This is a genomic window from Staphylococcus sp. GDY8P72P, from assembly GCF_016890655.1.
Classification (GTDB): Bacteria; Bacillota; Bacilli; order Staphylococcales; family Staphylococcaceae; genus Staphylococcus; species Staphylococcus arlettae.
In genome coordinates this window covers 1-57,671 of the sequence record NZ_JAFEQJ010000018.1, presented here as the reverse complement: position 1 = coordinate 57,671, position 57,671 = coordinate 1, and the positions used below count along the sequence as shown (strand labels likewise).

The following is a 57,671-nucleotide window of genomic DNA, read 5'->3' as shown; positions in this document are numbered from 1 at the left end:
TTGGCTCGCACTTACACATATCGCGATTTATGTTAGTGCTACTATCGAAGCATGGCTGCAACAAACTACAATGAATAGTCTAAGTGTTATCGGTCTAATACTTATGATTTTCGCTTATATTATATTATTTATGGTAATAAAGACGCTGGGAGCAATATGGACGTTAAAATTATACATTTTGCCACAACACCCGATTATCAAAAGTGGATTATTTAAAATTACCAAACATCCAAACTATTTTTTAAATATCGTACCTGAGCTATTGGGTCTATTACTGCTAACACAAGCTGGTTTCTCTACCCTTTTACTGCTACCATATGCTTATTTATTATGGCAGCGTATTCGTCAGGAAGAACGTCTCATGCATATTTAAATACCTCAAACTACTAATAGTTGTTGATAGTGAAAAAACACCTAGAACATAAAATGATGTTCAGGTGCTTTTTTCTTATCAAGAACTACTTATCTATACGGAAAATGCTGATATTATGCCCAAAATTAGACTGCCGTCATAGTTCGTTCAGACAAACGGAAGCCTACTTGATGTTATTTGTGTTGGGCAATTTGTAAACCTCGGTAACGATTAAGCGCAGCATAAAACTCTTGTGGTCGTGGTAACGCTAAGTTTCCTGGATGACCTTGATATGGTGATATAGCAGCTAAACCATGCGTATCAATGTGTTGATATAATTGCCTAACAGCTTGAGAAAGTGTTGTTGTATCATTCAACAAATGCCGTTGATAATAAGCTAACATTAATGCTAAACAATTTGTTTGGCTCGTATCCACTAACTGTTCAACAGCTGCTAAATCGATCTGTTCCTTATTGTATAAAATTGTTGTACGACCTTTCACTTTAAAACGCCCATCCTTACCTTTACTGTTAAAACTCGCAGTTAATGGCGTACGTTGAGTTATAGTGCCAAAGTGTTCTGAATGATGATACGGCTTTTGTACACCTGTATTCTTGGCTATGTCATGCGCTTTGGTAGTCACATCTTGTAACACGTATTCGTCCATCATTAAGACATGATCTGCTACATCAAAATAATCACCCGATCCACCAACAATTAAAATAGTCGACACTTGGTAGTCATCATAAAGGGGCTTCACTTTATGTGCAAAAGGAGTAATAGGTTCTTTTTCCGGTGCAATAAGCTGTTGCATACGGTCATCGCGAATCATAAAATTTGTGGCAGAAGTATCTTCATCAATAAGTAACACCGAACTACGTGCCTCAAGTGCTTCCATAACATTTGCTGCTTGTGACGTACTACCACTCGCATTTGGCGTAGTAAATTGAGTAGTATCTTTATTTCCTGGTAAATTATCGATAAAGGGCTGAATATTTACTTGGGCAATACTTCGTCCGTCCTCAGCACGGATTTTCATCGCGTCATCACGGGTTATAACGTATTCACGGCCATCGCCTACAATATGAGGATACACACCCCGTTGTAATGCCTCTAGTAATGTCGATTTACCATGATAACCTCCCCCTACAATAAGAGTAATTCCCTCAGGTATAGCCATACCTCTTACTTGTTTGCCACTAGGTAAAGTTAAAGCCTGTTCATATGTTGCTGGGCTAGTAAATGATACAGCGTGTGTTAATGGTTGCTGTGACACCCCACTTTGACGAGGTAATATTGAACCATTAGCCACAAAAGCGATATAGCCTTGTTGTACTAAAAATTCACGTATATAATGTTGGTCTTCCATTAATGTCACTTGGTCAGCTAATGCTACTTGATCTATATTTTTATAAGACAGCGCTCGCGCTACAATTTCAGGCACTAATGTTGTAAAAATATGTGTTGCTGTTTTACCTAAAATCTTTCGTCCTTTAGCAGGCAAGCCTATTTCTAAGCATACTTCAATACTGTTATCCGTAATCGTAACAGCGCTACGCTCCAATATTTCAGGACCACAGCTATCTATCATAATATTCGAATGCTTATGTCCTTGTTGCTTAGTCAGATTATGAATTTCACTATAAATATTGCGTGTTAAAAAATCTGACACTGCGATACGTTTTAATTTACTATCGACAAGATGTTCAGGTATGCCTGTAGTTATTTTATTTATAATAATACGCACTTTAGATGGTGGCGCATATGGGTCTGCTTGAATATGATCTATTGCTAACTGAAAATTATCGTAAGCATATGTACCTGCCAAACGTTTATACGCACCGTACTTCTGACCGTCTAATGATTGTAATGTCTGAAAAAGCGTGTGTGCTTGTTTCATGGTACAACCTCCTTGTAAGACATTTCTTATACTCATTATAGTATCTTTAATACTTGTCACACAAAGAAGAGTAGTTAAAATATCACTTAGAATAACTAGGATATCTAACCACTCTCTTTACTGTTATAACCTTATTGTTGCTATTTGAATTACTACTATCTTATGCAAAAATAACGGTAACAATACGTAAAAATGACTCTATCAATTGTGGAATCGTGCCTGTCATCTCGCTTCATCCTTTCTTTAAATATTAAGCTTGTGCAGTAATATCTTCATTACGTACTAAATCTGCAGCAATACCATGCCAAAATTGCTGTAATTCTTCTGTTGTTACGACAGATTGCGTTACATCTGAACCGATAAAGTCTTCATGATCCCAACCGTGTTTGACTGGTGTAACTTGCCATACACCTTTTTGAACGTCATCGGTAGCTGTCACGAAATCTTGGTTAAATGGATGTTGCGCTGAGACAACAGAAACAAGACCATCGTTTTCTCGCCATTCAGTTTCAGCTGCTTTGCCAATCACATTACCTGTAAGTCTAAAAGAAAGTTTCATATTAATATCTGATACTTGTCGTCCTGTAATGCTAGCACGAGTGGATTCCCCTGTGTATGTTTTATACACTACGTTTGGATCAAGGGAAGTTTGTTCATTTAATGCTGCGGCACCTTTACGTGTCAAATCATAAAAGCCATTATCATCTGTTAACCAAATGTTACTTTCCGCTTTAACACGTTTGACATAATCGATATATGTTTCATTCGGACGTTGTTTTAAGCCCCATTGAGAAAAACCATAATCTACTTGTGTTAATTTATTATTTTGAAATTTACTATAATCATAGGCGACTTGGCGAATCAATTGTTCGTTACCAAGTTGATCTGCAGCATGTGTACCATTATGAGGTGTCACTATCGTTGTCACGGAAGTTATCATATCATCATTACCACCTTGATATAATGGCGAAATTTCTCCGCCATGTTGCTGATGATACGCAATTTCTTCTTGATTACCTTCACGTAACATTGTGTCTAACAAGCGAATCGTTTGTCCACCCATACTGTGTCCTACTAAATGTACTTGTTGACCTGGTTGCCACTCTTTATAGACCCCTTCATACGTTCTACCATAACGCTCATGTCCATATTTAGTTGCATGTGCTGCACCATAATCTACTGTCCCGCCTTTAATATAATAATACAATTCTACCGCACGATCATAATTACTACTTAAAGCACCAACACTTGCTTCATAGGTTTCATAGCCGCTATCTCGTAAATCTTGACTAATACTAAGTTTATCTCCGCCCCAGTAATTACCTTCAGTTGTTGGTTTGTTGTCTCCAGTAAAACCATTAAAACCATGTACCAATATAATTGGGTCTTCATTTTTAAATTGTCCTTGTTTCGCAACTTTTGTAGGTTGATCATCTGTTATTGGCGCGGTTTCTTGAGTTGATTGGTTGGTACGAGTCGCTTGGGTATTACTACTTAAATTAGCTATACTTTTTTGTTCTTCCGGTGATGAATTACTGGAAGAACCATGCACTAATAATGGCGCACCTATTTCTGCTAATGATGTAGTTGTATTATTTGTAGTAGCTACTGACTGATGATCTGTATACTTCTGTTGTTGAGTAGTAGCATCGGTATAAGACTGGTCTGTCACTTCATTTATTGTTGCTTTCGTTGGTTTGATTGTGTTATTACGTTGTTGTTCAGGCAGTGTAGACCTTTGTTGTCGGTCTGGTTTAGGTTGCACTTTCGTCCAATTATGTTGTGTTGCTTTTGTCTGTTTGTCTGTAAGTTGGTGGTCAGACAGTATCTCAGAAGACTGATGATGCGCCACAGGTTCCCTTTGTTGATCTGCTTTTACTGGTGATGGCGATGTTGTTGATGAAGTTGTATCATCAGTAGTCACTGAATGTTCAGCTGTAGATACAGACGCCTTACTCTGCACCTGTTTGTCGCTACTTTGCTTCTTACTAGCAGTTTGTTCAAATTGATTATGTTGTGTTGTGTCAGTGGTAGTTGCTGCATTTGATTTGTCTTCAGTTGTTGTATCTATATATTGTTCACTGTTGTTCTTTTTGCCTGTTGGTTTGGCTAATTTATTATTAACCTCCGCTTGCGTAATTGTTACCTGTGCATCTTCACTAGTTTTAGGTCGTTCAAACTGCTCTGTGCTACTTTTCTGAGTTGTACTTTGTCTATTATCTTCAGTTGATGTTACTGACTTTTCCTCAGAATTTTGTGCAACAGCCTCAGTACCCTGTTGTTTTACTGAAACATCAGGTTTTTCAGAGTCTTGTGCAGTTGTACCATTATCCCTCACCTCTGTAGTTTCAGTTGTAGTGCTGTTTTGTTGTTCTGCTGCATGTGCCGTATCATGACTTACAAATAACAACACACCAACCAATGTAGCAGCTGCCCCTTTACTTAATTTACGAATACTATACTTCGGTTTCTTTGTGTCCATTTCAGGCACCCCTTATTTTGTTTTCACTACGATTTACCTAACTAATCAATTAAACGATACAATTTACTTATGACTTACACATGCTGTTATTTTAACTTTAATATATCAAACTATTTAATTTTTTCAATCTTAATTTTGCACAACTTATGTAAATATTATTAATTATGCTGGAATATCTTCTCCAAATGTTTCATATGAAACACAAAAATGGTAATCAAGAAAAATATTTAGTGCAACTCTGAATTAAGTTAGTCGTTGAGTCTAACATCGATTTGTATACCATATCAGTCTTTTTGACTACTATACTTGTCAAATTGACTACTTTATTATATATTATGAAGAAGGAGTTGATATATATTGCGCAATCGACTAAAAGAACTGCGTGCTCGTGATGGCTATAATCAGACCCAACTCGCTAAGAAAGCAGGTATTTCTCGACAAACTGTTTCTTTAATAGAGCGAAATGATTTCATGCCGTCTATACTTACAGCAATTAAAATTGCACGTATATTTAATGAACCTGTTGAAAAAATATTTATCATTGAGGAGGAAGAAGTATGAAAGTAGGTCGATACCTATTACTTATTTTACTTGGTGCAATAGTTGGTGGTGTCATTGGAGCATTTTTTGGAATGTTTGAAGACCGTAATTTATTTTCTATCATTCAATTTTCAAATAGTAGTATTGAAATTACGATTATTACATTAGCATCTCTAATTAATATCGTACTTACGTTTGTACTTTATAAAGTGCAACGCAACGCTTTGCACTACAAAAAACAAATGAACAAAGAGATAGCAGATCAAAGTGCGGATGACTTAGAACAAAAAGCCAATTTAAATTTCTTAAGAACAAGTTTTATTTATTACACTCAAGTATTAGTCAGTTTATTGACTTTATTTTTCATCGTGTTAGGCAATGGTACTAATCAATTAATAATTTTCGTCTTGATTCCTTACATTATTACTATCATTCCATCTATAATGATAGGCTTCTTTGTCCGAAAATATGATGCACGTTACCCTAAACAAGGTGAAGCAAAATATACTGAAAAGGTATTAAATCTTATGGATGACGGAGAACGCCATATTACGCTAGTTTCAATGTACAAAATTTATAATATTAATATGGCAATAATCATAATTGGTGGGATGCTATTAGGGTTATTTTCACTCATTTCTGGCATTAATCAAATCTTAGGTTTAGTCATACTCATCGTGTTGTTCATTTATAACGGTTTTGGTTATTTATTCAAAGTTCGCAAATTTTATTACTAAATTGCAAAATTGATCATAATTCACATTAAAAAGAGAGGTTATGTATGGCACAGTTACTAACAGTTCACGAACTAAATAAAAGTTATAAAAAGTCTGAATTTCAACTTTCTAACATTTCGTTTTCGATAAACCCACAAGAAGTTGTGGCTTTAATTGGAAAAAATGGTTCGGGAAAATCCACGTTAATCAATACTTTAGTGGGTAATCGCTTTAAAGATAGTGGCAGTATTCAATTTTTTGAACAAACTGTATCGAAAAATGATAATCAATACAAAGAACATTTAGGTGTGGTATTCGATGACTTACGCGTACCTAATAAATTAACTATTACCGAAATGGATAAAGTTTTTGCTAATATTTTTACAACATGGAATCAACAGAAGTTTTTTGAAACTATACGTTTTTTTGATTTACCAATAAAGCAGCAACTTAAGTCATTTTCTCGAGGCATGCGTATGAAAGCGGCACTTGCTATCGCCTTGGCCCATGATACTAAATTATTAATACTTGATGAAGTTACTGCAGGTATGGATATTTCTGGACGTGAAGAAGTGCTTGAACTTTTAGAAGATTATATCGCTCAAGGTCATGGAGTCATGATTTCATCTCACATTTCAGATGATATCGAACAACTCGCTACAAAACTTATATTTATGAAAGACGGCGAAATTGTGTTAACAGAAGACAAACAATGTTTGTTAAATAATTACGGTATTGTAGAACAAACTGAAGATACAATAAATATCCCAAATGATATTGTAGTTGCGTCTAGAGTCCGCAACGATACACGCACTACACTCGTGAATGACCGCTCCCGTGTATCAACTGCTCAACCGTTAAATTCTATTGATGATGCAACAAAATTAATCATGCGAGGTGATATCTAATGAAAGGCTTAATGTTGAGCACATTCTATGCATCAAAAAAATCAATTATTACATATTTTATTGTCTCTATATTTGCGGTTATTGTATTCGCCATGATAAACCCAATGATGACTTGTTTTCTACCTATGATGTTTCTCATTTCACCTATCACAGATAATTTCAAAAATGAAAAAGAGTCTAAGTGGATGCATTATATTTCTACATTACCTACTGGTAGAACGACTTACATCAATAGTTACTTTGGATTATATGGTATCGCATTATTACTTGGCTTAATTATGGGTATTGTTGCAGTCGGTATTGCTACACAAGCTTTCAACATGGTATTAATCTCTGCATTAGTAGGTATTGGAGCTGCAGGTACTTATGCGATAGTATTTCCATTAACCTTTAAATTTGGTCCCGAAAATTCTAATGTCATTTTAATTACGACTTCAATCTTTGTTATTGTGTTATTCTTTATAGTATTCTTTGGATTTTTAACACCTGCTATGGCAACTGCAAATTCGTTTACTGAAGCTGCCAACATACAAAGCATTATTGTTACGACGATATATGGCGCAATCGGACTGGTGTTACTCTTAGGATCCTATTTAATGTCACTTAAAATATTTAATGGTCAAGAATTTTAATCATCAAAAAGAGGGCTAGGACGACTTAAATGCGTCCTAGCCTCTTTACATATTGTGGGTTGGTTATCGAACTAAAAATACGCTTCGAATCAACCTTTCTTCAATGCTCAGCATCAAAGTAGATTTCTACCCCACTTTTCTTAAACTTATGATGGTACTTCTGTACGTTTTGTACTATGTTTTCTCAATGCTGCAGCTATAAGTGCTGATACTGCACCAAAAATCATAAATCCAATAAGCATCCACATTGTTGAGTCTAATTGGATACTACCATCCAAGTAAAGTATCTCTTTGAGTGAATTCGCATAGTGTGCAAATGGGTTCCAACCGACGATATATTTTTGGTAGAACTCTGGTAACATTTGTTGTGGCAATGTTACTAATTGCATGCTGAAAAACATTAATATAAAGAAGATTGGTACAGATTTCATACCTAACCATGTCATTGTTCCTAAAATCAAGCCGACGAATCCCATGATTGCAAATGAGATAAATAATGCTGTTGTATTGGCATCATTAAAATCAAATCCAAGTGCACCTTGCATGAAATAAACATATGCAAATGCACCAATAAAGGCAGTAACAATAGCCATAGCTATTTGACCTAGCGCCGCAATGAGACGATGGTGAATAGCAATATTATTACTTGTTCTAAATGCAAAGAATAATAGTACAGAAATTATAATAGAACCCATCCACACTGGCATAAACATTAAGAATGGTCCATTACCGCCAGCTTGGTGATCTCCAACTTTATTCGCTTGTTGATTTTCTACTTTAACTGGTTGTGTTAGTTTTTGAATGTCTTTAGCTGGCACTTCAACATTTTGTTTTTCTAATGTTGCTAAACTTTGTTTCGTAATATTTTGATTAACATTGTCCCCCATACCACTCAGTACTTGGGACACAATTTGTGAGGCTTGCGTACCTGCACCTTGATTTACGATAGTTTTAAAGTGTGCTTGTTCAGCTTTATCCGTGTTGTCATTTTCACCTTGTGCCATCTGTTGTTGCATTTGTTTAGCCTGAGCTAATGGCACCTCACCAGATTTTACTTTATCTTCCATTTCTTGCTTTTTCGCAGTCATCACAACTTGCTGCGTTTTACTCATTGCATGTTGTGAAAAATCTTTTTCAATTACTGCTGCTCCAAAGTATTTTTGATCTTTCATACCTTGTTTCAAATCATCTTCATCGTCAACTTGAATCCACTTTACAGTATCTTTATCACTATCCAGTAACTTATCTTCTAATTGCTTACCGATATTAATATTTTTCCCCTGTATTTCAGTACCATTATCATGATTAACGATAGCAATCGGAATATCTTGAAGTTTAGGATTAAACGCAGGATAAAAGGCGATTGACAATATCAAAAATAAAATAATTGCTGCTATAGGTGCTAACCATAATAATTTATTTTTAAAAATATTCATTACTTATACCTCCTAATTCATGAACACTGTGTTGCATATTCATTACTCAGTCTATTATAATAGGTCGTATAAATTATACAATACGCAATATACAGCTATTCGTCCTTTATTGAACACTTAGTCCAAAATTGTCTATTAACTAAAAAGAGGTGTTAACTATGACCGAAGATCGACGTGTCAGAAAAACACGCACTGCCATTAAATCAGCCTTTATCGACCTATTACGTCACAAAGACTTAGATAAAATTACAGTACGTGATATTACCACTGCCGCTGATGTGAATCGTGGTACGTTTTATTTACATTATGAAGATAAATATTTATTACTAAGCGATATGGAAAATGAATACTTTGCTCAACTCTCTTCAACTTTACTTACTACCGATGATTTTTATGTAGGTATGGACGTTACGGAGTTTGCGCGTCTCTTTACCGAAAAAAAGCTCAAAAAAGTAATTTATCATATCAATGATAATGCTGAATTTTACCAAACACTTTTCCGACTCGAGCGCCGTAGCCAGCTAGAAGAGAAAATAAGTCAATTGATGTATGACAATATGTCCACTAACTTAGCACCAAATGGTAATATCGACGGCATTCCGATTGATTACTTTCATAGTTATGTCGTTGGTGCGTTATTATCCTTTATAAAATACTGGGTGCAAGATGATTTGCGAATGCCGCCAAATGAATTAGTAAATAACCTATTTAAAATCGTCTTTAATGGGCCATTACGACTGATGGCTAAAGAACAATTCAAAATTGATGGTATTTAATACTAATAACTCTCGATAATGATTTTGTTATCGAGAGTTGTTAATTTATAATTTTAAAAATATGAAAAGAAATAACTGAAACCTCTGGACTATAGCCCTTTAACTTGTATATTAGTTATCAAAATTTTTCTCTTGCAAAATGATTACGAAATAGTTATTATAGACATTAAATATCTATAATAGTGAGGTTTACACATGAAAATTACGAAGGGTTCAGACTATGCTTTACACGCACTCGCGTATTTAATTGCTACCAAATCATCACAAGCAATCAATGTACAAACATTAGCAGAAAAATTAAATGTCTCAGTAACATATCTATCTAAAATACTGACACAACTAACAAAAGCTAATGTTATTAAATCCTCATCTGGAGCTAGAGGTGGTTATTCGTTAGTTCAGCAATGGGAAGATATTTCAATTTATTCGATTATCACTGCCATAGACGGCCATCAAAGCGCCTTTGAAGACAGTTTTAATCATGGTCCTGAATGCAAGATTCAAAAAATCATTGTCTCTGCTGAAGATGAAATGACTAAAGCATTACAAGAAAAAACTTTAAAAGATTTAATATAAGTTAAATCTTTTTTTGTTCCTATTATAGATATTAAGACTCTCTAATATACGAAAAGGTGGTTATACAATGTTTGATGTTATTATTATAGGTGGCGGCCCTGCAGGTTTAGCAAGTGCGCTCACTTTAGGTCGCGCCTTAAAAACAACATTAGTGATAGACAATAATAATCCTAGACATAAAGTGACGCAAGCATCTCACGCATATCTTACTCAAGACGGTATCTCACCAGAAGCATTACGCAGCAATGCCGAGCAAGATGTTGATAAATATGAACATGTACAACGTGTATTAGACACTGTGACACATGTCGAACAAGCAACTGATCATTTTATAATTCAAACCGAATCAACAACATATTATGCACGTAAAATTATGTTAGCCATGGGCTTAAAAGAAATATTACCTGATATTCCAGGTACGCAACCGTGTTATGGCACATCTCTATTTTACTGTCCTTGGTGTGATGGCTATGAATTACGTAATCGTTCACTCATTGTTTCTGTGCCAGCTGCTCAAGTTAGACATATGAGCAAGCTCGTGCTCAATGGGTCCCAAGATATTGTAGTGCACGTAGCTGATGATGCTTCCTTAGATAATGAAGATAAAACTTATTTAGATCGTAAAGGTATCCGACTCATCACTAGTGCTATAACAGAATTCCAACATACTGAAGGTCACCTTACAGCTGTTTCGTTCGCTGATGGTACGTCAATCAATCGTGACGGTGGCTTGATTAGTATTGAAGTTAATTCCTATTTCGACTTTTTACACCCACTACAATTACAACGTGAAGACAATGGCCGTCTCACAACTAACAATTTCGGTGAAACTTCTGTTCCCGGTGTTTTTGTAGTAGGCGAATCTAAAGACATCATGCCATCGCAACTTATTGATGCCGCTTCGAGCGGTAATACAGTAGCCAAATTCGTAGCAATGCAATTGATTGAAGACAATGATTAATCCCGCTAAAAAACCAAGACAGACACAGTTCATGTGTTTATCTTGGTTTTGTTATACGATATGATTTGAAAATTGCTCCGTTTATAATCGTTTCAAACGACAATCAACAATATATCTAAACAATATCACCCATAAAATATCTAGGCATATCACTGTGCCGTGCTATATATCTGTAATAAACTAGCACTATATTAGTTCGAAAACATGAAAAAGAAGGTAAAACAATGCAAATATTAGATAATTATTTCAAGCTTTTTGATGAAGCACGTTACAATGAAGACAGTTTTCAACAACTAACTGACTTGTTTAGTGACGACATTGTTTTTGTATTAAACGGTAAATCATTTCAAGGGAAAGCAGCTTGGCAAAATTTCGTCCGCAGTGTCTATCAAACCAATGAAGATTTAAAACACATGCACAACGGTTGGGTCAAACAAGAGGACGGCTCATTTCAAACCCAGTGGGCGATTTGTGGTAAGCGTTTTGAGTCAGGCGTCTATACACAGGAAGGACTCGATATTGCCCGTATCAATGAAAATGGAAAAATTGCCTATTTAGAAAATAAACCAAATGACACACAATTATTTTCTGGGCAATAATACAGTTATAATTATTTAACTACATAAATGAGGTGTGAAACTGTGAAAAAACATATTGAAGTGGTAGCGGCTGTCATTATCGCTGACCAACAAGTACTTTGTGCCCAACGCAGTGACTCGATGTCTTTACCCTTATTATGGGAATTTCCAGGTGGCAAAATCGACCCAGGCGAGTCTGAACGTACCGCCTTAAAACGCGAAATTAAAGAAGAACTATTATGTGACATCGTGGTTGGAGATAAGATTACCACCACTACTTACGATTATGATTTTGGTGTAGTACACCTACATTCTTATCAATGCACTTTACAAACACAAGCCCCTACGCTAACCGAACATAAAACCATTAAGTGGCTCAATATCACCGAACTCCAACAATTAGAATGGGCACCCGCAGATATTCCAACTGTGAATATGATCAGTCAGTTTTATTAGGTTGTATATGTTCATCGTATTAATATTATCTTGCTATAGCAAAAGACTGGGACAAAATGGATTCGTCTCAGTCTCTTTTCATTTGTTCAGTCTATAATCACATCTTTACCTGCTGCACGTAATGCTTCTAAACCTGCTAGCATCTTATTGATTTCTTCATCAGAGTGTCTTTCCCAATCAGCTAATTCAGCTACAATTTTAAGTGGTGCTGTTGAACGATATGAACGAGTTGGGTTGCCTGGGAATTTTTGATCAGTCACATTAGGATCATCTTCAAAATCTCCCAAAGGCGTTACAATATATATCCGTTCTTGGTCTTCTTCACCTATAGTCGTAGCTAATTCTGCTCCCCACTTTGCTGCTTCCAATGTGCCAGTAAAATAAATATGCTTTAAGGTAATATCTTTAAAATTCGACTTAAATCCAGGTTGCAATAAGTCGCCGACAGCTAACCTCGCTTTAGTTCCGTGAAAATACAGCGTGTTTTCAAACGCTTTGAGTTGCTCATCCATAACACCACTCCTTAATACTAGATGGCATCCAGTATAGTATGTAACTGAGACAAATAGTAGACTGCAATTTCTTTCATATTTATAGTATAATTAAAGTGCAGAGGAATAGTTTTTATTTATCTGACAATATGTAAACATTCCTGATGGTTGCAACAATGTATATTAGCTATTACTAGAATGCTCTACTTCAGTCGATACTACGTTTTGCGCTGCCTCAACTTGACAACTTCCACCTGCGCCATACCTATTTGGCTTTTTATTCCCACGCATAATCAATACTATCCACGTATAAAGTGTGACTAATCCAGCAAACAATGTACCAAACACACCAGCCAACACTAAAGCTTTGAGCACACCTATTGTTTCAGTTTGAGTAGCAACTGCGATAATACCTAACACAAAAACGATAGTCCCAAAAGCTGTAATGAAACCACTGATATGTGAAATAATAGCTAACAGCATAGTACGATTGGAATCATGTAACCGTCTCACTTTTACTGTAAAAGTAGGGATGATTAAGAAAAGTGCAAAAACACTACTGAGCGTACCCACTGAAAATATCCCTAACAATGAAGTTATTAAAAAGTTAATCCAAAAAGGATGCCAAAAATCAGAACGTGATGCTCTCCCTTTAACATCTAGAAAACGGGTCCAAAATGCCATGTAACTTTGCATAATTTGTATTGGTAAACTGTTCATAGTTTGTCTCCTCACAACTTGTTACTAACAGTATACAAATAATAATTATTCATTACAAATTAATTTTAAAATTTTTAAATTTTAATTATATTTAAATACTCTATAGAAATATTCAATCATTACATTCCTTTATCTTTATATTGTTTTATTTTAGTTTGTAATAATTCCACATCATTTTCTAAGCCTAATACATGCATTTTTCTATGACATGTAGGGTCTAAAGCAACGGCATTATCAATACTATCCTCACCTTGTTTTGCCAACCAAATTACATGATGACATTCCAAATAAGGTTTACCATTTTTATCTTTAAAGGGCGCAGGTTCACCACACAAATCACAATACCCGTCTGCACGTTCTTTCACATGGGCAGCAACATAGTTATTTCTTTCATATACCGTCGTATATGCTTTCCTCTGTCCGACCTTTTTAGCTTTTTTCGCACGTTGATATAATTCTTCACTTCCTAGTTTATAGGCCTGATTTTCTTGTTGTATCTCTTTATCTTTATAGAATGTTTCTGGTATAACATACTCATTATCATTGAAAGAGAGTGGGAAAATATAAACTTTCCTGCCGTTTTGTTGCTCTGTATAAGGAGTAGCACACAATTTTACTTCTCCTCGAAAAGTATGCTGACCTGAATCAAATGTTTCAAATAAATATACTTTTATACTCAAATCATTTGATTCAAGTAATGTTCTATTCTGAGTTGATTTAAGGTCTTGATCCCCCTGTTGTCCCATACCTGTATAATGCATTATTTGGTTTCCATGCTCATCAATATAACTTTTATCCTCATAAATAGGCTGATTTTTTGAGTGATCTGAAAACAATACAAGTGCATTAGTTAAATGTGAGCGTCTCATACCACCTTGACCAGAACATTTAAATATATCTTGAATAACTTGATTATTGTATATATTACCAACTTTCAATTGGCTTATTGGTCCTCTGTTTTGTTTCAACCACTGATTAAGTTCTTGTTCATCATAGTAATACTTACGTGATTTGACGGTTATAATTTTTCCATGTTCGTTCCATTTTTTAAATGCCCCATCATCAATTTTTAAAGCTTTTTTTACTTCTTGTTTCGTTAGCCATTGTTCCACACTATACGCCCCTTTATCTATAAAACCATCAATTGTCACCATTTAATTAATCGAACTTCTAAATGATTATAATAATATTTAATTTCATTTAAAAAGTCTTTTATTACTTAGGATTTTAACATATAATTTAACACTTTTTTCTACTTCTAAATATAATACTTAATGTCATGGAAAACTTTTATCTTATTGCATAGAACTCAGGGTATACACATTAACATTGCCCCTCACATAAAAAAACTAGAATACTTATCTCCTGTATAAATCTGGAAATAAGTATCCTAGTACTGGTATGGGTTATTTACTTGTTTGGCTAAGGAGCGCTACGTCACCTTAATTCGAAAGGTAATAATGAAATGATTACAGCGCACCATTTAAGAATTGGGCTTCACCATTAAAGAAGCTCCAATCATCGTCAGTGTTTTCTATTAAGCTAAACATAATATCTGCTTTACGTATGCCTAATTGACTATGCAGTTCACTTACTAAGGTTTCATAGAATGATAGTTTTTGTTGTTGTGTTCTTGGTCTAGTAATAATAGTGAAAACAACCACTTCCTCTGTACGTGTGACGCCTAAGCCTGTATCCAAGATTTGCATTTCGTAAGGTTCATGTTGATTGACGATTTGATATCTGTCACCTAATGGCGCATTAAATGTTGTTAGCATGACATCATAAGAAATATCTAATATTTGTTGAATTTCTGTTTGTGTGCGACCTTTTATTACATCAATTTTCATTAACGGCATAGGGCCACGTCCCTTCTTTAACATTTTTAGACACGATTTTGCGATGTGCATTTATGAATAATAGCTTTAACCGTAGTTTTGATAATTTCTTTGCTGGGATTTAAAATTTGTTGTGGGTTAAACAACGATGTATCTTCATTGAGTGTTTGTCTTAATTGATTACTCCATGCAATATTAATTTCAGTATTAAAATTAATTTTGGCATGACCTAAATGTATGGCTTTTAATAAATCTTCATCTGAGATGCCTGACGCACCGTGTAATACTAAGGGTAGATCTAACGCATTTTGTATTTCTTTCATTTCTGCAAAGCCCAAATTGGGTTCACCTTGATACTTTCCATGTACAGAACCTAGTGCTGGCGCCAACGTATCTAGCTGTGTTTCTTTTGCCAATCTCAAACAGTCATTAAAATCTGCATATTTAACATTGCCAATAACACCATCTTCATTACCACCAATTGCCCCTATCTCACCTTCAACTAGAACATTATGTTGATGTGCATAATCGACAACTTCTTTAGTTTGTTTTATATTTTCTTCAATCGGTAACTTCGAACCATCAAACATGACGGAATCATAGCCTGCATCTACTGCCTTTTTACAGTTGTCTACGGTTAAACCATGATCTAAATGAATAATAACAGGGACAGTTATGTTCATAGCCTTCACTTTGTCTTTAATGACTGAACATATAAATTGATATCCACCTAGAAATTCAATAACTTTATCGGTAGTTCCTACAATAATAGGTGAACGTGTATCTTCAGCAGCTTGCAAAATACTTTCAATCCAAATTAATCCATTGACATTAATTTGAGGTATCGCATATTGTTCATCCTTGGCTTGTTGTATAAATGACTTCATTTATGAGCGTCCCACCTTTCTACCTGTTTATAATTTTTGGGGTTGATTCGTTTTTAGTGACTCTTGACATTTTAAAGCGATTTGTTGTGCTTTATAGCCGTCTTCAATTGAACATAAAACGTCTGTATCATTGAGAATAGCATCTATAAAATCATTCATCTCTACTTTATATGCATCGCTATATCTTTCTAGGAAAAAATAAGGTGGACTATCTCTTCTAATACCATCTACACGATGATAATTTAACGTTGAAGATTGCTCGTTTCCTACATCAATCGCGCCATTATCACCTAAAATTTCGATACGTTGATCATAGCCATAAACGCTTCTACGACAATTTTCAATCATAGCAATTGAGCCATTTTCGAATTTCAGTGTAATTAGTGCCGTATCAATATCGTCATATTCTGCGATTTCAGGATTAACCAAAGCATCACCTGAAGCATACACTTCTACGATTTCTGATTGCATTAAGTAGCGTGCCATATCAAAGTCATGAATCGTCATATCCATAAACAACCCACCAGAACGCTTGATATATTCAATTGGTGGTGGCTCTGGATCTCTCGACGTAATTCTTAATGTTTGAATTTGACCTAATTCTCCTTCACTCAAAATAGAATGTAGTTGTTTAAAGTTCTTATCAAACCTTCTATTAAAGCCCATTTGAAGCTTTATGTTAGATTTTTTAACCGCTTCAACCGCTTCTTCTGCTTCTTCCAAGGACATACTGATAGGTTTTTCACAAAAGATATGTTTACCTTGTGCTGATGCTTCTTTAATAATATCTACATGTGTATCTGTTGGAGAACAAATAATTATCGCATCAACTTCTGGATCATTAATAATGTCTCTATGATCTTTAGTTTTATTTTCAATACCTGCTTGTGCAATCCATTCTTCCATCTTGTCGCAGTTTAAATCCGAAATCCATTTAATTTTTACATCTTTATGTGTCTGCAAATAGCTGATATGCAACTGTCCAATTCTACCAGCACCAATTACTCCAAATGTAAGTGTCATAATTTTCCTCCTTTTAAGCTATACCTAGTGGTGAAAATAAGATATAAGTACCAATTACTACTATTACGATAATCGCACCAACTACATATCTATATTTCCACGGTGTAATATCTACTTTTGCGTAATTTACATTGAAATCAAATTCATCCGATGGTTTCCATTTGTTAAATAACAGAACGATGAATAAATCAATAAAGAATAATACACTTAATACATATAAGTAGTGTATGTCTGTTAACAATACTTTTGAAAGCGCATACATAATAATGTGTAAAATAAACATCACTTTAGCACCTTGCTGTGATGTCCTTTTAACGAAAAATCCTACTAGTATTAATACTAATAATGGCATATTGTAAATACCGTTAAATTCTTGAACTACAGCGTACAAACCTTGTGGGAAGATTGAAATCATTGGCGCTATAATTACTACAACAACGCCGACAAGTATCGTTACGATTCTTCCCATTCTAGACACTTGTTTATTTGTAGCTTCTTTATTAATTACTGATTTATAAAAATTTAGAGAGAATAAAGTTGCTGTACTATTTAATGACCCTACAAATGAACTAAGAATTGCTCCAAAAATCACTGCACCAAACAACCCATAAGCCCAACCTGGTAATACTTCATTTACTAACATAGGATATGCATTATCAGGATTTGTGACTTTATCGCCTAACATATTAAAAGCAAGTACTCCTGGGAATACTAAGAATAATGCGCCAAAAATTTTAAATATGCCGACAAACATAGCCCCTTTTTGCGCTTCTTTGAGGTTTTTACCTGCTAATGCTTTTTGAACTATCATTTGGTTAGTACACCAAAAGAATAAATTATTGAAAAACATACCAAAGAATAATGTTGGCCAAGGTACGATATCAGAGTCTATTGCACCTAATGAATTTAATTTCTCCGGTGTGTTTTGCACAACTTTATCAAATCCATGTAACAGACTACCATTACCAAAGAGAATCAAACCTAAGACAGGTATGGCGAGTCCTCCTATAATGAGTCCAATACCATATATAGAATCACTGTGTGCACTTAATGACAGACCACCGATAAACAAATAAATTATTCCGAAAATTCCGATAAATGTTGATATAAGTACCACAGCCGTCATATCACTTATATTTAACATTTCACTAATATTGAATATTTTATTAAATACAAGTGCACCTGAATATAAAACAACTGGTAAAAATGACACAACATATGTAAATATGAATAATAATGATACCAATCGCTTAGTAAACGTATCAAATCGCAGTTCAATAAAATCTGATATCGTATCTACACCGTATCTAAAATACCTTGGTAAAAATACCAGCGCCAATATTACTATGGCTACTGCTGCTGTTACTTCCCATGCCATAACTTCCATACCGGCCATAAAACTTTGACCGTTTTGACCGACTATTTGTTCTGTAGATAGATTTGTCATAATGATAGTAGAAGCAATTGTAAAACCGGTTAAACTTCTACCACCCATGAAGTATCCATCAGAGTTTTTAGTGTTAATTTTTCTACTTCTTAAAAATGCATACAACCCTACTAACAGTATTACTACTATAAATGAAATCCCTGCAAATAAACTCACGGCAATTTCCCTCCCTTGAGGTATAGATCACTCTAACCTGTTATATAACTACGTTATTACAAATATTAGACATGTATTCTTTTGCTTTTTTGGCGTATTTAAATGGATTAGCTATTGATGGATCTTGTTCGGCTTCAACTACAATCCAACCACTATAATTTGAGTTGTATATTTTATTTAAAATGGGTTCAAAATCAATAATGCCGTCTCCTGGTACAGTGAACATACCTTTTCTTACACCTTCTAAAAAACATTGTTGTTCTTTTTCTATTGCTGCTTTTACTTCTTGTCTCACATCTTTAAAATGAATATGCTTAATTCGATCTTCATGCTTGTTAAATATTGCTAGAGGATCTTCTCCAGATACCAAAAGGTGACCAGTGTCAAATAGTAGGGAAACATTATCTTTGCTTGTTCTCTTCATTAACTCATCAATTTCTGCTGTTGTTTGTATACCTGTCCCCATATGGTGGTGATACACAATTTCCATATCTTTCTCATGAGCTAATTGTCCTAATTTTTCCAAACCGTCTATCAAGCGTATCCATTCTGCTTCAGTAAAAATCGGCTTATCTTTAAATAAGGCTTTATCTAACTTTCCTTGAATACTGTTACCTTGCTCTGACACTACGATTACTTTAGCACCAAGTGCATGTAAGAAATCTCTATGCTCAATAAATGCCTGTCTCGTTACTTCATAAGGAGCAGATGTTAAATATAAGCTAAGCCACGCACTTGCTACTGATAATCCCCGTGCCTCTAAATAATCCTTTAATACTTCGGCATCTTTCGGATATTTATTGCCTATTTCAGTACCTTCATATCCTGCTAATGCCATTTCACTAATACATTGTTCAAAGGAATTTTCGTTGCCTAATTCAGGCATATCATCATTTGTCCATGCGATTGGAGCACATGCATAACGAATGTCTCTAGTCATTTTACTCACCTCATAACTTAATTATCTGTTTAGACTCAAATGATTCTTGCATAGCAATGGCAACTTCTGTACTTTTCAAGCCATCCACACCAGTAATCGTTGATTGTTCTTTATTGTTAATTGAATTAACAAATGTATTTAATTCATTCACGAAAGCAAATCTAAATCGTTCAGGAAAATGTTCTGAAGTCGGTCTGACAACACCATTTTTGTCATAAAGTGTTACCAAGTTTTTTTCCGGTGCATTACCGATACGAATCATACCTTCAGTACCAATAATTTCCGTTTCGACATGATAACCGTGCTGCGCATTACGACCAGCTAAAAAGTAAGCAATGGTTCCATCTTCAAGTTCTGATAAACATGCTCCTGTTTCCAGCTCTTCACAATCAGATAATTCAGGTGCGGCGATGTTATTTCCTAGGGAATAAACGCTTTTAAATTCCGATCCAGTGAACCATCTTACTAAATCGATATCATGGATCGACATATCTAAAAAGATCCCACCACTGGCACTGTTTTTGGCAAATTGAATAAAGCTATCAAGACCTGCACTTGGGTCAATACCATAACAGCGCATTGCTGTAATTTTACCTAGGTCACCATTGTCTACAGCTTCTTTGGCATATAAATACGATTCATCGAAACGGCGCATAAAGCCTAATTGAAAGACTTTATCTGGATGCTTATCAATCTCAGTTACGACTTGTTTAATATGTTCTAACTCTAAACCAATGGGTTTTTCAGAGAACACATGCAAACCTTTTTCAAGTGCTTGCGTGATTTGCACGGCATGAAAACCACTCGGTGATACTATAACGACAGCATCTAATTCATCATTTCCAATCATTTCATTGTATGATTTATAACAATGTTGAACACCTAATTGATCTTTTGCATATGCGAGTTCCGCATCCACTACACTTGCAACGGCATATAATTCGGCATTTTTAACATGATTTACTATATTGGAAGCATGCACTTGCCCTAATCTACCAAGACCGACTTGTCCTATTTTTATCTTTGTCATAGTTGTACCACCTATCTTAATAATGTTTCGCTGTTTTCATTGTTTGTGCTTTTTGTGAAAATGCTTCTTTTATTGAAGGTTTGTCACTATGCTCAGAAACTCCGACATTCCAAAAGGACTCATAGCCGTCTGTCATAGTTTTAGGCAACGTTTTAATGTCAATCAACGTAGATTTAGTCTCTTGCTTAGCCTGCTCAATCGCTGTTGCTAAAGACTTCGTATCATTCACCTTATAAGATTTGGCACCATAACCTTCAGCCACTTTTTGATAGTCTATATTTAGTGGTTGACCGTTATAATCTGTGAACTCTGTGCAGAAGCTTTCACTTCCATTGCCCATTTGTAAGTTGTTAATACAGCCAAAGCCACTATTATCAAATAAAATAATATTGATTTTATAGTTATACTGCAGTGCTGTTATGAGTTCGGTATGCAACATAAGGAAGCTACCATCACCGACGAGTGCATAAACTTCTTTATTAGGTTCTGCAATTTTCGCACCTACTGCGGCAGCAATTTCATAGCCCATCGTCGAATACCCATATTCCATGTTGTATGTGTTGAACGCATCTGTTTCCCATAATCGTTCTAAATCACCTGGCAAGGAACCTGCTGCGGCAACAATGATTGCATCTGGTGCAATCGTGTTATTCACTTCAATTAACGCATTTGTTTGTGGCAACTCAGTTTGTAATGCTTCCACATATTGTTTCATTTTGGCTTGATCAAACTGATCCGCAATTTCAGGTGTAAAATCGTCACTGTTAATATTGACAGTCGCCAATCTCGCACGTTCATTTGACCATTGCTGTTTAATATCAGAAACTAGGTCTGTTATATCGAATTGATAGTCATTTAATGCATCCTTGAGTTTAAGCACTGACACTTTCGCATCACCTACGACTTGTGTTGCATCTAACTTGTATGCATCCACCCTATTGATATTAATATTTATCAATTTTGCAGTGTCGAAATTAATAGCGGTCTTGGAACTCGTTGTAAAATCGGAGTACCTCGTGCCTATACCAACAATGACATCAGCCTCTTTAGCATAGATATTAGCCGCTAAATTACCTGTCACACCTAATCCACCTAAATTTAATGGATGAGAAGCCTCAATTGTTGATTTACCAGCTTGTGTTTCAGCCATAGGAATGTTGTGCGTTTCAATCAGTTGTTTGATTTCTTTTTGTGCTTCAGAATACTTAGCACCACCGCCAACGATGACTAATGGCTTTTTAGCAGTTTTCAATATCTTACTAGCAAGCTCAATCGCACGTTCAGACGGCTCTAATCTATCTACATAATGGACACGCTTTTCAAAGAAGGTTTCTGGAAAATCAAACGCTTCACCTTGCACATCTTGACTTAATGCCAATGTAACTGGTCCTGCCGTCTGTGGGTTGGTCATTACTTCAAATGCTCTAATAAGTGCTGACATAATTTGTTCTGGTCGTGTAATGCAATCAAAATATCTAGATAATGGTTTAAGCGCATCATTTGTTGTTATACCAATACTTTGGGGATTTTCTATTTGTTGTAATACTGGGTCTGGTTGACGTGTCGCAAACGTATCTCCAGGAAGAAATAGTACAGGGATATGATTGGCTGCCGCAGTACCTGCAGCTGTTACAACATTGGCAGAACCAGGACCAACAGAACTCGTCACTGCAAAAATTTTCTTTCTTAGCCTTTGTTTACTAAAGCCAATCGCAGTATGTGCCATACCTTGTTCGTTTTTACCTTGAATAATTTTCAATTCCTGTTGATATTTTGATAATCCTTCACCCATACCAAGTACATTACCGTGTCCGAAGATATTCATTACACCTTCTACAAAACGTGTTTCTTCGCCATCAACATAAATATATTGTTGTGTTAAAAACTTAACGATTGCTTCTCCTGTCGTTAATCTCACCGTATTGACCATGTTTGCACCACCTTAAGATTGTTCTTTAATTAAGTCTTCGATTTTTTCTACAGTAGGCATAGCTTCTGATGAACTGTGACTACTAACTACGATTGCTGCTGATGCGGCACCATATTGCAGTGCTTCCTCCACACTTTTGCCCTTAACATATGCATAAATAAAGGCTGCGGCATATGAGTCTCCTGCACCAAATGTTTTGACAACATTTGCTTTAAAGGCTATACCTTCATATATATTTCCGGCTTTATCAAATGCAAATGAGCCTTGTACACCATGTTTGATGACTACTAAATTAGGGTTTTTAGTGAATAGCACGTTGCTAATCTCTTGGTCTGACAATGCTTGATAACGTTCAACCATGTCGAATTCATCTCTTGTACCAATAACAACATCTGCTTGTTCAGCAATTAATTCATAGTAGATTGACGTTTCTTCTGTATTTCTCCAATTATATGGACGATAATCTAATTCAAAAATCACTTTAACATCATGTTTTTTAGCAAGTGCTAGTGCTTTTAACACAGATTCTCTCGAAGGTGATTGTGCTAAAGCCGTTCCAGAAATGAGCAAATATTCCGAATTTTTGATGTATAACTCATCTACATGTTCTGGAGCTAAAAATAAGTCTGCAACTGCTTCTCTATACATTAAAATGCTAGATTCTGTAGGACTTTTAATTTCAGTAAAAGTTAAACCAATTTTATGTCCTTCTTCATCGACATGAATTTGTGATGTATCAACACCGACTTCATTAAAGTAATTTGTGACAAATCGACCATGTTGGTCATCAGAGACATTGGCAATCATGCCAACGTCTAATCCTAGCTTTGCAGCACCAATCATGATATTTGCTGGAGAACCACCCACATATTTACTAAATGTTGATGTTTCTTCCATGGGTCTATTAATTTCTTTTGCATTTAAATCGACTGCAGCACGACCTATTGCTACGATATGTTTCTTATTAGCCATTTACGAGCACCCCTTTTATTTACGATCAATAATCCATTCATGGTCTGGTTGATTATAAAATTTCCAAACCTTTTTAGGCCCTGCCATAATATTTAAATAATAGCCATCATAACCATCTGGGACAGCTACTGGATGATAGCCTTTAGGAACTATCACTACATCACTATTTTCAACTGCCATTGTTTCATCAAGTGATAAATCATCTGTATACACTCTTTGAAATACAAAACCAGTACGTGGATTCATTTCATGATAATAGGTTTCTTCTAATAATGACTCATTAGGTAAATTATCCTGGTCATGTTTATGTGGCGGATAGCTAGACCAATTACCTTGATCTGTATACACTTCTACAACTAATAATTTCTCACTCGCTTTATGTGTATCTGGTAAAATGTTGTGTACATGACGTTTGTTGGAATATTTCCCTCTATCTTCAATTGAATTTTCACTTGCAGGTATCAATTGTGTCTCTCGAACTTCATCCGCAGGTGCATAGCATAAAATGACTCTTGCATCTGTAACAGCCTCTATTGTTATATTATGCTGTTTTGAAATGTAGACACTATCTGTTGGAATTTTTTCAAATACAGAATCTCTCGTGCCGATATGTTCAAATGTATTAGTACCATCTGACACTGTAACTTTACCTGTTAAGGCTACAATGCATAATTCAAAATCTTCTGTTGCTTCCTCATAATTGCCACCGCTTTTAATATCTAGTACTTTCAAGCCGATATAATCTAGATTAATATCATTGGGTTGCAAATCGTGAATGACTTGTACATCATCACTTAATCGATGATGTACAGGTTTATTTAATAAATGAGCCATTTCTATCTTCACTCCTTAAAATTGTGGTTCTCCGTGACGTGCTGTAACAACTTTTCTGTGAGTATAAAATTCAATACTATCCTTACCATTAGCATGTAATGAACCGTAGAACGAAGATTTCCAACCTGAGAATGGGAAAATCGCCATTGGTGCAGGGACACCTAAGTTAATGCCTAACATGCCTGCATCAACATTTTCTCTAAAGTATCTGATTGATGAAGCACTATCAGTAAATAAGCAAGCACCATTGGCAAATTCAGATTGATTAGCTAAAGCAATGCCTTCTTTTAAACTATCTACTTTAACAAGCGATAATACAGGCGCAAATATTTCATCCTGCCATAACTTCATATCCGTTGTAACATCTTCGAAAATGGTTGGTTTAACGAAATATCCATCTTCATTGTTACCATCTCTACCATCCAGCACTAATTTAGCACCTTCTTTTACACCCTCATCTACATATTGTAATGTCTTCGCTTTATTTTCTTCTCTGATAACTGGACCTAAAAATACATTGTCCTCAATGCCATTACCAATGACAATATCTTTAGATGCCTGCACTAATTTTTCTTTAAATTCATCATAAACATTAGATTGTACTGCAATGACAGCTGCAGCCATACAACGTTCACCTGCTGAACCAAATGCTGCACCGATAACATCTTTAACAGCTGTATCAATATCGGCATCGTTTAAGACAATCGTATGATTTTTAGCACCTGTTAAACATTGCGCACGTTTTAAGTTCTCTGTTGCTTTTTTATACACATACGCGCCAACTGGTTTAGAACCAACGAATGACACGGCCTTAATATGTTCATTTTCACAAATGCCATTAACCACATCATGTGCGCCATGAACAACATTGAATACACCTTTAGGGAAGCCTGCAGCTTCAACTAATTCAGCTAGTTTGTTAACTAATAACGGTGTTTTTTCTGATGGTTTAATTACAAAGGTATTACCTAACGAAATCGCCATCGGGAACATCCAACATGGCACCATCATTGGGAAATTAAATGGCGTAATTCCACCAACAACCCCTACAGGATATTTATAGCTTGTACCTTCAATATTCGTTGCAATACTTGATAACGAATCACCCATCATTAATGATGGTGTACCTGCTGCAAATTCAACATTTTCAATACCACGTTGTACTTCACCTAATGCTTCAGTTGTATTTTTACCATTTTCTTTAGTAATGATTGCTGCGAGTTCATCTTTATTATCTATGAGTAATTGTTGTAACTTAATTAGCAAACGCGCACGTTTCGGAACAGCAACTTCTTTCCATTCTTGAAATGCATCATGTGCTATTTGTGCCGCTTCATCTAACTCTTTACGTGTAGATACGGGTACCTTTGCAACAACTTCTTTAGTTGCAGGGTTTAATACATCCAAAGTTTCTGTACTCTCAGATGCTTTCCACTCACCATTAATATAGTTCTTTAAGATTTCTGCCATTATAAAATCCTCCAATCATTTTATGAGTAACCGCTTACAAAAATAGTCGGACAATAAGTACTTTTTGGTTAACTATTGGTTACTTGTTGAAAACATCTTATAATAACGTTAGAATAATGTCAACTTTTGAGTAACTGTTTTAGTTTTAGGTTGTTTATACAACTTAAATTGGGTATATTGTAATAAATGGGGGAATCATATATGAAATCTAAACGTATTTATGAAATTGAAGCTTTCATAAAAAATAATAAAACAGCGTCAATAGAAGAGTTGGTTGAAACTTTCAATGTTTCAACTAACACCATCCGACGTGACATAAATCAACTTGTAGATATGAATGTCGTAAAAAAAGTATACGGCGGCATAGAACTTATTGAGGAAAATCATAGAACTGTGGATTATTACCAACGAAATAGTAAAAACTATAAATCCAAAAAGCATATTGGTGAGCTTGCTGCTAAAGAAATTGAAGCCTATGACATTATCTATATTGATACAGGTACTACAACAATACATATATTAGATTATGTCGATAAAAACTTACCGTTTACGATAATAACTAACAGCTTAGATATAATGAATAAAGCATCACAGTTTGAATACGTCACATTGTTTATTATTGGTGAAAAATATAAACCGATTACGCGATCTTTTATAGGTATTAGTGCTAATATGCTATTAGAAAAATTCAACATTAGCAAAGCCTTTATGGCGGCAACAGGGATTAATGTACAAAATGGATTATCCAATTCCGAAATGGAAGAAAATTTAATTAAACAATATATTACAGGTAAGGCAAAAGAAACATATGTCTTAGCTGATTACAGTAAAATGGGGAAATCCACTTTATTAACCTACTGTCCTTTAAACAGCATTAGTAAAATGTTCACTGATAAAAACCCCCCTAATGATATTAAAGATTATTGTCACGATCAAAACATCACAGTTCACTTTTAATATTAATGCTTAAAGTTCATCAATCGTTTGTAACTATACGTTTTTACAATTAAAGAGTTTAAGTCATTTCTCAAAAAAGCTAGGGAATCAAGTACAAACACACTTGATACCTAGCTTTTTTTGATATTTACATACCATCATTACTTAACTAAAAAAGAGAAGACTTTAACAGTCTCCTCTTCACCTCTCGAAATTTTCGCCCATTTTTATCATAGTGATTTATCAATTAACAATTTAGTGATACTCAAATCCACTGTTATCTGGGTCTACATTGATGAAACAATATTTTGCTATCATTAATGAATTTCAATTTGATACAAGTAACCTTGTTTATCAAAATAAACATTATAATAGCTATCATTAGTTTCATATCGAATAAAAGTACCTACATCCCCTGGGGTATCACCTTCTGCCAAAATTGCATTACTTTCATGAGCTTGTTTAAAAACTTTTTTAGAAATCGTATCAGGCTTAGTATCAAAACGTAACATTACTACTTCATCGTTCTCATTAAAGTTAACAGTAGTATCATACACTGTTTTTGAATGATCGAATTCATTTGAAGCGTTTGGATCTACTTTATAGCCATTGATCGATACATTGTCATATTTCAAAGCACGGACAAAGTTATAATCTTGAGTAAACGAAGGATCATAAGTTGTATATCCCTCATAGTTATACCACGGTGTTTCCGCTTTTAAATTAGTACCACTTTCACTACTAGCACCACCTTCACCATATCCCCATTTTTGAACTTGTTCTGCTGCTTGTGCATTAGCATTACTAGTCGTAATGTATGCTGCTGAAGTACCTACAATAAGCGTTGAAACAACGACACTCGACGCCAATACCCGCATTACCTTGTTCATAGCAAATCACTCCTAATTTATAGTATCGCACTTGCCAGAGTGTAATTATTCACTTTAATAGTACGCTTATTTGCTATAATTGCAAGTAAATATAAATTTTATTGATAATTGAAAACGAATTTTGTTTTTATAGCTATATTGTAAAACACATTATAAAATGTTATAGTGATGTCACTACATTACAGGAGAGGAGAATTAAAATGACAGCTTCTATGAGACTAAGACAAACTTTTTTGAATACAAAATTAAATTAATTCAAAAAAGGCTGTCCGCAATACACACTCATAGGTGACGTATGTCATTTTTTATTCTTCATTAGGAATAATAACACTTTCAAACACGATAACAGCGCAATAATTTTATGCGACCGAAAGTGTGATGTGAATGAGACGGGAGTAGCCTGTCTCATTTTTTTTTGCGTACACGTCCTTTAACATTACAAGGAGTGTATCGACATGGAACAATATACAATTAAATTTCACCAAATCAATCATAAATTGACAGATTGGCGCTCACTTAACATTGAGCAGCTTTATGCTTATCAATTTGAAAAAATAGCACTTATTGGAGGTAATGGTACGGGCAAAACCACATTACTAAATATGATTGCGCAAAAAATAACACCAGAATCAGGAACTGTTGAAACTGATGGTGTAGTTCAATATTTCGAACAACTTAACATGGACGTGGACCATGATTTTGATACCTTAGATGGTAGCTTAATGAGTGAACTCGGGATTCCTATGCATACCACTGACAGTATGAGTGGTGGAGAAAAAGCTAAATATAAATTAGCTAATGTGTTATCGAATTATAGTCCAATCTTACTTTTAGATGAACCTACGAATCATTTAGATAACTATGGTAAAGATTATCTTTATAATATTTTAAAATATTATTATGGCACGTTAATTGTAGTGAGTCATGACAGAGCGCTCATAGATCAAATCGCTGACACCATATGGGATATACAAGCAGACGGTACAATCAGAGTGTTCAAAGGGAATTATTCACAATATCAACAACAGCGCGAACAAGAACATTTAGAACAACAGCGTCAATATGACCAATATGTATGTGAGAAGCAAAGGCTATCCCAAGCAAGTAAAACTAAACGAAAACAGGCGCAACAGATGTCCCAAGCATCTTTAAAACAAAAAAACAAAAGTATCGAACCCGATCGTTTAAGTGCTTCAAAACAAAAAGGATCAGTGGAGAAAGCTGCTCAAAAACAAGCGAAACACATTGAAAAAAGAATAGAACATTTAGAAGAAGTCGAAAAACCACAAAATGAACACGGCTTCCATTTTCCACACAATAACATTTATGATATTCATAATAATTATCCAATCATTGCACAAAATCTAACATTAAGACAAGGCAATCAAACATTGTTGTCACAAGTACGTTTCCAAATACCTTATGGTAAAAATATAGCGTTCATAGGTGCTAATGGCGCAGGTAAAACAACTTTACTTGAAGCGATTTATCATCGAATGGAGGGTATTGAGTGTTCTCCAAAAATACAAATGGCCTATTATCGTCAACTTGCTTATGAAGAAATGCGTGATGTTTCTTTATTACAATATTTAATGGACGAAACTGATTCATCCGAATCATTTAGTAGAGCTATTTTAAATAATTTAGGGTTAAATGAAGCACTTACGCGTTCTTGTAAAGTTTTGAGTGGTGGCGAACGCACTAAATTATCGTTAGCAGTGTTGTTTTCAACACAAGCGAATGTATTAATTTTAGACGAACCCACTAACTTTTTAGACATTAAAACATTAGAAGCATTAGAATTGTTTATGAATAAATACCCAGGTATCATTTTATTCACGTCACATGATAGCAGATTTGTTGAGCATGTAGCAGACAAAAAATGGGAACTAACAAAACAGTCCATTTATGATGTAACTTAATTTATAATATTGGCAGTGATTTGGCCCACTTCTGCGAGAAGTGCACTAACATAAAATTACAGGCTAAGGCACATACATTTTGTATGTGCCTTTGTTTTATTTACTGACACGATATTACTACCTCCCTTAAGCATAATTAGAAATATTCAATAAGCGCTTGCTTGATATCGCGCTCTAAGGTTTATGCTTGTAATATATTCAAAGGAGGTTATATAATATGGGAAAATTTAATAGCTTAACAGACAAAGTTGTAGTTATTGCTGGTGGTGCTAAAAACCTTGGTGGCTTATTAAGTACTACGTATGCTAAAGCAGGCGCTAAAATAGTAATCCATCATCACGATGAACATTCGTTAGCCGATGCAAAAGCTACACTGTCACAAGTCGAAGATTTAGGGGGTCAAGGCACACTATTCTCTGGTGATTTAACTAAAGTTGATAATGTCCAGGCATTATTTCAACATGCTGAAAACACCTTTGGAAAAATTGACATCGCAATTAATACCGTAGGAAAAGTACTGAAAAAACCGATTGCTGAAACGACTGAAGCCGAATTTGATAGCATGTCAGACATCAACGCAAAATCAGCGTATTTCTTTATAAAATATGCTGAGAAGTCGATGAATGATAATGGTAAAATCATCACCATAGCTACCGCATTGCTAGCTGCTTATACAGGTTTCTATTCAACTTATGCTGGAGGGAAAGCACCTGTCGAGCATTATACTCGTGCAGCATCAGCAGAGTTTATGGATAGAGGGATTTCTGTTAATGCAGTAGCGCCTGGTCCAATGGACACACCTTTCTTCTATCCTCAAGAAGGTGAAGATGCTGTGGCATTCCATAAATCCCAAGCACTCCATAATCAACTGACTAATATCGAAGACATTGCACCGATTATTACTTTTTTAACTTTAGATGGTTGGTGGATCAACGGACAAACCTTATTTGCAAATGGTGGTTATACGACACGTTAGATAATTTTAAACACTAGGGAGGCCATTTTGATATGAATTACTTTTTAGCACTATATAAAGGAAATGAAACAGAGATCAAAATTATTTCAGAAGAAAGTGTGCTAGACGACAAAAACGTATCTTTATCGAACAATGATTACGTGAAATCTTTAGCTAATGAAATCATAGAACTATCTCATCAAAATAATTTATTCCACAATGATATTCAACGCATTGGCTTACAAATAGATGACCCTGAACGCATAGGTTATATCACTGTAGAAACATTAAAAGATGATATGGAATCAACATTTGGCTTTGAAGCTATCATTCATAATAACTATGACGATTTACTTTCCCAACTTATTAAATAAACACAAAGGGGTTGGGACAGAAATTAAAAAGATTTCGTCATCTCACACTGATAAAATGACTGGAATTAAAAAAGCTTAATTTGAGGCGCAATTTTAGTACTGTCATCTACTGACAATATGACACGCGGCTGGGACGAATCAATGATGTCCTAGCCTTTTTTAGGAGGAAAATTATGCGAGTAAAACAAGTAGCAGATAATTTAGGCATCAGCGAACATACCATTCGCTACTATGATAAAGCAGGACTTTTTCCATTCGTGGCGAGAAATAAAAATGGCTATAGAGACTTTTCCGAAGAAGACTTATATTGGATTGAATTTATAAAATGCATGCGTCAGACACATATGCCTATATCAAAATTAAAAGAAATTGCCGAATTGTATCATCAAGGAAGCTCTACCAAAATGAAGCGTAGAGACATTTTTTTAAAACATCAAAAAAATTTATTAGAACAAAAAAAACTTATAGATGAAGCACTTCAAGTGTTAGATAAAAAATTCGAATTATTGGAAAGCGAATAACAGCAAAAGATTTAGGAGTGAAAAAATGAAGAAAAAAGAAGTCAGCATGACAGAATTATTTTTTGATTTAATATTTGTTTATGTTTTAGCTACTATCAATCAAACTGTTGAAGGTATTTCACATAATATAATGTCATTAGAAGAATTAGGGAAAAGTTTCATGCTTTTTCTTGTCTTTTTCTCTATATGGATCTATCGAACACTTTTAGTTAACAGGTTCTTCAATCAAAAATGGTATCAATACGTGTTTGTATTTATAGATATGTATTTAATCATTATCTTGTCTAAAGCGATAAATAGTGATTTTCAACAAACATTTTCACCATTTGTTTTAACGACTGCCTTAGTGTATCTAAGTGTATTCATACAATACTTTATTAATTATAAATTTACCGATACAGAAGTAGATTTCAAATTGGTCAAAGTTTACACAAGTGGATTATTATTAACAATTATCCTTTCTGTAATATCAATAATGTTGCCTGCACCGATTAATTTTTGTTTATTTTTCATAGGCATTTTAATTGTAGCAGTCTTTCCACTACTCTTTTATATGGTTTCATATCACAATCCTATATTTTTTAATCACTTGACTGAACGCTTAAGCTTACTCATCATTTTATTATTTGGTGAAGGTCTCGTGCTATTAATCCAAAATATTGAATTAGCCCATTTAAACAGTTTATATACATTATGTTTTGCCTTTATTTCACTGTTATTTATTATTTATGTGTATCACTATAAAGCAACTGACAAAAATACAACTAACAAAACTGGTTTCACCACAATTTATATACATTTATTATTACTCTTTTCATTAGATATGATGTTTTTAATGATTAATAAACTATTATCCCATGGCCAGTTGAATATATTTGAAATATATGGTTTCATACTGTTCTTGCTGTTATTTATCATTAGTACATTAACCAATATACGATTCCATAGAGCGCATGTGTAAATAAATTTTTGTGCTGAAACATAAAGGAAATCATAAAATTTTCATCCTAATACACGCTGTAAAATCCTTCAATTCTACTTGAAGGATTTTTTATTTTATATAATTTATAAATGCACTTATAACAAAAGAAAGTGGCAAATCAGAACTTTACTCATTTCAGACTTTTAATTAATACACTTGTATTAAAATATGTTAAACTAGGAGTATGCCAAAAATAATTAATCACGAACACAAGAAAACCGAAATCATTCAATACGCTTTCGATTCAATTGTAGAAAATGGTGTAAAAGGCTCTACCGTAAGACAAATTGCGCACATAGCGCAAATGACCCCTGGTCAGATTAGATATTATTTTCCAAATCATTCTGAGTTACTAAACGCCGTTATGTCTACCGTAGAAGTGAAAATAAGAAGGAGAATTGAAGCTATATTTACGTCCAAAAACCTTAATACCATTGATAAAGTTAAAGCAAGTTTGCTAACCGTCTTACCCTTAGATCAAGAAAGACTCGCTGATATGGAAGTTTGGATGGCTTTTCGTTATGACATTCATGAATATGGTCAAAGTACGCTAGACGATGGACTAGATCAACTATGTCATAGCATTTTGACTTTATTAAATAATGAACAGCTACTACAAACTAATTTAAATATTCATCTTACTGCAATGAAATTACATGCTTTAATTGATGGTTTAGCTCTGCATAAATTACTTAATCCAAACGACACCTCAAACGAAGATATTCAATCAATAATAGATGAAGAAATAGCGACACTCACATATAAGGGAGGAAAAACATGAACTTTATTGTCTGGCTTATCATTTTTTGTGAAGTTGCCTTTTGGGTAGTCATATTACTCGGACTAGTCACAAGATATATCTTCAAGCTCAAAAAGTTAGGTCTATTCTTTCTAGCACTCACACCTGTGATCGATTTAATACTACTTATAACAACAGCTATAGACCTCATGAATGGTGCAACAGCAGAAACGCCACACGCTATAGCTGCAGTTTATATTGCAGTATCTCTTGTTTTTGGGAAAAGCATGATAACTTGGGCAGATGACAGGTTTAGATATTATGTGATGAAACAAGGTGCCAAACCTTATAAACCTACAGGACTAGACTACGCTAAAAACTATGCCAAAAATTGGTTAAAGCATTTACTTTCTTACGTCTTAGGAACAGGTATTTTACATTTAATTGTTTATTTAATTAATGATGCAAGTCGCACAACAGCTTTAGACAGTGTCATTCATATTTGGACAATCGTCATTGTTATTGATTTAATTATTTGTATATCATATTTTGTGTGGCCACCCAAAAAAGAAAGTAAGTCATAATAAGTATAAAAAAGACTTCTTATCAAATAAGAAGTCTTTTTATCGTTGCAAATTAAAGTTTTCGCATATCTTTGATTATAAATGATTGGTTTCATCAATAACATTTCTTAATTCTTCAATAGCTGCCTTGGTTTTATATTCATCTATTGAAAATGAAGATACAATATTATCTATTCTTTGTTTATAATTTTTAGGCTTCACTGGGAATGTATTAATGAGTGCTACAGCTTTCTTTTCATTAATACAATAAACCTCATTTTTTGCAAAGATTACTTGATTCAAACAAGACAAGCATCGGAATAAATGGCCTATTAAATACGAAATATCATCTTTATCAACGTTGTCCTCGATAAACATTAAGGAGAAAGAAGCTTCAAACGCAAAAAATTGAGTTATGGACTGTTTGACTTCGGGAGGATATGGATATGTTTTTGTTTTAAGCTCATGTAATGTATTTTGAGGATCTGCTAATATTTCACAAATATTTAACTCACCCATATACATAACGTTTAAAAAGCCATGTGGATGACCAGTCTGATAATGAATCGTTACTTTACCTGCTAAACAATCGTTTATCACATCATTTACTTTATTAATATCACGAAAAATTAAATCTACATGATAACCATCCACAATTAACCAGCCACCACCGTTAATCCATTCTCCCCAATCGCCTAATGCTGTAATTAACTGTTCTTTTTGCTCGTCGTTAAGTTTACCTGCTGCTGTTTCGATATAGTCTGTATTAAACCCTTGTGTTTCATCATAATAGATACCTATATCTATATCGGAATCTGGTCTATGATTACCTTTGGCTCTAGAGCCACCTAGCACAACTCCTACCACACCTGGTAATCCACTTATTTCTGTTACTATTTTGTTAACTATATGATCTACAACGCCCATTTAACTCACTCCTACATTTTTTCAAATGATGTTTTATACGAATAAACTTTATCAAATTTTACTATGTATCAAACTATTCAAGCTTTCCCTGTACTATAACACATTGACAAAAGACACATACAGCTGATGTATGTGCCTTTTGACCAATATTATACTCACTATATACCTAACTTTCAAAAGCATTCTTAGCGAGCTTTTAGTTCATCGCCCGTCATCCATTTATGATTTTTGACAGTTTTGCCGTTGTCTTTAGATTTGTAATCGACCATATACACAGTAGTCTCCTCGACATCATCTATGTCTGCTGTGGCACCTTTCATACCAGGCATATGGTCCGCTTCTAATTTGACTGTATCACCTGCGCTAAAGCCATGTTCCGGTGCTTCTTTAATTTCTTCATTGACAACCCATTTATGATTATTTACTTTTTTATCTCCATTTGTGGGTTCATAACTTACAACATACGCATGTGTTTTGTAGGCACCTTTAACTGTAGCTTCTGCACCTTTCATGCCGGGCATATGACCTGCAGTAATAGTCACTTTATCCCCTTTTTCAAACTTACCTTGAGCCGTTTCTGTCATATCTTCTGGAGCCTTACTTTCATCATTATGCTTCATATGGCCCTCATGATTTTTAGCTTCTTCACTTTGCTCCTCTTTATTTGAACAAGCGGATAATACTAATGCTGATGCTAATATAAGAAAGATTACTTTTTTTATCATGTTAAAAACTCCTGTTTGTTATTTTAATTTCAATGTAAAGGCATTAATTGCAACAATAATGGTACTTAAGGACATTAATACTGCACCAACTGCTGGTGAAAGAATAAGGCCAAGAAATGCTAAAATACCGGCAGCTAATGGTACTGCAATAATATTGTATCCTGCACCCCACCATAAGTTTTGCACCATTTTGCGCATTGTATTTTTGGACAGTGACAAGAAATGAATAATGTCTGACGGGTTACTTTTAACAAGAATGATATCACCTGAATCAACGGCGACATCCGTACCTGCACCTATGGCTATACCAATATCAGCTCTGATGAGACTCGGTGCATCATTGATACCGTCACCGACCATCATTACTTTTTTATCATTTTGTTGGTAATCTTTTATGATACTTTCTTTATCTTCTGGCATAAGTTGCGCATGTACATCCTTAATCCCTAAGTGTTGTGCAACTGCTTGCGCTACTGCTTTATTATCACCTGTAAGCATAACTGGTGTAATGTTTCTTGATACTAAATCTGCTACCATCTGTTTTGAACTTGCTTTAATTTTATCACCTTGCGCAATAATACCTATAACTTGCTGTTCATCAATTAAATAACTAATTGAATTACCTTGTTGTGCTAATGATGTAAACAAATCACGATCATAAGCAAAATCATGTTTATCAAGATATGAAACATTTGTGATTTTATACTTTTGCTGATCAACTATACCTTCTAAGCCTACACCTGAAATGTTATTCACATCTTGAGGATTAGCGTATGCAATATTTTTCTGCGTTGCGAAATCAACAATGCCAGTCGCTAAAGGATGATTAGACTGACTTTCAAGTGACGCAAACAAACTTAATATTGTGTCATCGCTCCAATCATCTTTAAAGCTTTCATAATGATTAACTGAAAAATCACCTTCTGTGAGTGTGCCTGTTTTATCCATCATTACATAGTCGATATGTTGTGCAATCTCAACCGCTTCTCTATTTTTAATAATTAAACCATTATGAGCACCTATCGACGTAGAACGTGCAGTAACTAAAGGTATGGCCAAGCCTAAGGCATGCGGACAAGCAATTACCAATACAGTTACTAGACGTTCTAATGCAAAATCAATATTATTTTGCACCAGCATCCACACGATAAATGCAATCACACCGATACTTACAGCAAAGTAAAATAAATAACCTGCTACCTTATCTGATAATAATTCAGCTTTAGATTTATCATTTTGTGCTTGATTCACTAGTTCCATAACTTGAGAAAGGTAACCGTCTTCACCTACAGCTGTAACCTTAACTTGTATCGTGCCCGAACCATTAATCGCACCACCAATAACAGCGTCATTTTCAGATTTTTGTATTTTTTTAGATTCACCAGTAACTAATGATTCATCCACTGATGTTTGTCCTTGAATGATAACGCCATCTGATGGAATACTTTCTCCAGCTTTTACTTCAACAATATCATCAATAACGAGGTCTGAGATTTTAACTTCTTCACGTTGGTCATTATTCGTTACTTTGATAGCACTATTAGGTAACAACTCAGCCATCTTTTTCAATGCATCTCCAGCATTACCTACCGCATTCATTTCAATCCAATGACCTAACAACATAATTAAAATTAATGTAGCTAACTCCCAGAAAAAGTCCATTGTATGACCTGTCGAACTACTTATATTATTCATATAAAAGGCGTACAAGCTATAAATATAAGCAACTGAAATCCCTAAAGCCACTAATGTCATCATCCCTGGTTGTTTAGCTGCTATTTCGTCTTTCCCACCAGCTAAGAATGGCTTACCACCATAGAAGAATAATATTGTAGCCAGTATTAAAACAATCCATTCAGACCCTGCAAATGTAAATTGAAATGGCAGTTGAACGCCCATCATCGGCGATAAAATTATAATAGGTATGGCAAAAATTAATGACACAAAAAATTTAACTTTAAAATTACCATGATGGTGATGTGCGTGACCACTTCCGTGATCATGGTGGTCATGGTTTTCGTGATGATCATGGTGCTCATGATGTTCGTGCGCTTCATGATTAGTCAAAGTAAAACCCCCTACATTTCTATTTTTATTATTACACCTATAATATACCCTGTTAGGGTATATGAAAACATCTTATATGCTCATAAGTTCATCTAATGCCCATGCATTACTTATCTAAAGTTGCTTAGTCATTATTATAAGTTTTTATCTTATTTTGAATAAGTGCGGCGAACTATTTCATTGATTTACAATAAGATTGTTTATTGTAAATCATACATACATACTTTTATTTATATAATTAAGAGGTGGAAAATAACCCAATTAAAATAGTAGTGAACAAAATAAAAAGTCAAAAAGGCTCCTCATTACAAGGAGCCTTTAAATCGTTTCTTAATCAACCTTTGTCTTAGTCATGATACATTAAGAAATTATTTCAATAAATTTATAATCATTAACGGTATAGCCATAACTATATATCTTGAGCCAGAAGTTACGCTATTTCCTCAAAAAGTTGGGCCATTGTTTCAGCACCATTGTCCGAGAAAAATATTGCCAAATTATCTTGAGATTCTTGTGCATGAACTTTCGCAATTTCAAACATTTGTTGCTCATAGCTGTTCAAAATTTCAGTAAGATCATCATACATATGGAAGGCCTTGGCTAAAAGATAAGCATCATGTAAAGCCATATTAACACCTTCACCTGCAAATGGACTCATAAGATGCGCAGCATCTCCAATAAGTGTCATATTCTTTTGGGTTTCCCAAGTCAATCCTATAGGAAGTTTGTAAATACGGCGAAATTTAACATCATCATAACTATACGCAATATATTTTTTCAGATCTGCTCCCCAATCATTAAATTCGTGCATCAATCTTTCTTTTAATTCGTCTAAAGAAAGATTACGGTATTCATCAAGAGTGTCATACATCATTTTAAAACTAATGTATGCCATAATACGTCCATCTCCATTGCGTTGACCTAATATCGCTTGATGTCCACCTAATGCCATTACTTTCCCATTTTTATTAAATTTGAGAAGATCTGGATGTTCATTTTCATCAGAATTCATTTCAATCATAGAAATACCAGTATACTCAGGCATAGCATCGGTTAAATGTGGTCGAATTTTAGAAAATGCTCCATCCTCTCCAATTACTAAATCTGTAATTACTTTTACACCATTTTCAAATGTGAGTTCGGCTTGACCATTATCAAGTTGTTTCATATTTTCATATTTATAACCATATTTAATGTGTTGTGGATTGATTTGTTCAACTATAATATCGCATAACTTCCCACGATCAATTTCAGGTCTACTGCCCTCATCCTCTGCATCTTCATCGTATAGTATTTTGCCGTCTTTACGCACGATACGGGTATCTTCGCCATCGAAGCGTACATATTTACGAAATACTTCAAATATACCTGCTTGTTTCAAAGCGAGTTGTCCACTATCGTCATGAATATCTAATGACCCGCCTCTATCCTTGTGGATATTTTTGTGGCCACGTTCATAAATGGTAAAGGGTAACCCTTGGTGTTGCAAAAGTAAACCAAGCATTAATCCTCCTGATCCTCCACCAATAATTGCGATATGTTGTAGATTTTTCTTTTTCATCACTATACCTTCTTTGACATATTTTATTTTTCTTCTCTTATATTTAAGAGTTGTGCTTTAGTATCCTTTATTAATTGTTGAAATTGATCATATTTATTTTCATCTTTTAGGGCACTTTGTCCTGTTACCATAAATTCTTTGAATAAATCTTGGATTTGATTTCTTAAATCATTCATTTTCTCCATATCCATATTTTTAAATGCTTCCATACGTTTTGTAAATTCATTGTGTTGGCTATGCTCTTTTAAAAATTCCGACCCTTTTGCCGTAACGGTATATACCTTTTTAGTTCCTTCTTTTGAAACTGACACGAATTCGCGATCTTCTAACATCTGTAAAATTGGATACACACTACCTGGACTTGGTGAATAGAAACCTTTAAATCGCGCTTCTAAATCTTTAATAACTTGATAGCCATGTTTCGGTTCTTCTTCTAACAAACTCAATATGCTTAATTGTAAATTGCCTTTTTTAAAGAAACGGTTTCTTCCTTGCGCAGAGGCAAACATTTTATCAAACCCATCAAACCCACGGCCACCACCTCTATTACCTTGTTGCATTAATACATGTCTTCTATTATGAAAATGTCTATTAAACATAATAATCACCCTTCTTTTTTCGATAAATCGAAACGTGTCAAATAAATAACTATTTTTAATTATCATTTTTTGCTTATGCTTATATAATGAGTCCTTTAAGTATGCTGTATCATTTATTGATCGTGATGCCCTGGTCAACAGAAGGCATACTAAAAAAGCCACCATTTAAAAGGAGGCTTTTTTAGTATTTTGCAATTAAATTTAAAGAAAATTGATAGCAATTGCTGATAATATTTTAGATAACACCTAAGAATATGGTAATATCTATTTTAAAAACTCATGCTTTTAAAGTCGAGATTTCCAGCAGGTAATACCACTCTTTCAGATAACATTCTATATCTTGTTGGTGTGCTAAAACGATTACCTTCTTTTCCACTAGGTAAGTATTTCATAACTAAAGCTTTCGAAGATTTTTTATACACTTCATCATCATCAATTTTTTCTATAGTTTTGATTTCTTCTACTAATTTAGTAATATCTTCAAGCATCAGTTCGAAATTGATTTCTAAATTTTCTGACTTATTTATTTTCAAACTATTCCCATTCTCAATCAACCACTCGAACAAAAAGTATCCTGTCCCAGCATCAAAATTAGTTAATGCATCTGGCTGTCCTGGATATCTTATCAATCTTTCAAGAATTACAAATTCTAGTAATTCATTTTTATAAGGTAATGAATATTTATCTAAAGTTAAAATTGATTCGCAGTCTACTTTAATTTCTTCTAAAATACCTGAATGAAAATTCATTTTAGACTGTAAATTCTCATTCAAAGGTCGAGGTCCTTTGTGATGAAAGTAATCATGTAAATACCCCCAAATTGATCGAACCGTATAACATTCTTCAGCGGTTAATGTGGTGGAAACCCAATTACTTTGGTCTATTAAAACGTTTGCTCTTTGTATTGTTTCATTCATCCATATTTTTTGAAACTTATTAAAAAAGAACACTGCAAAAGATTGATTATTAATCTTCTCTTTAGTAGAAATATTTTCTGGGAAAAAAACTATACAATTTCCCTCTATTACTCCATTAGATCCGGTTATCAACTTAGTTGATTGGCAACCTGATCCTGGATGTGGTAATAATTTTTCAATTTCATTTAATAATTGTGGTTCATATCGTTGAGCAAATATTGCTTCAAAAAAATACCCTGTAGGTTTAGGACCATTTGGACATTTAACTGGACCAACAAACATTACTAATTCTTTATTGTTAGGTGCTTTTAAGTTTTCCAGGGTATTTATAAAATCTGGTTTAAATTCTAAACCTGATTTTATCCAGTTTTGAATATCTTGTTCAAAAGCTTTAGCCATTAACTCATTATTTGTTGCTTTATAGATATAACTTAACTTTTCATTTAATTGATAAAGTGTTTTTTCTATAAAAAATTTGTCGCCAATTATACTGCCATCTTTTGATTGATGTGCTTTAATGATAGTTGTATATGGTATTATCTCTTGTTCAAAATAAATTGTAATATTTCCTATAGATTCAATGTATTTTTTCATTTTTATACTCCCTCTTTACCATCTAATAATGTATTGTAAATCCCATTGGAACTTCACCAAAATCTTTAATTACTTTCAAACTATACTTTTGAGCTGCTGGTAAAGTCGTAATACATGCATCACTTAACCCCTTTGAACACTGTAAAGCAGCTTGAGAATTTGAGTTAACTAACTTAATATTTTTCGAGACAGTAAAATCATATGCCAATCCTGATGGAGCTGGATGTGTAGCTATGATACTATTTCCTAAATCTTTCGTGTCATCATTTGTCGCTAAGATCATATTATAAGTGGGCATTATGAAGCAATCTACTAGTGATAAATCATTTAAATTGGAAAATACAATTTTATGCAAATCTGGATAAACCACGCAACCTAACAATGCTGCAAAATCATTCTTTTTAACTTCTAATAGTGCATCTTCAAGTGTATTATGTAAAAATACTTCCCCTTCTATTTTATTTTCTTCTAACCATTTATATGCAGCTTGCTCACAGTTTGTGTTGATTGGTCCCAAAGTATGAATGAATTTGATATCTTCAATAGCTTTCATCATTATCCTCCGTTTATTTATAATTTATTAAAATTTCATCATCTAACCATTTGTAATAATTAACGCAGTCATCGTAATTATTATGAGTCGTCAAAACAAATCCCGGATATCCAGAGAAATTAGGGTATGGTTCGACAATATTTCCTACTTGCAAAAATTGGAGAATTCTATTAGTTTCTTCTTGCTTCAAGACATTATTAAAACCTTTTAAACTCGTTATTTCTCCATGGCCCTTTGTTGGCACTATATAGTTCCCTGCTATACATTTTGCCACTTCATTGCTGTTTGGTATTTCAACTTCTTGACCTAGCGCAGCAAATAAAGACCATTTAGCTAGATTAAAACCGGTACTAGCTTTAACAATGAAATGTGAAACACCGGACCCTCCTATACGTGCGCCAACTTCCAATATATAAGGCTGATTAGCATTATCAACTCTTAATTCTGTATGTGTAGGACCATTTATAATTCCTAAAGCTTTATTCGCATGTATTACTTGTGCTTCTATTGCCTCTTTTAATGAGTACGATATTTGGGCTGGCGCAATATAAACCCCTTCTTCAAAATATGGACCTTGTGGATTACCTTTATAACCAATAGAGAGAACAGTCGTTTTCCCGTTGTTAACAAAAGATTCTGCCACATATTCTGGACCATTAATATATTCTTCAACAATAATGCCACTAAAAGAATTCCCTTCATTATGCGACATATAATTCAACGTTTGTTCATTAATTGCTTGTACTGTTTCTATACCATTTTTCGCCTCTTGCTCATTATTTGCTTTGATAACGCCTAGACTTGAAAATCCAGTTTTGGGTTTAATAACTATCGGATAATTCATAGCTTTAATCACATCTATATCACTAATATCATCAATTTCTGCGTATTTTGGGTTATTTATATCATACTTATTAAACTGCTTTCTCATAGCACTTTTATCACGCAAATGTATATGTGAATGCTCTCCAGATTTAGGTAGATTTAATTCTGCTGCCAAGAGAGATGTAAAGGTTACCGCACCATCAAACAAGGTCATGACGCCATCAATAGGATCATGTGAATCCAGGTGTTTTAATTCATTTATTGCCACTTGTTCATTAAAAATATCTATTGATAGTTGTCTTTTAACTGCTGGTAAGTCAACGGGTTGCTGCTTTGGTCTATTCACCAATGTTAATCGAATGCCTAATTTTTCTGCCTCTTCAAATATAAAGGGGATATCAATATTTTGATAAATTAATACAATGTGCTGTCCCATATTTAATTACTCCTTCGTTAAGTATTAGATCTATTTTTGTGAATATTAGTGCTAAAATATTGGAAAATTGTAGTTATAACCTTAGGGCTTATGTTTATGAGCATAACACCGCATAGTATTAAAGCCGTTCCTACATACGTGTAAATATTTAATGTTTCACCTAAAAACAAGGAACCTAAATAGAGCGCTATTGCCGGGGAAATAAATAAATGTGCACTTGCTCTAGATACATGCCAATGCTTTAACAGTGTCATATATAATGCTAGACCAATGACTGATCCAACAGTTGATAAATAGAGTAATGCATATAAACTCGGCCCATGAAAAGTTCGATTCCCATTCTCTAGTAGTAAGCTAGCAAACCCTAATCCGATACCACCTATAATCATTGCTACAGCATTAAAGTTAAATATAGGCATATATGATAAATGGTCTCTTACTTTAATCGTGACTAAAGCACTACCTAGACCACTTGTTAAAATAAGCAACATAGATACAATACTTAATAGAGAATAATCAATTTGAAATGTTTGCCAAAATATTATGATAATTCCAATCAAGCTGAACAAAACCCCAGATATTTGCATCTTTGTAGCAGGTATTCCACCAAAAATTTTATTGAATATTAACAGCATTACAGCAAGCATAGACATTAACACAGAAACTAAACCACTAGATACATATTGCGTTCCCCAGTAAACAGTACCAAAGGGGACACTAAAATAAAAAATGCCATAAAATAAGGCAAGCATATAACCTTTAGGCGGCAACTTCCATTTTTTAAATATTAGCAAAATTATACATATAAGTGATCCTGAAATTATAAAACGCATAGATGATGACCAAAAAGGCAGACTATTTTCCAATCCTATTCTTTGTGCTCCCCACGTCGTTCCATTTACTAAACATATAATTACAAAAAATAACCACAGTAATGATTTATGATTCAATATTATGCACTCCTTTGAAAATACATAATTTATATAATACTATAATATTTTCTTATTACAAGAAAATTCTAAAATTTCTAAATATTTTTAAAATAATAAATTTGTTTAACATGTAAATAAAACCAAAAATGAACTAACCCTTGTTAAAGGATTAGCCCTTGCTATATTTAAAATCTATTTTGTCTCAAAAAGGACGCCTTACAAATAAGGCGTCCTTGTTATGTTAATAACTATTATATTTATTTATAACCAAAAGCTGAAAGTGCTGAATCAAGCAAAGTTACAGCACTATTTCCTACATTTGAAACTTGCTCTCCAAGAAAAGAAATTGCATTATCTTCTACTCCACTAATACTATCAACAAAATCTACGATAGCTTAGTCAAAATTATTTTGCTCTTCTATAATTGCACCTACTCCTTGTCTCTATTTCAGAGTCGACTTTATCAGTCAGGTTTATCACCTTACTTAATCATTACGCAAAATATTATTCATGTTCATCTAAACTAATGAAGACGTTTGGAACAATTATCATTCAATACATTTTACAAAAATCGATAAATCAATACTTCAAACAAAAGATTTTTAGGCATAGTAAATTGCAATAAATCTTTATTTATTTCGTGTTTACATACAGTGTTGATAAGCGTAGATTAATAGTTGTAAGTAGTAATATTGTGTAGAAGGAAGGAACGTTTCATCATGAAAAATTCAATAAAATACCGTAAATTTATTTTACCCCTAATTATCGGTATACTCATCTGTGCATTTACCCCTATCAAACCGGACGCATTAAGCCTACAAGCTTGGTATATGTTCGCGATATTTGTAACAACGATTATTGCTTGTATTACACAACCTATGCCAATCGGCGCAGTATCTATACTTGGGTTTACAGCCATGATACTAACAGGCGTAACTGACATCAAAACTGCAGTAGCAGGATTTGGTAATAACAGTATCTGGCTGATTGTCATTGCCTTTTTTATCTCGAGAGGTTTCGTCAAAACTGGTTTAGGCCGTCGTATTGCACTGCAATTTGTAAAATTATTTGGTAAAAAAACTTTAGGATTGGCCTATTCACTTGTCGGCGTTGACCTTATATTAGCCCCTGCCACTCCAAGTAATACAGCACGTGCGGGTGGTATTATGTTCCCGATTATCAAATCACTTTCTGAATCCTTTGATTCGGATCCAAAGCAAGGAACAGAACGGAAAATGGGTGCGTTTCTTATCTTTACCGAATTCCAAGGTAATTTAATTACTGCCGCCATGTTTTTAACTGCAATGGCAGGTAATCCATTAGCACAACACCTTGCCGGAAGTACTGCTAACGTAAATATAACGTGGATGAACTGGTTTTTAGCCGCCTTAGTGCCTGGCTTAATATCTCTAATCGTTATACCTTACGTTATTTATAAAATATATCCCCCAAGCACTAAAGAAACGCCAAATGCTAAAAACTGGGCTAATAAAGAATTAGCAACAATGGGAAAAATATCAACCGCAGAAAAATATATGATTACAATCTTCATCATTTCATTACTGCTTTGGATAACAGGAAGCATGATTAACATAGATGCCACGTTAACAGCATTTATTGCCCTATCGTTATTATTGTTAACAGGCGTACTAGAGTGGAAAGATATTTTAAATGAAACAGGTGCCTGGAATACATTAATTTGGTTCTCAGTGCTCGTACTCATGGCAGATCGGTTAAATAAATTAGGCTTTATTCCATGGTTAAGCAAACTCATCGCCACAAGTTTGGGTCACTTCAATTGGCCCATTGTTCTTGTTATTTTGTTGCTATTCTATTTTTATTCTCACTATTTATTTGCGAGCGCAACCGCACACGTCAGCGCAATGTATGCCGCGCTATTAGGTGTGGCAGTTGCTGCAGGCGCGCCACCGTTATACAGTGCATTAATGCTAGGTTTCTTTGGTAACTTGTTAGCTTCAACGACACATTACAGTAGTGGCCCAGCACCAATCCTATATTCAGCTGGCTATATTTCTCAAAAACGTTGGTGGACTATGAACTTTATCCTGGGAATTGTATATTTCATTATTTGGATAGGTTTAGGTTCCGTTTGGATGAAATTAATAGGTATTCTATAGATTAAACAATGTCCCCACCTTTCGTCATAAGCTTTTATAATATAAAAATAATGTACACTAATCTTTATAAATATAATATAAATGTAACAACGCCCTTCACACATGGTGAAGGGCGTTGTTATTATTAAATTCTGATTATTTTAAAATTAATATTGCAATTGTTAGCCAACTCATTTATGATGGTTAATAATTTAAGATATTAATCGTGGAAAAAGAAAAAGTATTTAGTTCACACACAGGGAATAGAGGTCACCGGCTGAAAGCTTCTATATTTATAAATACTTTACTACTTTGGAGATATGTATGAAAATACATCGTTTAATAACATGTTACGTTATTCCATGAGCCTTAATTGATTAACAAATCAATTAGGGGAATTTGGGTGGTACCACGAGACTGCGCTCGTCCCTATATCTATAGGGATAAGCGCAGTTTTTTATTATAAATTAAAGGAGTGATATCAATGTTTAACGGTAATGTAAAAGTTCAATTATCAAATAATAATGTATTGGAGGTGCCACAAAATACAACACTACTTCATGTTGCTAAAAATATTGGTAGCTCTTTTTCAAAAAAAGCTGCCCTTGGAGACGTTAACGGGGAATTAAAGGAACTAAGTTATTCTCTAAATGAAGATAGTAAAGTAAATTTTATCACTTTTGAAGAACCCGAAGCTGAAGCATCTATAAGATATACATTGTCTTTTTTAGTCGGTTACGTCATTCATAATAACTTTGAAGGTATTGAAATTGCTGATATAGGTGTAAGCAATGAAAGCTTTTATTGTGATTTCCAAACAACTATTAAAAATCTTAATAAAGATGATATAAAACGCATAAATAAATCACTTAACAAGCTTATAGAATCTAATCCCACAATAAAGGTGTCAGAAGTATCATCAGAAAAAGCGCAACAATTGGTAGCTGATCAAAAATACATGCGCTATCACATTGAAAATAATGAGAATGACAAGGTTAAAATTGCTGAAATTGGGGACTATAAATCATTGATTAGTTACCCTATTATTAGTAATTTATCAAAATTGAAAAACTACAAACTCAAAAACATATCATCTACAAATTGGTTAAGAGATGTAAATAATGAAGCATTACAACGTATATCTGGTATAGCTTTTGCTACTGAAACAGCCCTAGCAGCACATGAAAAGTTTCTTGAGCAATACCACAATATCAATCATAGAAAAATAGGTAAAGAACTGGAGTTATTTACCTTTTCTGATTATGCTCCTGGTATGCCTTTCTATAAACATAATGGGCAAATTATACGTCTGGAACTACAGAACTTTTTAAGAAAACTACAATTTGCAGAAGATTATCAAGAAGTATATACACCCTTTATCATGAATGAAGCATTATGGAAAAACAGCGGTCATTGGGACCACTATAAAGATAATATGTATTTTACTAAAGTTGATGATGTAAGATATTCATTGAAACCTATGAATTGTCCGGGCCATATGCTTATTTATAAAAATGAACATCACTCATATAGAGACTTACCTATTCGCATGGCCGAATTCGGTCAAGTTCACCGTCATGAGTTAAGTGGTTCTTTAAATGGATTGTTCAGAGTAAGGACATTCAACCAAGATGATGCTCATATTTATGTCACTAAAAATCAAATAGAGCCTGAAATTCTTAACGTACTTAATTTAATTGATAAAGTGTATACTATCTTTGGCTTTGAACATAGTATTGAATTATCTACGCGTCCTGACGATTATATGGGTGAAATAAGCTTATGGAACTTTGCGGAGTCCTCTCTGAAAAATGTTTTACATTATAATAATTTACAGTATACAGTTAATGAAAAAGACGGTGCATTTTATGGACCGAAGATAGATATCCATATTAAAGACGCACTAGGCAGAAGTCACCAATGTGGTACAATACAACTCGATTTCCAAATGCCAGAAAAATTCGATTTGCATTATATTAACGAGAACAATGAAAAAGAAAGACCCGTCGTTATTCATAGAGCTATTTATGGTTCTATCGATCGCTTTTTAGGTATTTTGTTAGAACATTATGCTGGTAATTTACCGTTATGGTTAGCACCAATACAAGTCAACATCATCCCTGTAAATAATCAAGTGCATTTAGATTATGTGACTCAGATTAAACAAAACTTAAAATCTAAAGGTATCAGAGTTGCTGTGGACAGCAGTAATGAAAAAATGGGTTATAAAATAAGAAACGCGCAAATTAAAAAAATTCCTTATACTATAGTTATTGGTGATAATGAGGTAAGCAACCATACGTTATCTGGGCGAAAACACGGTAATAAATCAGCTCAGACTTTTGAAGCCGATGCTTTTATAGAAAAAATCTTAACAGAAAAAATATCGTAAGTTAAAGTAACAACGCCCTTCATACATGGTGAAGGGCGTTTCATTAATAATTATTTTCTATCTATAGCTCAACGCATGTAAAACTATCTTTCTTGTTATTTTGTCAGTTCCATTTTACACTTTAATCATATCAAGAATTATGAAGGAGTGGAAAAATTGGAATTAAAACAAATATCAAATCATATTTATAAATTAACTGTAGAAACTAATGTCGGTATTCCCATTATTATCAATACCTGGTACATCGTAAACGATGACAATGTATATATTGTAGACTCCGGTATGAATTCCTACTCTAAAACACAAATAAAAGCTGCTCTGTTCCTTGGTACGCCTCAAGCATTATTTTTAACACATGGACACGGAGATCATATTAACGGCGCAAAGGAAATAGCTGAATCACTTAATATTCCAATTTATGCACATGAAAATGAGCTCCCTTATATTAATGGAGAATTACCCTATCCCAATAAACAGGTCGTGGAGCGCACGAATGTCGCATATAAAGTTCAACCCATACATCAATCATTAGACGTACCTTTCACATTTTATTTAACACCAGGCCATGCACCGGGTCATGTAGTTTATCATCATGATGGCGATGATGTTCTTATTTGTGGTGATTTATTTATCTCCAGTACCACTGCTTTACATCCACCCATATATAAATTTACTTACAACATGTCACAAAATATTAAAAGTGGCACAATTATTGATGACATTCAGCCATACTTAATTAGTACATCACATGGTGAAGACATTGTTTATGCGGAAGAGTTATACCAAATATACACATTTAAATATGGAGAGGCAGAATAAGTGATAGTTGTTACAGGTAAACACCATTGTACATTAATGCTAGAATTCTTGGTAAATTGCTAGCTTCAATGACACACTACAGTAGTGGACCACCCCACTTCTATATTCTGCTAGCTATATCTCGCAAAAATGTTAGTAGAATCACCATGTCCCTATGCCTTTAGACGCCTCAGAGACTACCCTGAATTATAGCTGTGATTGGTCAAAATACTTTTGTGTATGTTGACAATTTATGGTAATATCATCATGGATAAAAATTCGAGATAATTATAGATAAGAAGGTTTAAATATATTATGACTGAAAATTTTTGGCGTGAATTACCACGTCCATTTTTTATTTTGGCGCCTATGGAAGACGTTACAGATATCGTCTTTCGTCATGTAGTTAGTGAAGCAGCGAGACCTGATGTATTTTTTACAGAATTTACAAATACTGAGAGCTTTTGCCATCCAGAAGGTATACACAGTGTTCGTGGACGCTTAACATTCAGTGAAGATGAACAGCCGATGGTCGCTCATATATGGGGTGACAAGCCAGAGCATTTCCGCGAAATGAGTATCGGTATGGCAGAGATGGGCTTTAAGGGCATTGATTTGAATATGGGTTGTCCTGTAGCTAATGTTGCGAGTAAAGGTAAAGGGTCTGGTTTAATTCTACGACCTGAAACCGCAGCAGAAATTATTCAAGCATCCAAAGCAGGTGGACTACCGGTAAGTGTTAAAACACGACTCGGTTATTATGACATAGACGAGTGGAAAGATTGGTTAAAACATGTCTTTGAACAAGACATTGCCAATTTATCTATCCATCTACGTACACGTAAAGAGATGAGTAAGGTTGATGCACACTGGGAATTAATTGCAGCAATCAAACAAATGCGTGACGACATCGCACCAGATACACTGTTAACTATTAACGGTGATATCCCAGATAGAAAAACAGGCCTTGAGCTTGCTGAAAAGTATGGCATTGATGGTGTAATGATTGGCAGAGGCATTTTCCATAACCCTTATGCTTTTGAAAAAGAGCCACGTGAACATACGAGTAAAGAACTGTTAGGTTTGTTGAGATTACATCTTTCATTGTTCGACAAATATTCCAAAGAGGAATCTCGACTATTCAAACCCCTACGCAGATTCTTTAAGATCTACGTTCGTGGCATCAGAGGCGCTAGCGAACTGCGTCATCAATTGATGCAGACCAATACAACCGATGAAGCCCGTGCATTACTTGATGACTTTGAAGCTCGCATGGACGACGAAGTAAAATCCTAATACGTTTGCGTATTGGGATTTTTTTATTATACAAAATTACTTCATTTATAATGGCAATACTTTAATATTACATCCAGCCCATTAAAATTTTGATATGACACCAAAACGTGTTACGATTAATATAACACCTTTTGGTGTCATATTTTTTCTGGAGGTCTTTGCATGTCTAATAATTCTGAGTTAACGGAAATTAAAAAAGTTGTCACCTTAAATGCCAATCAAGATAAAGTTTGGGATGCTGTCGCAACAGCTGAAGGCATCACAGCTTGGTGGATGCCGAATGATTTTGAACCTGTAGAAGGTAAAGCATTCACCTTACATGCAGGGGAATTTGGAGATTCTCCTTGTAAAGTAACTAAGATTAAACCCAAAACGATGGTCAGTTTTGATTGGGGGAAAGATTGGAATCTTACTTTTAAACTCAAAGCAATCGATGACCATACTACTGAATTCACCCTTATTCATTCAGGTTGGGACGACAATAAAGAAACAGAGTTTGGTCAACCACATTTTGTTGTCCAAGGCTTTATGGACGATGGTTGGGATGAAATCGTAAATACACATTTAGTAAATTACGTGACGTCATAATGCAATCGGTACAACCAAAACACGATGTATTTCATGCCATCGCTGACCAACATCGTCGTAAAATTTTAATGTTGCTTGCTAATGATGAAAGATCAATTACATCAATCACTGATGAGTTTTCAATTTCAAGAACAGCGGTCAACAAGCATTTAACCATACTATATGAATCCAACCTTGTAACCAAAAAAACATCCGGCAGAGAAACCAGATACAAAACCCACGCGCAAGAACTAAAAAAAGTGAGTGACTGGTTGCAGTATTTTGATGTGTAATGGGATAATAAGCTAGAAAACCTTAAAAATTATGTGAATGACAATTAAGTTAAATTATAAAAAGCCTGCTCTTATTATTTGCTATAAGAGCGGGCCTATTTTTATCTTTTCAATAAATCTACTTGCTTTCACTTTAATTTACAATGAGTTATAAAATGCTTTTGTTACTTTATGTTTACAATTAATAACTGTTTAATTTTTATATTCAACATCTAATGATAATTGGTCATATGATATATTATATTTTTCGAAAAACTTGTTAATATAGTTCATTTTTCTTTCATTGGATAATTGTACAAATAAATATACACCTGGGACTATTTCCTCAGTATCATCTGTTTTTTCGCTAAATATAGCTGATTCAAAGCCAATTTTTGTGTCTATTTTTGTACATTCAATCAATGGATTCAAATCAATTTTAGCCAATAATTTAAATAGCTCTACAAATAAACCCTTCCATGTTTTTACAGGAATATATTCATCATTAATAAATGTAAATCCATGTATTTTATAATTAGAAAAAGTCTCATTACCATCATAGATATACATTTCTTTTTCTTCTATCATTTCATGTATTGTCGATTCAGGAAAATCCCAAATTTCTAATGCAGAAGTAATTAGCTGATTTGTTCTCTCAATTATTTCAGCTTCACCCCATTTGTCACTTCTAGCTGGTAATTTGTTTAAATTAACAAAATGACTTTCTTTAAAACCTTTTTCCATATTTTGTTTATCTTGGAAACTTCTATTGCTATATTTTGAATTATATCCAGTTATAGTCAAGTTTCCTAATGAGTTGACATAATTTTCATGAATTCTTTGGTAATTATTTCCTAATTCATTTTTCCAATCAGAGCTTAATTTTTGTGGCATAATATGTTCAATACTATAATCTTTATTTTTTAGTCCCTCGTAAATTGATAATGATTCAATGTGGTTATGGTTTTCTAACCTTTCAAATATAAATGAACGATATGATGAATTAATATTATACCAATCATTATGTTTAAAGTTTCTAATTAGTTCTTCATCCGTTGGTACTCTTCCAGACCCTTGTTTTTTAAGTAGTAAAAATATGATAACTTCTGAATCTTTATATTGATTGTTATGTTTATCTTGAAACTGCCTAAAATCTCTATACAAAGTTGCTATAACTTTATTTAACGCATTCGAAGGTGTTTTGGTAATTATCCTTCTTGCTATATATTTTTCAACTAGTTCTACTATTTTGATAGCTTCTTCTTCGACAATTTTATTAGAAACAAAATCATTAATTATAGCCATTATAAATGGTCTAATTACAGTGACATTTAATTCTAAAAATCTATTTAAAATTACATCTATTTTCTTTGTCCCTGTATTACACTCAAGAATCATTTTATAAGTATTAGAGAAGTCATTAATGTCTTCAAATAAATTTTGTTTATCAAAATCAAGATTATTATAAGTGGTCTTAAATTCATCATACACATTTGATATCTTTGGAAATTGTGCATTTTTGATTGTTAAAAAATACCTAAAAAATTTACTTACTTCGAAATGAGTATTTTCTTCTAATGGTTGCCAATAGTTTTGAAAATACTTATTTTGTTCAGGCAAATTCTCATTCATAAGTAAGAAGTTGCGTATTTTATCTGCATCTGTTAGAGCGACCCCGGTTGAATTGAGACTTTCAAAAATTAATTGTGGGTCATCATCAGGTGAATTTAAATTAACTACCATAAATTGAAGCTTTTGTATTGAACTCATTAATTGATCAATTGAGATATTCATATTATCAATACATGAATAAAAATACTCATAGTTTAAAGTAATATTTGAAGATTTGTCATAAAATTTTTCATTCCCAAATAATAATTTATATGACTTATAATCTCTTGGATTAGGTTGTAAAATTAATTTATCTGTAGTATTTAAGTATTGATCTTGTAAAAAAGTATTTAAAACATATTCCGGTGTTAAACGTACTTTTTTAGCTTCTTCTTCATTTTTGTCCAACCAATTTTTTATAGCTAACATTAAAAGAGATAACGTTGTCAATCTTTGTTGCCCATCTATGACAATTATATCTTGCGCATAATTACCTGGTTTTACAACTATACTACCAAAAAAATGTGTTTGTTTATTGCTTGTTTCTAAATCAATTAAATCCTCAAACAGCAATTCACAGTTTTCTCTCTTCCAATCATAGTTCCTCTGATAAACAGGAATAATAATTTGTATTGCTCCCCTTAAAAATTCTATCGCAGAGCGGACGTTTCCATCCATAAATAATCACCCTTATTTTTATTTATAGTTATATACAGATTAACATATACCCTATTAAAATAAATTGTTTCATAAATATTTTGTGATTTTAGAGTATATACTTTAGTTAAATGAAGAAGTTAGAAGTTACGTACCACCCATCTAATAATTTCAAGAAAAGCACCTAATACTATGTGACTACGTTAAACTCACTTCAAAATTTCATTTGGCAGTCGTTTTGAAGGTGACGGCATAGTGGCGTCACACAACCCGATGACTCACCCCACCGTATTTTTATATGCCTGTTATCTTTCAAGTAAATGTTAATATAAAAGCTTGCCCCTTTTATTAAACCAAAGGGAGCAATCAGCAATAAAATGTAAGATTTAGAACCCGGCGTCGTAAATCTATTAAAAAATGGATATAACATGCTGATACAACTATTAAATATGACCGCAAACATAACGACTGACATTAAAATATCTATCAGTGGATGAATGTCAGTCTCCAATAATAAAGCTTAGATAAGCAGGGGCAATCCCTATCGACTCTTTGTTGCCTTTACTAAACATGATATAAATCCCCCACTAACATGAATTGATAAATGGTTTTTAAATTGTGCAAATTACAAGGAAGTATGATATTAATCACTTGTAACTTCTAATTTTGTTTCAAACTTACTTTTCAAACAAAATATAAGCACATTTGAATCCTGCAATACTGCCAAAAATTATTAACACCAAAATAACAGACGCAATATTATTTATAAAAAAATATAAAATGCTATAGTGGAGATATATTAAACAATTGTTTTTTAAATCAACATGACTAAGGGAGTGTTTCGATGTATAAAATAGGTATAGCCGGAGCAGGCGCAATGGGTGGACGTATTGGTGTTTCCATAAAGGAAGCAGGTTATGATGTTACACTTATAGATCATTGGGAAGCACACGTCAACCGTATTAATACACATGGTATGGACATTAAAACAGAGACGGAGAACTATACAGTCGACATTCCTGCTATATTAGCCCAAGATGTAGCAACCGAATTTGATCTGATCATTATATTAACGAAAGCGATGCAATCTGAAGCAATGTTAAAACACTTACTAGCAGCCGGCTGCATCCACGAAGATACAGCTATCATGAGTATGATGAATGGATTAGGTCACGAAGAACGATTATCACAAATCGTGCCATTATCACAAATTTATCTTGCTGTAACGATGTGGACTGCAGGACTACGTGGTCCAGGACAATTGTTACTAGAAGGAGAAGGCACAATCCATTTACAAAGAGCTGATGGCGAAATGGATAGTCATACGAATAGCATACTTCAAATACTCAACAAAGCAGGACTGAATGCACAAATTAGCGACAATGTATTCGAAGCAATTTGGTCTAAAGCGACCTTAAATAGTGTGCTAAATCCATTATGTACAATTTTAAACAAAACGATTCACGAATTTGGTAGCTACCCGCATTCAGCGGAGATGGTCAAGCCTATCATTGATGAAATTGTCGCAGTCGCACAAGCCAAAGGTATCGAATTGAATAGCGATGAACTTTTACAAAAAGTCGAAGCAGCTTATCCCAAAGAAGCGCAAGGCCTGCATTACCCTTCCATGCACCAAGATTATGCAAACGGACGTTTAACTGAAGTAGATTACCTTAATGGTCAAATAGCTGCGTATGGGCAAGCAGCCAATATACCGACACCGCATAATACCATGCTCACCCACCTCATCCATCAATTAGAAACAAAATTATAATAACGAGTAGCAGTGAATGACCAATTGTTTTCTCAATGAAGTGTGCTTCCGCACTTCATTTTTTCACTTTAAGTTGACATAATTCAACTTATCGGAAGTGCATATGCTTGCAGATTAACAGATGGTATAATAGGGAAGTCGTCGTTCTACTTCTGTGCTGGTTTAGCATGGAAGGAGGTGACACCATGTTCAGCATCATATTTGTATCTATAGTAGCTCCTATTATAGTGGGGGTTATAATCACGTTGTTTTCATATTGGTTGAATAATCGTGATAAATAATTAAGCGACGACATAGTAATAACACCAAAAAGAGCCCGATAACTATTCCAGTAGTTATCGGGCTCGGTGTTTACCATGTTCAACACATATTTGTTATCTAAATTATAACATCATAGTGGAGAGAAATGCAAAATAAGAATAAATATATACGTAGTCTAAATAAAGAGCAATTTACTTAGCTTTGCCTTCACTTAATTCATTCACTGCTAGTATAGCTTGCGCTATGTCTTCAGCAGTGAATTCGTCACTTAAATTAGAGAAAGTGTCATTAGGATCTTTTGCTAATTCTCCCACTTTTACTAAATCCTCAAAAGAAACGTCGTGTAAATGCATATTATTTAAATTTGTTGGCATTTCTAAGAATTTATAAAAATCAATATATTTTTTAATTTCTTCATAAGGTCTATTTTCTAAAACCATTTGAACGAGAGTCCCATACGCCACTTTTTCGCCGTGTCCAAGTTTATGGATATCTCCTGATAAAGCTGTAAACCCATTGTGTATTGCATGGGCTGCAGCAAGTCCACCGTTTTCAAAACCAAGTCCTGAGAGTAAAGTGTTTGCTTCGATAATAGACTCCACTTGAGGTGTTACAATACCTTGTGCTGCAGAAAAATAGGCGCTTTTACCGTATTTAAATATTGTTTCTTCTGCTTTTTCAGCAATGGCTAAAGAAGCTAATGTTGGTTTTCCATCCACCATAGTTTTCCCTCTACGGTTTAAAGTTGCTTTAACTTCTACTAAAGTAGCTAAAGCATCGCTCATGCCCGCCGCAAACAATTTGACTGGTGCTTGGACTATAATTTGTGAATCTGCTAATACTACATTTGGGTTTTTATAGTAAAATCTGTAACCCGTAAAAACACCTTCATCTGAATAGATAACTGACAAAGCACTCGTAGGCGCATCTGTAGAAGCAGTTGTTGGGACAATAATAACAGGGGAATTAAGATCATCAGAAATTGCTTTTGCTGTATCTAATGTCTTTCCTCCTCCAACGCCAACAATCACATTTATGTTATTTTCTTTGGCTATTTGGCTAAGTCTTGCTATTTCATTTTCAGAGGCTTCCCCATTAAATTCTTCGTATTTGTAACTAATCTCGTTAGATTCAAAACTCTCATTTATGTCTTTATTTGTTAGTGACCAAACTAAACTATCTGAAATAATCAAGGGTGTATCACCTAATTTATTAACTTCATTGGCTAAACTTTTTATTTCTCCTTTTCCTTGTATATATCTACTTGGCGATTGAAAAACGTATCTTGACATAAAAAAACCTCCTTATTATTTGATATACACTTATTTTATCCCCTGTATTCGTATGTATAAATCATAAATCTTTGTAAATGTGAAAGTTTATACGTAAAACAATTACTTATTCGAATGATTTAACTTCTTTTTTTTGAGCAAGACGTATTCAGGGTGTGGGTCATTTTTTTATTATTTAAATTGGAAAATAAACTTTTGTTTAAGTCAAAATTTTAATTTTACGTGTTTAACATACTTCTTTTGAGGTTATTTGAGTTTGTAAGTAGGATATTTATGGTTCTGTTGCAAAGTAAAAAAATATAGCTAACCACTAATTTATCATGTCAGTGTTCGCTTAACTTGCTAGCATGATGCTAATTTCGTGGCATGGCGAAAATCCGTAGATCTGAAGAGACCTGCGGTTCTTTTTATATAGAGCGTAAATACATTCAATACCTTTTAAAGTATTCTTTGCTGTATTGATACTTTGATACCTTGTCTTTCTTACTTTAATATGACGGTGATCTTGCTCAATGAGGTTATTCAGATATTTATATGTACAATGGCAGTCAGGTTTAAGTTTAA

The 57,671-nt window shown here is 34.0% G+C and carries 55 protein-coding genes (1 of these 55 running past the window's edge); 26 read left to right on the top strand and 29 right to left on the bottom strand.

The features are described 5' to 3' along the window. Window positions 1–373 carry the 3' portion of an isoprenylcysteine carboxylmethyltransferase family protein gene (locus tag JVU85_RS07965; protein WP_204172301.1) on the top strand. The gene continues 122 nt to the left of window position 1, outside the view, so 373 of the gene's 495 nt are visible here — the last part of the coding sequence; its start codon lies off the left edge, out of view; the stop codon is at window positions 371–373. 173 nt (window positions 374–546) lie between these two features. On the opposite strand, the gene JVU85_RS07960 is transcribed toward JVU85_RS07965, so the two are convergent. Together JVU85_RS07960 and lip are read right to left on the bottom strand one after the other, a co-directional pair. Next, a complete protein-coding gene (locus tag JVU85_RS07960; RefSeq protein ID WP_204172299.1) occupies window positions 547–2,253 on the bottom strand; it encodes an ABC-ATPase domain-containing protein in 1,707 nt (568 codons plus the stop codon). Between the two features lie 250 nt (window positions 2,254–2,503). Then, a complete protein-coding gene (lip, locus tag JVU85_RS07955) occupies window positions 2,504–4,735 on the bottom strand; it encodes a YSIRK-targeted triacylglycerol lipase (protein WP_204172298.1) in 2,232 nt (743 codons plus the stop codon). A gap of 357 nt (window positions 4,736–5,092) precedes the next feature. Between lip and JVU85_RS07950 the strand changes: the two genes are divergently transcribed. The 4 genes from JVU85_RS07950 to JVU85_RS07935 are packed head-to-tail and all read left to right on the top strand — an operon-like array spanning window position 5,093 to window position 7,531. After that, window positions 5,093–5,296 carry a helix-turn-helix transcriptional regulator gene (locus JVU85_RS07950; protein ID WP_002509954.1) on the top strand — a complete coding sequence of 68 codons (204 nt, stop codon included), beginning with the start codon at window positions 5,093–5,095 and terminating at the stop codon, window positions 5,294–5,296. Beyond that, the gene (locus tag JVU85_RS07945; protein WP_204172295.1) at window positions 5,293–6,012 is read left to right on the top strand and encodes a DUF3169 family protein; all 720 of its coding nucleotides are present in this window, start codon (window positions 5,293–5,295) and stop codon (window positions 6,010–6,012) included. The genes JVU85_RS07950 and JVU85_RS07945 overlap by 4 nt, the downstream gene beginning before the upstream one ends. A 44-nt stretch (window positions 6,013–6,056) precedes the next feature. Continuing rightward, entirely contained in the window at window positions 6,057–6,899 is an 843-nt protein-coding gene (locus JVU85_RS07940; RefSeq protein ID WP_204172293.1) for an ABC transporter ATP-binding protein, read from the top strand. Beyond that, entirely contained in the window at window positions 6,899–7,531 is a 633-nt protein-coding gene (locus tag JVU85_RS07935) for an ABC-2 transporter permease (protein ID WP_204172292.1), read from the top strand. The genes JVU85_RS07940 and JVU85_RS07935 overlap by 1 nt, the downstream gene beginning before the upstream one ends. A 146-nt stretch (window positions 7,532–7,677) precedes the next feature. Here JVU85_RS07935 and JVU85_RS07930 read toward each other — a convergent pair whose 3' ends face one another. After that, complete coding sequence (locus tag JVU85_RS07930) at window positions 7,678–8,967, bottom strand: YhgE/Pip domain-containing protein (protein ID WP_204172290.1); 1,290 nt, start codon at window positions 8,965–8,967, stop codon at window positions 7,678–7,680. A gap of 158 nt (window positions 8,968–9,125) precedes the next feature. On the opposite strand from JVU85_RS07930, the gene JVU85_RS07925 reads away from it, so the two are divergent. The 5 genes from JVU85_RS07925 (at window position 9,126) to JVU85_RS07905 (ending at window position 12,314) form a co-directional block, all read left to right on the top strand. Then, window positions 9,126–9,743, top strand: coding sequence for a TetR/AcrR family transcriptional regulator (locus JVU85_RS07925; protein ID WP_204172289.1), 618 nt, complete (start codon window positions 9,126–9,128; stop codon window positions 9,741–9,743). Between the two features lie 195 nt (window positions 9,744–9,938). Then, window positions 9,939–10,319, top strand: coding sequence for an RrF2 family transcriptional regulator (locus tag JVU85_RS07920; RefSeq protein WP_204172287.1), 381 nt, complete (start codon window positions 9,939–9,941; stop codon window positions 10,317–10,319). A 67-nt stretch (window positions 10,320–10,386) separates the two neighbouring features. Then, complete coding sequence (locus JVU85_RS07915) at window positions 10,387–11,280, top strand: NAD(P)/FAD-dependent oxidoreductase (protein WP_204172286.1); 894 nt, start codon at window positions 10,387–10,389, stop codon at window positions 11,278–11,280. Between the two features lie 224 nt (window positions 11,281–11,504). After that, window positions 11,505–11,879 (top strand): nuclear transport factor 2 family protein, encoded by a 375-nt coding sequence (locus tag JVU85_RS07910; RefSeq protein WP_204172285.1) that lies wholly within the window; start codon window positions 11,505–11,507, stop codon window positions 11,877–11,879. Between the two features lie 42 nt (window positions 11,880–11,921). Next, window positions 11,922–12,314, top strand: a complete 393-nt coding sequence (locus JVU85_RS07905; protein ID WP_204172345.1) for a (deoxy)nucleoside triphosphate pyrophosphohydrolase — start codon at window positions 11,922–11,924, stop codon at window positions 12,312–12,314. Window positions 12,315–12,400: 86 nt separating this feature from the next. On the opposite strand, the gene arr is transcribed toward JVU85_RS07905, so the two are convergent. The 13 genes from arr to JVU85_RS07840 form a co-directional block, all read right to left on the bottom strand. Next, a complete protein-coding gene (gene arr / locus JVU85_RS07900; protein WP_142019214.1) occupies window positions 12,401–12,826 on the bottom strand; it encodes an NAD(+)--rifampin ADP-ribosyltransferase in 426 nt (141 codons plus the stop codon). 162 nt (window positions 12,827–12,988) lie between these two features. Continuing rightward, window positions 12,989–13,525: a DUF805 domain-containing protein gene (locus JVU85_RS07895; RefSeq protein WP_103388302.1), complete on the bottom strand. Its 537-nt coding sequence runs from the start codon at window positions 13,523–13,525 to the stop codon at window positions 12,989–12,991. A gap of 119 nt (window positions 13,526–13,644) precedes the next feature. Further along, the gene (locus JVU85_RS07890) at window positions 13,645–14,679 is read right to left on the bottom strand and encodes an SRA domain-containing endonuclease (protein WP_103388303.1); all 1,035 of its coding nucleotides are present in this window, start codon (window positions 14,677–14,679) and stop codon (window positions 13,645–13,647) included. 315 nt (window positions 14,680–14,994) lie between these two features. Then, entirely contained in the window at window positions 14,995–15,384 is a 390-nt protein-coding gene (locus JVU85_RS07885; protein WP_002509967.1) for a tautomerase family protein, read from the bottom strand. A gap of 26 nt (window positions 15,385–15,410) precedes the next feature. Beyond that, window positions 15,411–16,250 carry a class II fructose-1,6-bisphosphate aldolase gene (gene fba, locus JVU85_RS07880; protein ID WP_021459534.1) on the bottom strand — a complete coding sequence of 280 codons (840 nt, stop codon included), beginning with the start codon at window positions 16,248–16,250 and terminating at the stop codon, window positions 15,411–15,413. A 27-nt stretch (window positions 16,251–16,277) separates the two neighbouring features. Then, entirely contained in the window at window positions 16,278–17,276 is a 999-nt protein-coding gene (gene iolG, locus JVU85_RS07875; protein ID WP_197272602.1) for an inositol 2-dehydrogenase, read from the bottom strand. Window positions 17,277–17,286: 10 nt separating this feature from the next. After that, window positions 17,287–18,876 carry a solute:sodium symporter family transporter gene (locus tag JVU85_RS07870; RefSeq protein WP_204172284.1) on the bottom strand — a complete coding sequence of 530 codons (1,590 nt, stop codon included), beginning with the start codon at window positions 18,874–18,876 and terminating at the stop codon, window positions 17,287–17,289. Between the two features lie 40 nt (window positions 18,877–18,916). After that, window positions 18,917–19,816 carry a myo-inosose-2 dehydratase gene (iolE, locus tag JVU85_RS07865; RefSeq protein ID WP_204172283.1) on the bottom strand — a complete coding sequence of 300 codons (900 nt, stop codon included), beginning with the start codon at window positions 19,814–19,816 and terminating at the stop codon, window positions 18,917–18,919. A gap of 10 nt (window positions 19,817–19,826) precedes the next feature. Beyond that, window positions 19,827–20,846 carry a Gfo/Idh/MocA family protein gene (locus JVU85_RS07860; RefSeq protein WP_204172282.1) on the bottom strand — a complete coding sequence of 340 codons (1,020 nt, stop codon included), beginning with the start codon at window positions 20,844–20,846 and terminating at the stop codon, window positions 19,827–19,829. A gap of 16 nt (window positions 20,847–20,862) precedes the next feature. After that, window positions 20,863–22,776, bottom strand: a complete 1,914-nt coding sequence (gene iolD, locus JVU85_RS07855) for a 3D-(3,5/4)-trihydroxycyclohexane-1,2-dione acylhydrolase (decyclizing) (RefSeq protein WP_204172280.1) — start codon at window positions 22,774–22,776, stop codon at window positions 20,863–20,865. A 12-nt stretch (window positions 22,777–22,788) separates the two neighbouring features. Further along, entirely contained in the window at window positions 22,789–23,748 is a 960-nt protein-coding gene (iolC, locus tag JVU85_RS07850) for a 5-dehydro-2-deoxygluconokinase (protein WP_021459540.1), read from the bottom strand. A 15-nt stretch (window positions 23,749–23,763) separates the two neighbouring features. Beyond that, the gene (gene iolB / locus JVU85_RS07845; RefSeq protein ID WP_204172279.1) at window positions 23,764–24,582 is read right to left on the bottom strand and encodes a 5-deoxy-glucuronate isomerase; all 819 of its coding nucleotides are present in this window, start codon (window positions 24,580–24,582) and stop codon (window positions 23,764–23,766) included. 15 nt (window positions 24,583–24,597) lie between these two features. Next, entirely contained in the window at window positions 24,598–26,052 is a 1,455-nt protein-coding gene (locus tag JVU85_RS07840) for a CoA-acylating methylmalonate-semialdehyde dehydrogenase (protein WP_204172278.1), read from the bottom strand. A 201-nt stretch (window positions 26,053–26,253) separates the two neighbouring features. On the opposite strand from JVU85_RS07840, the gene JVU85_RS07835 reads away from it, so the two are divergent. Next, on the top strand, window positions 26,254–27,009 hold the full coding sequence (locus JVU85_RS07835; protein WP_021459543.1) for a DeoR/GlpR family DNA-binding transcription regulator: 756 nt from the start codon (window positions 26,254–26,256) through the stop codon (window positions 27,007–27,009). Between the two features lie 296 nt (window positions 27,010–27,305). On the opposite strand, the gene isaB is transcribed toward JVU85_RS07835, so the two are convergent. After that, window positions 27,306–27,878: an immunodominant staphylococcal antigen IsaB family protein gene (gene isaB, locus JVU85_RS07830; RefSeq protein WP_204172277.1), complete on the bottom strand. Its 573-nt coding sequence runs from the start codon at window positions 27,876–27,878 to the stop codon at window positions 27,306–27,308. 455 nt (window positions 27,879–28,333) lie between these two features. Here isaB and JVU85_RS07825 point away from each other — a divergent pair, with 455 nt between their 5' ends. The 7 genes from JVU85_RS07825 (at window position 28,334) to JVU85_RS07795 (ending at window position 33,955) form a co-directional block, all read left to right on the top strand. After that, a complete protein-coding gene (locus JVU85_RS07825) occupies window positions 28,334–29,800 on the top strand; it encodes an Msr family ABC-F type ribosomal protection protein (RefSeq protein WP_204172276.1) in 1,467 nt (488 codons plus the stop codon). Between the two features lie 217 nt (window positions 29,801–30,017). Continuing rightward, a complete protein-coding gene (locus tag JVU85_RS07820; RefSeq protein WP_002510376.1) occupies window positions 30,018–30,776 on the top strand; it encodes an SDR family oxidoreductase in 759 nt (252 codons plus the stop codon). 32 nt (window positions 30,777–30,808) lie between these two features. Further along, window positions 30,809–31,129, top strand: a complete 321-nt coding sequence (locus JVU85_RS07815) for a hypothetical protein (protein WP_002510377.1) — start codon at window positions 30,809–30,811, stop codon at window positions 31,127–31,129. A 173-nt stretch (window positions 31,130–31,302) separates the two neighbouring features. Beyond that, window positions 31,303–31,650, top strand: coding sequence for a MerR family transcriptional regulator (locus JVU85_RS07810; protein WP_002510378.1), 348 nt, complete (start codon window positions 31,303–31,305; stop codon window positions 31,648–31,650). Window positions 31,651–31,675: 25 nt separating this feature from the next. Next, window positions 31,676–32,611, top strand: coding sequence for a low temperature requirement protein A (locus JVU85_RS07805; protein WP_204172275.1), 936 nt, complete (start codon window positions 31,676–31,678; stop codon window positions 32,609–32,611). 205 nt (window positions 32,612–32,816) lie between these two features. Continuing rightward, window positions 32,817–33,413 carry a TetR/AcrR family transcriptional regulator gene (locus JVU85_RS07800; RefSeq protein ID WP_002510380.1) on the top strand — a complete coding sequence of 199 codons (597 nt, stop codon included), beginning with the start codon at window positions 32,817–32,819 and terminating at the stop codon, window positions 33,411–33,413. After that, on the top strand, window positions 33,410–33,955 hold the full coding sequence (locus JVU85_RS07795; RefSeq protein WP_135024229.1) for a hypothetical protein: 546 nt from the start codon (window positions 33,410–33,412) through the stop codon (window positions 33,953–33,955). The genes JVU85_RS07800 and JVU85_RS07795 overlap by 4 nt, the downstream gene beginning before the upstream one ends. Window positions 33,956–34,030: 75 nt before the next feature. Here the strand turns inward: JVU85_RS07795 and JVU85_RS07790 are convergent, their stop codons facing one another. The 9 genes from JVU85_RS07790 to JVU85_RS07750 form a co-directional block, all read right to left on the bottom strand. Then, window positions 34,031–34,861, bottom strand: a complete 831-nt coding sequence (locus JVU85_RS07790; protein WP_103388314.1) for a nucleotidyltransferase domain-containing protein — start codon at window positions 34,859–34,861, stop codon at window positions 34,031–34,033. A 185-nt stretch (window positions 34,862–35,046) separates the two neighbouring features. After that, on the bottom strand, window positions 35,047–35,586 hold the full coding sequence (locus tag JVU85_RS07785; RefSeq protein ID WP_002510383.1) for a YdhK family protein: 540 nt from the start codon (window positions 35,584–35,586) through the stop codon (window positions 35,047–35,049). An 18-nt stretch (window positions 35,587–35,604) separates the two neighbouring features. Then, the gene (locus JVU85_RS07780) at window positions 35,605–37,653 is read right to left on the bottom strand and encodes a heavy metal translocating P-type ATPase (protein ID WP_204172273.1); all 2,049 of its coding nucleotides are present in this window, start codon (window positions 37,651–37,653) and stop codon (window positions 35,605–35,607) included. A gap of 430 nt (window positions 37,654–38,083) precedes the next feature. After that, window positions 38,084–39,214, bottom strand: a complete 1,131-nt coding sequence (locus tag JVU85_RS07775) for an FAD-dependent oxidoreductase (protein ID WP_204172271.1) — start codon at window positions 39,212–39,214, stop codon at window positions 38,084–38,086. A 23-nt stretch (window positions 39,215–39,237) separates the two neighbouring features. Further along, window positions 39,238–39,813: a PadR family transcriptional regulator gene (locus JVU85_RS07770; protein WP_021459551.1), complete on the bottom strand. Its 576-nt coding sequence runs from the start codon at window positions 39,811–39,813 to the stop codon at window positions 39,238–39,240. A gap of 269 nt (window positions 39,814–40,082) precedes the next feature. After that, window positions 40,083–41,324 carry a DUF6421 family protein gene (locus JVU85_RS07765; protein ID WP_204172269.1) on the bottom strand — a complete coding sequence of 414 codons (1,242 nt, stop codon included), beginning with the start codon at window positions 41,322–41,324 and terminating at the stop codon, window positions 40,083–40,085. A 22-nt stretch (window positions 41,325–41,346) separates the two neighbouring features. Beyond that, on the bottom strand, window positions 41,347–41,877 hold the full coding sequence (locus tag JVU85_RS07760; protein WP_002510387.1) for a hypothetical protein: 531 nt from the start codon (window positions 41,875–41,877) through the stop codon (window positions 41,347–41,349). A gap of 13 nt (window positions 41,878–41,890) precedes the next feature. Next, window positions 41,891–43,138 (bottom strand): ATP-grasp domain-containing protein, encoded by a 1,248-nt coding sequence (locus JVU85_RS07755; protein ID WP_002510388.1) that lies wholly within the window; start codon window positions 43,136–43,138, stop codon window positions 41,891–41,893. A 17-nt stretch (window positions 43,139–43,155) separates the two neighbouring features. Continuing rightward, window positions 43,156–44,088 (bottom strand): DMT family transporter, encoded by a 933-nt coding sequence (locus JVU85_RS07750; protein ID WP_002510389.1) that lies wholly within the window; start codon window positions 44,086–44,088, stop codon window positions 43,156–43,158. A 701-nt stretch (window positions 44,089–44,789) separates the two neighbouring features. Here JVU85_RS07750 and JVU85_RS07745 point away from each other — a divergent pair. From JVU85_RS07745 to JVU85_RS07720, 6 genes are all read left to right on the top strand, one after another. Continuing rightward, the gene (locus JVU85_RS07745; protein WP_021459554.1) at window positions 44,790–46,208 is read left to right on the top strand and encodes an anion permease; all 1,419 of its coding nucleotides are present in this window, start codon (window positions 44,790–44,792) and stop codon (window positions 46,206–46,208) included. Between the two features lie 463 nt (window positions 46,209–46,671). Continuing rightward, window positions 46,672–48,579 (top strand): threonine--tRNA ligase, encoded by a 1,908-nt coding sequence (gene thrS, locus JVU85_RS07740; RefSeq protein ID WP_204172267.1) that lies wholly within the window; start codon window positions 46,672–46,674, stop codon window positions 48,577–48,579. 156 nt (window positions 48,580–48,735) lie between these two features. Then, window positions 48,736–49,398: an MBL fold metallo-hydrolase gene (locus tag JVU85_RS07735; RefSeq protein WP_103388324.1), complete on the top strand. Its 663-nt coding sequence runs from the start codon at window positions 48,736–48,738 to the stop codon at window positions 49,396–49,398. A gap of 294 nt (window positions 49,399–49,692) precedes the next feature. Next, window positions 49,693–50,673 carry a tRNA dihydrouridine synthase gene (locus tag JVU85_RS07730; protein ID WP_002510687.1) on the top strand — a complete coding sequence of 327 codons (981 nt, stop codon included), beginning with the start codon at window positions 49,693–49,695 and terminating at the stop codon, window positions 50,671–50,673. Between the two features lie 162 nt (window positions 50,674–50,835). After that, on the top strand, window positions 50,836–51,261 hold the full coding sequence (locus tag JVU85_RS07725; protein WP_002510686.1) for an SRPBCC family protein: 426 nt from the start codon (window positions 50,836–50,838) through the stop codon (window positions 51,259–51,261). Beyond that, window positions 51,261–51,533, top strand: coding sequence for an ArsR/SmtB family transcription factor (locus tag JVU85_RS07720; protein ID WP_204172265.1), 273 nt, complete (start codon window positions 51,261–51,263; stop codon window positions 51,531–51,533). The genes JVU85_RS07725 and JVU85_RS07720 overlap by 1 nt, the downstream gene beginning before the upstream one ends. A gap of 192 nt (window positions 51,534–51,725) precedes the next feature. Here the strand turns inward: JVU85_RS07720 and JVU85_RS07715 are convergent, their stop codons facing one another. Next, window positions 51,726–53,801, bottom strand: a complete 2,076-nt coding sequence (locus JVU85_RS07715) for a DUF262 domain-containing protein (RefSeq protein ID WP_204172263.1) — start codon at window positions 53,799–53,801, stop codon at window positions 51,726–51,728. An 823-nt stretch (window positions 53,802–54,624) separates the two neighbouring features. Here JVU85_RS07715 and JVU85_RS07710 point away from each other — a divergent pair. Together JVU85_RS07710 and JVU85_RS07705 are read left to right on the top strand one after the other, a co-directional pair. After that, window positions 54,625–55,554, top strand: a complete 930-nt coding sequence (locus JVU85_RS07710) for a ketopantoate reductase family protein (RefSeq protein WP_204172262.1) — start codon at window positions 54,625–54,627, stop codon at window positions 55,552–55,554. Window positions 55,555–55,739: 185 nt separating this feature from the next. Continuing rightward, window positions 55,740–55,835, top strand: a complete 96-nt coding sequence (locus JVU85_RS07705) for a type I toxin-antitoxin system Fst family toxin (RefSeq protein WP_021340007.1) — start codon at window positions 55,740–55,742, stop codon at window positions 55,833–55,835. A gap of 171 nt (window positions 55,836–56,006) precedes the next feature. On the opposite strand, the gene JVU85_RS07700 is transcribed toward JVU85_RS07705, so the two are convergent. Both JVU85_RS07700 and JVU85_RS07695 read right to left on the bottom strand, forming a co-directional pair. Beyond that, the gene (locus JVU85_RS07700) at window positions 56,007–57,107 is read right to left on the bottom strand and encodes a glycerol dehydrogenase (RefSeq protein WP_167867727.1); all 1,101 of its coding nucleotides are present in this window, start codon (window positions 57,105–57,107) and stop codon (window positions 56,007–56,009) included. Window positions 57,108–57,441: 334 nt separating this feature from the next. Next, window positions 57,442–57,671, bottom strand: a 230-nt coding sequence (locus JVU85_RS07695) for a DDE-type integrase/transposase/recombinase (protein ID WP_204172261.1), incomplete at its 5' end; no start/stop codon positions are given.

Bases quoted from the DNA above. Each gene is read 5' to 3' on its own strand.
- JVU85_RS07820 (WP_002510376.1), top strand. From the start codon at position 30,018: ATGGGAAAATTTAATAGCTTAACAGACAAAGTTGTAGTTATTGCTGGT.
- JVU85_RS07700 (WP_167867727.1), bottom strand. From the start codon at position 57,107: ATGTCAAGATACGTTTTTCAATCGCCAAGTAGATATATACAAGGAAAA.
- JVU85_RS07800 (WP_002510380.1), top strand. From the start codon at position 32,817: ATGCCAAAAATAATTAATCACGAACACAAGAAAACCGAAATCATTCAA.
- arr (WP_142019214.1), bottom strand. From the start codon at position 12,826: ATGGATGAGCAACTCAAAGCGTTTGAAAACACGCTGTATTTTCACGGA.
- JVU85_RS07935 (WP_204172292.1), top strand. From the start codon at position 6,899: ATGAAAGGCTTAATGTTGAGCACATTCTATGCATCAAAAAAATCAATT.
- JVU85_RS07835 (WP_021459543.1), top strand. From the start codon at position 26,254: ATGAAATCTAAACGTATTTATGAAATTGAAGCTTTCATAAAAAATAAT.
- JVU85_RS07940 (WP_204172293.1), top strand. From the start codon at position 6,057: ATGGCACAGTTACTAACAGTTCACGAACTAAATAAAAGTTATAAAAAG.
- thrS (WP_204172267.1), top strand. From the start codon at position 46,672: ATGTTTAACGGTAATGTAAAAGTTCAATTATCAAATAATAATGTATTG.
- JVU85_RS07770 (WP_021459551.1), bottom strand. From the start codon at position 39,813: ATGTTTAATAGACATTTTCATAATAGAAGACATGTATTAATGCAACAA.
- JVU85_RS07745 (WP_021459554.1), top strand. From the start codon at position 44,790: ATGAAAAATTCAATAAAATACCGTAAATTTATTTTACCCCTAATTATC.
- JVU85_RS07890 (WP_103388303.1), bottom strand. From the start codon at position 14,679: ATGGTGACAATTGATGGTTTTATAGATAAAGGGGCGTATAGTGTGGAA.
- isaB (WP_204172277.1), bottom strand. From the start codon at position 27,878: ATGAACAAGGTAATGCGGGTATTGGCGTCGAGTGTCGTTGTTTCAACG.
- JVU85_RS07790 (WP_103388314.1), bottom strand. From the start codon at position 34,861: ATGGGCGTTGTAGATCATATAGTTAACAAAATAGTAACAGAAATAAGT.
- JVU85_RS07945 (WP_204172295.1), top strand. From the start codon at position 5,293: ATGAAAGTAGGTCGATACCTATTACTTATTTTACTTGGTGCAATAGTT.
- iolD (WP_204172280.1), bottom strand. From the start codon at position 22,776: ATGGTCAATACGGTGAGATTAACGACAGGAGAAGCAATCGTTAAGTTT.
- JVU85_RS07915 (WP_204172286.1), top strand. From the start codon at position 10,387: ATGTTTGATGTTATTATTATAGGTGGCGGCCCTGCAGGTTTAGCAAGT.
- lip (WP_204172298.1), bottom strand. From the start codon at position 4,735: ATGGACACAAAGAAACCGAAGTATAGTATTCGTAAATTAAGTAAAGGG.
- JVU85_RS07730 (WP_002510687.1), top strand. From the start codon at position 49,693: ATGACTGAAAATTTTTGGCGTGAATTACCACGTCCATTTTTTATTTTG.
- JVU85_RS07715 (WP_204172263.1), bottom strand. From the start codon at position 53,801: ATGGATGGAAACGTCCGCTCTGCGATAGAATTTTTAAGGGGAGCAATA.
- JVU85_RS07785 (WP_002510383.1), bottom strand. From the start codon at position 35,586: ATGATAAAAAAAGTAATCTTTCTTATATTAGCATCAGCATTAGTATTA.
- JVU85_RS07705 (WP_021340007.1), top strand. From the start codon at position 55,740: ATGTTCAGCATCATATTTGTATCTATAGTAGCTCCTATTATAGTGGGG.
- iolB (WP_204172279.1), bottom strand. From the start codon at position 24,582: ATGGCTCATTTATTAAATAAACCTGTACATCATCGATTAAGTGATGAT.
- JVU85_RS07805 (WP_204172275.1), top strand. From the start codon at position 31,676: ATGAAGAAAAAAGAAGTCAGCATGACAGAATTATTTTTTGATTTAATA.
- iolC (WP_021459540.1), bottom strand. From the start codon at position 23,748: ATGGCTAATAAGAAACATATCGTAGCAATAGGTCGTGCTGCAGTCGAT.
- JVU85_RS07860 (WP_204172282.1), bottom strand. From the start codon at position 20,846: ATGACAAAGATAAAAATAGGACAAGTCGGTCTTGGTAGATTAGGGCAA.
- JVU85_RS07895 (WP_103388302.1), bottom strand. From the start codon at position 13,525: ATGAACAGTTTACCAATACAAATTATGCAAAGTTACATGGCATTTTGG.
- JVU85_RS07810 (WP_002510378.1), top strand. From the start codon at position 31,303: ATGCGAGTAAAACAAGTAGCAGATAATTTAGGCATCAGCGAACATACC.
- JVU85_RS07885 (WP_002509967.1), bottom strand. From the start codon at position 15,384: ATGCCGTTAATGAAAATTGATGTAATAAAAGGTCGCACACAAACAGAA.
- JVU85_RS07775 (WP_204172271.1), bottom strand. From the start codon at position 39,214: ATGAAAAAGAAAAATCTACAACATATCGCAATTATTGGTGGAGGATCA.
- JVU85_RS07760 (WP_002510387.1), bottom strand. From the start codon at position 41,877: ATGAAAGCTATTGAAGATATCAAATTCATTCATACTTTGGGACCAATC.
- fba (WP_021459534.1), bottom strand. From the start codon at position 16,250: ATGAAGTCATTTATACAACAAGCCAAGGATGAACAATATGCGATACCT.
- JVU85_RS07725 (WP_002510686.1), top strand. From the start codon at position 50,836: ATGTCTAATAATTCTGAGTTAACGGAAATTAAAAAAGTTGTCACCTTA.
- JVU85_RS07815 (WP_002510377.1), top strand. From the start codon at position 30,809: ATGAATTACTTTTTAGCACTATATAAAGGAAATGAAACAGAGATCAAA.
- JVU85_RS07795 (WP_135024229.1), top strand. From the start codon at position 33,410: ATGAACTTTATTGTCTGGCTTATCATTTTTTGTGAAGTTGCCTTTTGG.
- JVU85_RS07910 (WP_204172285.1), top strand. From the start codon at position 11,505: ATGCAAATATTAGATAATTATTTCAAGCTTTTTGATGAAGCACGTTAC.
- JVU85_RS07960 (WP_204172299.1), bottom strand. From the start codon at position 2,253: ATGAAACAAGCACACACGCTTTTTCAGACATTACAATCATTAGACGGT.
- JVU85_RS07925 (WP_204172289.1), top strand. From the start codon at position 9,126: ATGACCGAAGATCGACGTGTCAGAAAAACACGCACTGCCATTAAATCA.
- JVU85_RS07920 (WP_204172287.1), top strand. From the start codon at position 9,939: ATGAAAATTACGAAGGGTTCAGACTATGCTTTACACGCACTCGCGTAT.
- JVU85_RS07765 (WP_204172269.1), bottom strand. From the start codon at position 41,324: ATGAAAAAATACATTGAATCTATAGGAAATATTACAATTTATTTTGAA.
- JVU85_RS07755 (WP_002510388.1), bottom strand. From the start codon at position 43,138: ATGGGACAGCACATTGTATTAATTTATCAAAATATTGATATCCCCTTT.
- JVU85_RS07710 (WP_204172262.1), top strand. From the start codon at position 54,625: ATGTATAAAATAGGTATAGCCGGAGCAGGCGCAATGGGTGGACGTATT.
- JVU85_RS07930 (WP_204172290.1), bottom strand. From the start codon at position 8,967: ATGAATATTTTTAAAAATAAATTATTATGGTTAGCACCTATAGCAGCA.
- JVU85_RS07720 (WP_204172265.1), top strand. From the start codon at position 51,261: ATGCAATCGGTACAACCAAAACACGATGTATTTCATGCCATCGCTGAC.
- JVU85_RS07825 (WP_204172276.1), top strand. From the start codon at position 28,334: ATGGAACAATATACAATTAAATTTCACCAAATCAATCATAAATTGACA.
- JVU85_RS07840 (WP_204172278.1), bottom strand. From the start codon at position 26,052: ATGGCAGAAATCTTAAAGAACTATATTAATGGTGAGTGGAAAGCATCT.
- iolE (WP_204172283.1), bottom strand. From the start codon at position 19,816: ATGACTAGAGACATTCGTTATGCATGTGCTCCAATCGCATGGACAAAT.